Source organism: Pseudonocardia zijingensis (assembly GCF_042657305.1).
In the GTDB taxonomy this organism is placed as follows: domain Bacteria; phylum Actinomycetota; class Actinomycetes; order Mycobacteriales; family Pseudonocardiaceae; genus Pseudonocardia; species Pseudonocardia zijingensis.
In genome coordinates, this window is record NZ_JBHSKO010000015.1 from 111,990 (window position 1) to 167,499 (window position 55,510).

Here is a 55,510-nt window from a genome sequence, read left to right on the forward strand (position 1 = left end):
GGGCCGGCCGAGGTCGGACAGCGCGGCGCTGTGCACGGCGCGCAGGATCAGCTCGGCCTTCACCGGGAGCGGGCCGCCCGCGGAGAGGGTGGCGGCAGCGCGCTGGCGGGCGGCCACCGGGTCGGCGGCCAGCAGGTCCCGGTACGCGATCAACGCGTTCGGTGCTGCCGCGAGGACGGCGGGCAGCCCGCTGCGGGTGGCCACCACGACGGCGGCACCGGCCGCGGCCGCCATGGCCGAGTACCGGCCCCGGCCCAGTTCGACGAGGCTCTGCAGGGACAGCCCCCACACCTCGAGGCAGGCGAAATCCCGCTCGCGCGCGACCGCCACCACGCGGTCGAGCCGGGCCAGCGCCGCGTCCCGGTCGAGGTCCTCGCGTTCGAGCTGCGCGCTCGCACGGCTCAGGTCCAGCAGGAGGCGCAGGGCTTCCGCGGCGGCGCCCCCGCCCGGAGCGCCGGCGGGAAGCGGGGTCGTGCGGTGGCCCCTGACGAGCAGCTCGACCGCCCCGCGCAGCGAGGTGAGCGCGGGCCCCGGCGCGCGGGGCCACGACCGTTCGGCCTGCTCCAGCGCCGCCGCGGCGGCCCGTGCTGTACCGGTCCGGTGCTCCACGACCGCCTCGAGCAGCGGCACCCAGGCGTCCGGCGGGCCGCCCGCGCCGCGGACGACGTCGAGCATCCGGCGCAGATCGGAGAACGCCCCCCGCGCCACGGCCCGGAGCCCGACGTCGCCCAGGATGTCGTTCAGCAGCCCGGGATCGCCGGTGCGGGCCGCGTGCCGCACGGCATGCACCGGTTCGTCGGCGCGGCACCACCACCGGGCCGACGTGGCGTGGGCGTGGCGGTGCAGGACGGGGTGGTGGCGTTCCAGCTCGGCGACGAGGTAGGTCCGCAGGAGGGGGTGGATCCGGTAGGTCGCCGGTTCCACCCGCTGCAGCAGCGCCGTGTCCTTGACCAGGGCGTCGAGCCGGTGCGCGGCGTCCGCCTGCCCGGACAGGGCCACGGCGAGGCCCGCGGGCAACTCGGCGCAGACGGCCTCGATCTCCAGGAACTGCCGCGTCGCTGCCGCGAGACTGCCCATGACCTCCCCGGCGAGGAAGTCGGCCATCGAGCGCTCACTGCCGGAGAACTGGTCGATGAAGCCCTGCCGGTCGTCGGTGGAGCGCAGCGCGATCGCGGCGAACCGCAGCCCGGCGGCCCAGCCCGCTGTGCGGTGGTGCAGGGCCCTCACCTGTTCCGCGGTCAGGTCCAGTCGCGCCGAACCGACGAGCGCGGCGGCCTCGTCGCGGGTGAACGCCAGCTGCTCGGCCCGCACCTCGAGCAGGCGGCTCTCGAGCCGCAGCCGGGGCAGCGGCAACGGCGGATCCGACCGGCCGGCCAGCACCAGCCGCAGCCCACGGGGCCGCATCCGGACCAGCCGGCCCAGATCCCGCAGCGCGTCGAGGTCGGTCAGCGCGTGCACGTCGTCGACGACCAGCCGCACGGCCGGCCGGACGTCGTCGAGCGCCACCGCGAGCGCGTGGACGAAGTCGGATCCGCCGCTCCCGCCCGGGGCTCGCGCCGCGGTGTGCAGCCCGGCGAACTCCCGCAGACCGGGCACGGTGGCCAGCGCGGCGCACAGCGTGGCGCGGAACCGGTCGGCGTCCACGGCGGCGTCGAGGGAGATCCAGGCCGCGCGCGGGACGCCCGGGCGGCGCAGCCAGTGCGTCAGGAGCACCGTCTTGCCGTAACCGGCGGGTGCGATCACCGCCACGAGCTGTTCGGGGTCTGCCCGGTCGAGCAGCTCGACGAGACGCCCGCGGGGCGCGAAGGCGGCCGGGAGCTCGGGGATCGCTGTCGTGCTGTCCGGGATGCGCATCCGGTGCCCCCCTCGTCCGGGTGGGACGAGGATGACCGCCACCGAGGTGGTCGAGCCTCGTCCGCGGAGGACGGATCGGCGACGCGGCCGGCGCACCGGTCACCTCCGTCGACCGCCGGGGATGCTGCCACGGGGTCCGGCGGAGCACAGCCGCCGATGGCACCACGACACAGTGGTGCCTGCGGAGGACGGCGCTCAGTGGGCGCTGCGGGGCACGACGGCCTGGTCGATGACCAGCACGATCCGGGCGAGCAGCTGCTCGGCCTCGCCGGCGGTGATCAGGCCGCCGCGCCGGGCGTCGTCGATCTCGATCCGCACCATGTCGGCGAGCCCTTCGGCCCACACCGCCGCGGGCCCCCGGGTGCCGCCGGCGGCCTCGACATCCGGACCGACATCCGGACCGACATCCGGACCGACGACCGGATCGACGACCGAGAGCTGGGAGTGCACCAGGCGCAAGGGCTGGCGGACCCCACGACCCCTGCGAGCGGATTCTGGGCGATCGATCATCGTCGAGCTCCTGTCACTGCGGCGAGCCGGCCCCGGGGCGGGTGCTCCGGAGCCGGCCGGCGGTGCGGTCGTCACACCTCGGCGTGCTTGCCCTCCGCGGGTTCCTCGAACACCTCCCGCAGCTTCGCCTCCTGCTCCGCGGACAGGTTCGACGACGCCAGGTGCGCCCCGCTCCCGCGGAACTCGGCGAGCACGCGGTCGGTGACCGCGTTCGCGCTGAGCACGAACAGGGCCGAGGTCCCCTCGGTGACCTCCGAGCGCACCTTCTTGATGAAGTCGTCGTCGATGCCGATGTCGGCCAACGATCCGCTCAACGCCCCCATGGCGGCCCCGATCGCCATGCCGAGCAGCGGGACGAAGAAGAGCAGCCCGAACAACAGGCCCCAGAAGCTGCCGCCGAGCGCCCCCGCGCCGGTCAGGCTGTGCAGCTGCTCGGTCTTCGGCTTGCGCCTGCCCTCCGGCCACGACACGACGGCAGCGTCGACAAGCTGGAGCAGCTCCTCCTTCTGCATCCGTTCCAAGAGGTGCAAGGCGGATTTCGCGCCGTCCGCCGTGTCGAACTTCCACACCGTCAACGTCGCCATCTCGGCTCCTCCGTGCTCTCGGGTGCGCGAACCGTGCGTCGAGCCGCGTCCGGGGGCATCACCCGATCCGGGCGAGCGGGTTCCCGCCAGGACCCGGACCTCGAGCTGCTCCATCGCCAGGAGGAACAGCATGATCAGGACCGGTACCCACAGGACGAGCAGCTCCGCCACCGCCACACGCTCCCCCCGGTCGCCACCCCCACCGACGATCATCGGCCGGGCACCGCCCGCCCACCTCACCCGACACAGGTGATCGGGCCGCGTTCATCCACCGCGGGTGACGACCCGGCCCGGCGGTCCGCGCTGAGATCAGGTGGTGGCCGGGAGGGATGCCATGTCGGGCGACGGGAGCGAGCGCGACGGCGGTTCGGCGCTCTTCCGCGCCCTGCCCGGGCTGCAGGCGATCGCCTCCTACGAGCGCCGCTGGCTGGGCAAGGACATCACCGCGGGCGTGGTGCTCACCACCCTGCTCGTCCCGCAGGGCATGGCCTACGCCGAGCTGGCGGGTCTCCCCCTGATCACCGGGTTGTACACCACGATCCTGTGCCTGCTGGCCTATGCCGTGTTCGGCCCGTCGCGGGTGCTGGTGCTCGGCCCCGACTCCTCGCTCGGGCCGATGATCGCCGCGACGGTCCTGCCGCTCGTGGCGTCGGGCGGGGACCCGGCCCGGGCCGTCGCGCTGGCCTCCATGCTCGCGCTCATGGTGGGCGCGATCATGGTCCTGGCCGGGGTGTCGGGGTTCGGTTTCGTCGCCGACCTGCTGTCGAAGCCGACCATGATCGGGTACATGAACGGGCTGGCCGTGACGATCTTCATCGGTCAGCTGCCGAAGCTGTTCGGCTTCTCGGTCGACGCCGAGACCTTGTTCGGGGAGGCGGCGGGCTTCGTCACCGGCCTGGTGGGCGGCGAGGCCGTGCCCGCAGCGGCGGCGGTCGGCATCAGCGGCATCGTGCTGGTCCTGGTGCTGCAGCGCTTCCTGCCGAAGGTGCCCGCCGTGCTGGTCATGGTCGTGCTGGCGATCGCCGCGGTCGGCCTGTTCGGCCTGGCCGACGCGGGCGTCGACCTGGTCGGCGTGCTGCCCCAGGGCTTCCCGCCACTGACGATCCCGCAGGTGTACCTGTCCGACGTCCCACTGCTGCTCGCCGGCGCGATCGGGATCGCCGTCGTGTCGCTCGCGGACACCATCTCCACCGCGTCGTCGTTCGCCGCCCGGGCGGGCAGGCAGGTGCAGGGCGACCGGGAGATGATCGGGATCGGCAGCGCCAACCTCGCGGCCGGGCTGTTCCAGGGTTTCCCGGTGAGTACCAGCGGATCGCGCACCGCCGTGGCCGAACGCGCGGGGTCGAGGACGCAGCTCACGGGAGTGGTCGGGGCAGCGCTGATCGTCCTCATGCTGGTGCTGCTGCCCGGCCTGTTCCGCAACCTGCCGCAACCCGCGCTGGCCGCGGTGGTCATCACCGCGTCGCTGTCGCTCGCCGACGTGCCCGGGACGGCCCGGCTGTGGAAGCAGCGCAAGGCCGAATTCCTCCTGTCGATCGCGGCGTTCCTCGGCGTCGCGCTGCTCGGGGTGCTCCCCGGCATCGCGATCGCGGTCGCGCTGTCCATCCTCAACGTCTTCCGCCGGGCGTGGTGGCCCTACCAGACCGTCCTCGGGCGCGTGGCCGGGTTGGAGGGCTACCACGACGTGCACTCCTACCCCGGCGCCCACCACGTGCCCGGGCTGACGATCTACCGGTTCGACGCACCGTTGATCTTCGCCAACACCCGGACCTTCCGCGAGGAGGTCCGCAAGCTCGCCGCCGCGCAGCCGCCACCCCGGTGGATCCTCGTGGCGGCCGAGCCCATCACCGACGTGGACACGACCGCGGCGGACATGCTCGAGGACCTCGACGAGGAGCTCAACGCGCGGGGCATCAACCTGGTGTTCGCCGAGCTCAAGGACCCGGTGCGCCGCAAGATCGAGCGCTACGGGCTCACCCGCACCATCGACCCGGCGCACTTCTACCCCACGGTCGAGGCCGCCGTCGCCGCCTACCGCACCGAGATCGACCGGCCGCGGTCGAACGCCTGACCCCGCCCGTCAGTAGGTGCGCCGCAACCGCATCGGGAGCGGGCGGCCGTCCGGGTCGAGGAAGGACCGGTAGGCAGGTGCGGTGAGCCAGCGGTGGTGGGCAGGCAGCTTCCCGTCCTTGCCGACGGGATGCCTGCGCAGGAACCCGGCGGGGCGCGGGCCGCGCCGGCCCTGCGCGTGCCAGTCGTCGAGCTCGGTGGCGCTCTTGCGCACGGCGTCGGCCGCCCGCACGGGATCGAGGAGGTCCTCGTCCTCCGCCTCCGACGCGCCGAGACCCAGGTGCTCGCGCATCATCGCCAGGCGCAGCTCGCGGGCGAACCGGCGGGCCCCGTCCCCGAGCCCGCCGGGATCGGCCGGTGCGCGGGTGTCGAGCTCGGAGTCCAGCACCGCCGCGGTCAGCTCGGAGTCGTGGGTCCAGGAGCGGGTGTTGAAGTTGTCGCTGCCCACCGCCGCCCACACGTCGTCCACCACGCAGAGCTTGGCGTGGACGTAGACGGGCAGGCCGTCTCGGTTCTCGACGTCGAGGACCTGCACCCGGTCGCCGCCCGCCTCCCGCACCATGGCCAGGGCCTCCGCGTGCCCCAGCATCGCCGACTCGGCGTAGAACGGGTTGTTGTTCGGGGGCCGCCGCGGCACCACGGCGATCACCTGCAACCGCGGCGAGCGGTGGAGCGCTGCGGCGAAGATGCGCGCGACGTCGAACGACCACAGGTACTGGTCCTCGAGGTAGATGAGCTGCTGTGCCCGGCCGAGGGCCTTGGTGTAGGCCAGGGCGATGCTGCGCTCCCCCAGCGGGGCGTACGGGTAGCGGGGACGGCGGCGCGGGTAGGTCCGCAGGAGCTGGACCGCGCACGTCCCGGCCGGCGCGGGTGCAGGGGCCGACGCGGGCAGCGCGGAGCCGGAGCGCTGCTCGCCCCGGACCCGGGCGGGCACCACGTGCCAGGGCAGCCGCGACAGCGGGGCCGGGTTCTCCCACCGCTCGCGGAAGGTCGTCTCCGCCTCCGCCACGGCGGGACCCCGGATCTCGACCTGCACGTCGTGGTAGGCCGGGGTCGGCCCGTACCGGGGATCGGCGCCCACGCTCTGCCGGTCGCCGTGGTGGTCCGCGTCGTCGCGGCCGCCGTGATCGAGGTCGATCCCGCCGAGGAACGCCACGTCGTCCTGCGGGCGGTCGCGGTGGCGCACCACGACCATCTTCTGGTGGTGGCAGCCGAACGGCAGCACCCGCTGGTCCAGCAGCACCTCGCCGCCGACCCGGCGCACGGCCGCGGCGAGCGCCCGGTTCACGCTTGCGTGCGACCCGACCGCCCCGGTGTGGGCCTGCCACAGCAGGCCGCGCACACCCGCTCCGCGCGACACGGCCCCGCAGAGTGCGTCACCGACCGTCGGGCCGCGGTCGGTGAGGAGCTCGTCGACGTCCGCGCGCCACCCGAAGAACCCGACCGAGTCACCGTCGCCGACCGCGCCCAGCACCTCCGCGAGGGCCTCGAAGTACACGCGTCCGTGCACGAGCGCCCGGACCGCGTTGCCCTCGGTCCACGCCTGAAGCGTGGTGGCGTCGTTGCGGCGCTCGGTCTCCGAGAGGAACCAGTCCGCGGCCGTGCCCCGCCGGGGCGGTCCGATCCCGGCGGCCGCCCGCACCAGCGGCAGCAGCTCCTCGCCGTTCGGCGCCCCGACCTCCGCGATCCCGTCCTCGCCGAGCTCGGGCAGGTCCGACCTCGCCCCGGCGGCGTCGAGCACCTGCCGGAACGCGATCACCGCGACGCGGTCGCGGTGGCGCCGCGCGAACTCGCCGAACACGAAGGGGTCGTGGCCCCCGTCGTCGCCGAGGAGCACCCACCGCAGGTCCGGCTCCCGGTCGGTGATGCGTTCGATCGCGGCGAGCTTCCGCCACGGGCTGCCTCCCACGACCCAGCGCGGGACGAAGGCCCGGCCCGTCATCACCAGGGTTCCCGACGGGTGGCCGTCGCGCACCAGGAGCTCCGTGATCGGCCGCGCCACCATCAGCGGAAAGGACGTCAGGTAGTACACGGGCCCGCCGAGATCGGCGGAGAGCGCGCGCACCAGGCGCGGCATGGCCAGCATGGACCGCCGGTCCTGCAGGCTGGTGGTGCGCAGGGCCCGGAGCCGTCCCACCGTGCGGCGGACGGATCCCACCCGCAGCACGCTGTCCACGTCGTAGATCACGCCACGGGCGTCGCGGTCGGTCATCGTCGGCTCCAGCGCTCTCGCAACAGGTGTCCGGCGATGGTGCGCCGACGAGGGTGGTCAACGGTCATCCTCCGCGGGTGGTGCTGCGGCGCCCGACCGGCCGCAGTCTTCGCCCCATCGACCACGACGGCCCTGAGGGGTGCTCCGTGAACGCTGCCGGGATGTTGATCGTGGTCGTGATCGTGGTCGTGACCGCTCTCGCCTTCGACTTCACCAACGGCTTCCACGACACCGCGAACGCCATGGCGCCGTCGATCGCGACGGGCGCGCTGAGCCCCCGGGCCGCGGTCGCGATCGCAGGTGTGCTCAACCTGGTCGGGGCGTTCCTCTCCGTGGAGGTGGCCAGGACCATCTCCAGCGGCCTGGTCGACGAGGCGCGCATCACCCCGGTGGTGATCTTCGCCGGGTTGGTCGGCGCCATCCTGTGGAACCTGACGACCTGGTTCCTCGGCCTGCCGTCGAGTTCGTCGCACGCCCTGTTCGGCGGGCTGATCGGCGCGGTGCTGGTGGCCGCCGGACCGGAGGCCGTCCACGCCGGCACCGTGGTGACCAAGGTCGTGGTCCCCGCGGTCGTCTCCCCCGTCCTGGCCGGTCTGGTGGCCCTCTCGGCCACGTACCTCGCCTACTGGATCACGACGAGGGCGGACCCGGTCACGGCGCACCGCGGGTTCCGGGCCGGGCAGGTGGTGTCGGCGTCGACGGTGGCGCTCGCCCACGGCGCGAACGACGCGCAGAAGACGATGGGCGTCATCACGCTCGCCCTGATCACCGCCGGCGTGCTCGCCCCCGACGCGGGCCCGCCCCTGTGGGTGATCGTCTCGGCCGGCCTGGCGATCGCGGCCGGAAGCTACGTCGGCGGCTGGCGGATCATCCGCACGCTGGGCAGGCGGGTCAGCGATCTCGAGAGGACGCAGGGCTTCGCGGCCGACACCACCAGCGCTGCGGTCATCCTGACCTCCACCCACCTGGGCATCCCGCTCTCGACCACCCAGGTGTGCACCGGCTCCATCTTCGGTGCGGCGGCCGGGCGGCGCCTGCACGTGGTGCGCTGGCGCGTGGCCGGGCAGGTGGCGCTCGCCTGGACGGCCACGTTGCCCGCGGCCGCGGTCGTCGGCGCCGCGGCGTCGTTCGTCGCCACCCGCGGCCCCGAGGGCGTGGTCGCCGTGGCCGTCTGCGGTTCCGCCCTCGCAGCCGGCATCTGGTTCGCCGCGCGGCGCAACCCGGTGAGCGCGGTGAACGTGAACGACCTCCCGGAGCCACCCGGCCCGGACCGGACCCTCACGGCGCCATGAGCGTCGACTGGGGGTCGCTGGGCATCGTCACCGTGGTGGGTGCGGCCACCGCCCTGACGGTCGTGACGCTGGTGGCCCTCGCCGTCGTCGGCCTGTCGGACCGGCCGGACGGATCCTCCGCCACCGGGCGGGCCGTGGCCGGACTCTGCCTCCTGGCCGTGGGCGTGATCGCCGGCTACGGGCTCTACGTCATCGCCGCCTGATCCGCAGCGGCGCCCGGACCTCCGTCAGCTCGTAGGCGGGTTCGGCATGACGGAGACGACGGCGATGCCGAGGACGGCGAGCTGAGCGAGGATCCCGTGCAGGTGCGACTCGTCGATCACGTCGCCGGACATCAGCGTCTGCGGCGGGATGTCCTCGATGTTCATGTCGGCGAACAGGGCGCGTGCCTCCTCGGGCAGGACGCCCTCGACCCGGAACTCGTACCGCATCGGCCACCCGTCCCGTCGCTCGTCGTCCACGGCTCCGCCAGGATCCGCGCCGGTGCGGCGGTGTCCATCACCTCTGCTGGATGAGCCGGGCCGGTCACAGCTCGCGGAGCAGCCGCGCCCGCTTGACGGCCTCCCGCCGGCCGGTGGCGCCCAACTTGCGGTACAGCGCCCGCTGGTGGGTCTTCACGGTGCTGACCGACACGTAGAGCTCCGCGGCGATCTCGGCGTTCGACAGCGTGCTCGCCAGGTAGCGCAGCACGGTGCGTTCCCGGCCGGTCAGCGGGTCGGTCAGCGCCGGTGTGGTCGCCGCCCCGGCGGGCTGCGAGGCGGACATCCGCTCCTGCAGGTCCACCGCGAACGCCGCCGCCCCGCTGCCGATCTCGATGCGCCGCCCGAGCAGGGGCGCCACGGTGGGCGCCTCGGCCAGGAACGGGCGGCGCAACGACCAAGGCGCAGCGGCGACCAGAGCGTCCTCGAGCCGGTCGAGCGCCAGGTCCTCGTCGCCGGCCGCGGCCGCGAGGAGGGTGTCGAACACCCCACCTACGACCTGGCCACGGACGTGGGACGCCGCGGCGGCGGAGGCGCGGAGGGCGGCCGCCTCGGGCAGGCCGCCGAGCAGCAGGTGCACCTGCGCCGCGGCGAGCAGCATCTCGTCGCTGGTGGGGCGGCCCATGCGTTCCAGAAGCTCCCGGGCCGCCGCGCCGCGTCCGGCCCGGGCGAGGAGGGCGGCCTCGGCGGCCATCCACCGTTCGCGCAGGCCCGGCGGCGGGCGCCGGCCCGCGAGGTCGCCGGGTGAGCGCAACGCGAGCAGCGCCGCCGCCCGCTCGCCCGCCGCTTCCCGCCGCTCCGCCAGGACGATCGCCGCGGCCAGCCGCACATGGGGCTCGGCCCCCAGCGCCACGACGTCGGCGACGCGGTCGAGCCACGGGTCGGCCTCGTCCGTGCCGCCGCGGTCGAGGACCACGCGGGCCAGCGTCAGGTAGGCGCCCACGCACTGCACCGCCTGCTCGAGCCCGTTGTCGACGGCCGTGCCGACGACCCGGAGCGCCTCCGCCTCCGCCGCGTCCAGCTCACCCCGCTCGCACCGGAGCAGCGCGTGGTAGGCGGAGGCGTTGAGCTGGGAGATCGCCAGCCCGTCCAGGTGGATCCCCACCGCGAGGGAGAGGTGGTGCTCGGCGGCGCCCAGGTCACCGGCCCACAGCGCGGCCGTGCCGCGGTTGTTGGCCACGATCACCGGCACGGCCTCGGCCCCGGCCATGCCGAGCGCCGCGAGCGCGTCGGGTTCCAGCGGCAGCGACCGGTACGCGGCCAGGGCCCTCTCCCAGTCGCCCGCGATCCGGGCGAGCCCCGAGGCGCTCACGTCGAGCAGCACGGCGGCGCGGGCAGCCCGCCGGGCCGCCACGTCGGCGCTCCCCGCCCGCCCGAGGTCGATCAGCGTCGCCACCTCGGTGTCGGATCCCAGTGCGACGCGGGCCAGGGCCAGCGACGCCGTGATCTCCGGGTGCGCGGCCAGCGCAGGGCGCGGGACGCGCGTGAGCGTCCCCTCCACCGCCCGGGCCCGGCCGGCCAGGACGAGCTTGAAGGCGTGCGTCCCGGCCAGCTCGGCCGCCAACGGCCACAGCTCGCCCGCCACGGCCGAGCGCAGCGCGTCCAGCGGCATGTCGTGGGCCCGGAACCACTCCGCCGCGCGCCGGTGCAGGTCCCGGCGCTCGCGCCGCGGGGCGGGCCGGGCCCGCAGGATGTCCGCGATCAGCCGGTGCAGCCGGTACCAGCGGCCGGGCCGGCCCACGGCCTGCACGAACAGGTGGGACGCCGCGAGGTCGGCGAGAACGCGGCTGCCGTCGCCGCGCCCCGTGAGGGCGTCGGCGAGATCGCCGCGGACGAGGTCGACGACGCTGATCGTCTCGAGGAAGGCGATCGTGCCGGGTGACTCCCGGTCGAGCACCTCGGTGAGCAGGTACCCGGCCACGCTGTGGTCCTGGCCGGAGAACGCGCGGACCGCCGCGTCGAGATCGTCGGCTGAAGCGTCCTCGACCGCGGCGTCGTCGATGGCAGCGAGGTGCAGCGCGACGAGGCGCAGCCCGGCGGGCCAGCCCTCCGTCCGCTCCACCAGCTGCTCCAGCTGCGCTGCGGTCACGCCGACACCCAGGCGGGCGAACAGGTCGGCCGCCTCGTCGGTGCGGAAGGCGAGGTCCGCGGCCCGCACCTCGGCCACCAGCCCGGCGAGGCGCAGTCGCGCCAGCGGCCACGGCGGGTCCCTGCGCGTCGTCACCAGCAGCCTGAACGGCGGCGGCCGCTCCGCGAGGCGCACCAGCGCCTCGTGCACGCGAGGGGACCGGATCTCGTGGAGGTTGTCCAGGACGAGGACCGTCGAGCGGGTCGCGAGGCGGAGGGCAGCCACCACGGCGCCGGGCAGGTCCTCCACGTCGGCGGCCCCCGCGGCGACCTTGCGCAGCACCTCCGCCGCCCGCTGCCCGACGACCGGCATCAACCCGGTCGCCACGGCGCTCCAGAACGCGTGCGGGTCGTCGTCGGTCTCCTCCAGGCTCACCCACGCCCCGTTCCCGGGGCCCGCGGCCTCGAGCCAGGACGCGGCGAAGATCGTCTTTCCCCAGCCCGCGGTGGCCGCGACCACCGTGACCGGTGCGGCCCGCGGCACGAGCCGCGGCCGGTCCACGACGTCGGTCACCACCGGAGGCGCGAACTTCTCCGGGGCGAAGCGGGGCACCGCGGAACTCGTCCGCCCGGGACGGTCCGCGCTCATCCCGGTGCCGGCCACCATGGCTCCGCCTCATCGGACGACGATCGGAGGCTCGTGGTGGCCGTCGAGTACGCGTTCTGGGTACGGGGGCGGCTCAGCCCCGACGTCCTCGCGGCGCTGCACCCGCTGCGCCCGGTGGCCCTCGGTGGGCGGACCGAGCTGCGGGGCACGGTCGCGAACCAGACCGAGCTGCACGCCGTCATCGCCCGCCTCGACGACCTCGCGGTGCGGCTGATCGGCCTCCAGCAGCTCGCGGACGACGGGTCCGCGGTCGGGGCAGCAGCACCGGCCCGCGTTCGCGATCCCGGGGGTAGGAGAGCGACCCCCACCCGAACGCGACACCGGCCACGAGGCCGAGGCACGCCACGAGCCCCAGCGCAGCGGTGAGCCCCCACCGGTCGGTGAGCGCGCCGGTGAGGACCGGACCCACGGCCAGCCCCACCAGGTTCTGCACCAGCGCGAAGATCGCCACCGCGGTGGCGCGCACGGCCGGCGCGACGACGTCGAGGACGACGGCGACCGCGGGACCGATGGCGGTGGTGGCCATCGTCCCCCCGAGGAGGATCAGCACCAGCTGGACCGGGCCGGGCGGCACGGCGACGAAGGCCGGGCCGAGCGTCGCCGACGTCAGCGTCGCGGTGGCCGTCGGCACGAGCAGGCGCCACCGCACGGAGCGGCGGGTCAGCCGGTCGGCCACCGCACCGGCCAGCACCGTGCCGGCCGCACCTGCGAGCACCACCGTCGAGGCGAGGACCCCGGCCCGGGCAGGCGGCAGGCCGTAGGCCCGCTCCAGCTGCGTGGGCAGCCAGGTGTAGAGCGTGGAGAAGACCACGAGCAGCAGCGCCCCTCCGACCATCGCGCCGAGACCCGATCTCGCGCGCAGGAGGCCGGCGACCGCCGCGCGTCCGCGGGACGGCTCCGGCACGCTGCGGTAGTCGCGCAGCCGCAGCGCCAGCAGCGCGAGCACCAGCCCGGGCACGGCGACCGCGAGGAACGCCCAGCGCCACCCCCACTGGGCCGCCGCCAGGCTTCCGCCGACACCGCCTGCGACGATGCCCAGGGGCGCCCCCATCTGGAACACCGCCAGGACCGTCGCCCGACGCTCGGCCGGGAACGTGGCTCCCAGCAGCGCGGACGCAGCCGGCCCGAACCCGGCCTGGCCCACCCCGATGCCCATCCGCGCCGCGAGCAGCGCGAGGTAGCCGGGCGCCACCGCGCACGCGGCCGTCGCGCCGCTCCACACGGTGGCCATGACCGCGATCGCGCGAACCCGGCTCCAGCGGTCGACGAGCAGCGCGACCGGGAGCGCGCCGAGGGCCACCACCACCGACACCACCGAGACGAGCGCACCGAGCTGCGTCGCGCTCGCACCGAACTCGGTCCGCAGGTAGGGGAACGCGGCCACCACGACCTGGCGGTCGGCGAAGTCGACCACGAGCAGGGCGCACAGCAGCGCGAGCGCCGACCGGGGCGAGAGCGGGCCGCGCTCCGCCCCCGAGACCCCGCTCATGATCACCCCTCGACACCCGGTACTCGGGCGCCGGGACCGTGCCACGCCCCGCTACGGCCGGCCTCACCCGCGAAGGGTGACCCGGGGGCTCACCCCAGTGCGACACCTTCCGCACCCAGCGACGGCGGGTCGGGCAGCCGCGTCATGCGCACCGAGTTGACGGTGCCCAGCAGCCCGGCCAGCAGCGGCACGAGCAGCGCCACCTGCAGGGCGATCGGCCGCACCTCGGTGTTGATGCCCAGGATCTCGGCCCGGACGTCGTCGGGTTCGCCCGCGAGCAACCCTTCGAGCTGCGTGGTGCTCATGACCTGTGCGTCCTGCTCCAGGGCCACCGCGACGCGCTGCTTGTCGGCCTCCGGGAGCACGGTGCTCGCATCCGACCGGGCGCCGAAGGCGAACGAGAGGGTCGCGAGCATGACGGCGCCGGCCAGCGCCAACCCCAGGGACAGACCGAAGGAGCCCGCCGCGGAGTTCACGCCCGCCGCCTCGCTCGCGCGGATCTCCGGGACCGGCCCCAAGGTGTAGTTGTTCAGCTGGGAGACCAGCAGGCCCAGCCCCGACCCCGCGATCACCAGCGGGAGGACGAGGGCCCAGCCGAACTCGGCGCGCGGGACGAGCGGGATCAGCAACGCCATCCCCGCCGACAGCAGCACGAACCCCCACCGCACGACGACGCCCGGGCGCCGCCGCCCCGTCCGCTTCCCGGCGACCAGCGCCACCGCGAACATGCTCAGCGAGAGCGGGGCGAGCGACAGACCAGCGAGCAGCGCGTTGTACTCCAGCACCATCTGCAGGTAGATGGGCAGCACGATCATCGTGCCGCCGAGAGCGATCTGCTGGAGCAACTGCTGCGAGACACCCACGGTGAAGTGCGGCGAACGGAACAGGTCCGGGTCGAGCAGGGTGGCCCGTCCGCTGCGCGCCGCCCGCACGAGCCAGGCCGCCAGGCCCACCAGCGCCGCCACGCCGAGGAGCACCAGCGCCCCGACGCGATCGCCACCCTCCTGCCACACGAGGACGCCGAGGACGACGCCCCCCATGCCCACGACCGAGAGGACCGCGCCCACCAGGTCGAGCCGCCGCTCCCCCTCGTAGGGCACGTCGTGCACGAGACGGATCCCGGACAGCACCACGGCGATGACGGCCACCTCGAACGCGAAGCCCAGCCGCCACGACAGGAACGTGGTGATGAACCCGCCCAGGAGCGGTCCGACCGCCGCCGCGATCGCCGCGGCCGCGCCGACGACGGCGTAGACCCGCTTGCGGGCCGCGCCGTCGAAGTTGCCGTGGATGAGCGACTGCATGGCCGGCAGCAGGAGCGACGCCCCGATGCCACCCACGACCGCCCAGAACACGACGACCGCGGCGAGGCTCTGCGCGAGGGTCATCGCCAAGGCCCCGACGGCGTAGGCGAGCAACCCGGCCACGTAGCAGCGCCTGCGCCCGACCAGGTCGCCCACCTTGCCGCCGATCAGGATGAAGGCGGCCGACACCAGCGCCTCCAGCGCGATGGCCGTCTGCACCCCGCTCACGGTGGTGTCCAGGTCCCGGACCACGGCCGAGATCGACACGTTCATCAGCGACGTGTCGACGACGAGGACGAACATCGCCATCGCGAGCAGCACGGCGAGCCGGCGCGGCCGGCCCGACAGCTGGTCGGGCCCGCCGGCCCCCGGTGCTCCGCTCATCACGCCTCACATCGCTGACGCCGCGGGTGCTGACGGGCGTGGCCCGCCCGCTCAGCCGCCGACCTGCGCCATCTCGTCGGGAGAGGACTTCGCGACCGGCGGCCGGTCGCCGAGCAGCTTCGCCTTGGCGCGCCCGAACTCCTCGTCCGAGAGGGTCCCCCGGTCGCGCAGCTCGGCCAGCTTCGCCAGCTCGTCGGCGGTGCTCGCCTGCCCGCCCGCGGTCTCCTTGACGTACTGGCGGAACGCGTCGTCGCGCCGCTGCGCCTGCGCGAGGGTCCGCTCGTTCATGGACCGGCCGCGGGCGATCAGGTAGACGAGCGCGCCCAGCCACGGGATGACGATGAGGAACAGCACCCATCCCGCCTTGCCCCACCCGGACAGCTCGTGGTCGCGGAAGATGTCGGTCACGATGCTGATGAGCAGCCAGATCCAGGCGAACAGCAGCATGAACCAGAAGATGCCCAGGACGAACTCCCAGAAGTTCACGGCAGCCCTCCAAGCTCGTAGCGAGCACGTCGCTGCGGCGTGCCCTGTGCCGACGAGCGTCGACGGTGCAGGGGCACGCCACCTCACCTGCTGAGGGCGATCGCGCCGCTCACTCGCCCCGATGGGTGACGGGTGTTCGTCCGGACGGCCGGTCCACGGACGTCCTGCGCACGGACACCACCCGCATGCCGAGCATCTGCAACACGTCCATCACCTCCTGGACGCCACCGTCCTCGGCGACCTCGCCGCAGATCACCGTTTCGACCGGTACCTCGTGGATGTCCATGCCGTGGAAGGCGCTGCGCGCACGTTCCGAGAGGAGTCCCAGCACCCGGAACTCGTAACGCCTCACCGCGCCCGCGGACTTGTTCGGCTCCATCGTGCAGCCCCACATCCGACGTGCCTGCTCTCCTGGTCACACTTCCGCACCGCCGGTGCGCCCACGTCATCCCGACGGGGTGAACAGCGGCGCGCCCGTGGCGCCGCGATCGGCTGTGGGCTCGGTCAGCAGGCCCTGCTCGTGGGCCACCAGCACCGCCCGCCTCCGCGTCCCAACGCCGAGCTTGTCGTAGATCGACCGCACGTGGCTCTTGACGGTGTTGACCGACACCGCCATGTCGTCGGCGATCTCGTCGAGGTTCAGCAACGACGGCAGCCGGACCAGCACGTCGTGCTCGCGGGAGGTCAGCACGGCCGCCGCGCTCCGGTTGCCCGCGTGCGACGCGGCCACCACGAGCGCCGCGAAGCGGCCCCGCTCGTCACCGGCCACCAGCTCGTCGACGAGCAGTGCGCGCACCGCCGAGGGAGCGAGGGTGAACGGGCGGATCGCGCCGAGCGGGAGCGCCTGGTCCAGCGCGGCCCGCAGCACCTGCCGCGCCGCCGGCCGATCGCCCTCCTCGAGCAGGGCGCGCACCGCCACCAGGCGCGCCTCCACCGCGGTGGTGGCCCGGGCGGGCCGGGACGACGGCTCGAGCAGCGGCGCGACGGTGGCGTGCGCGTCGCGGTGGGCACCGGCGGCCAGCTGCGTCCACGCCCGCATCAGCAGGCGCTCGGCCCGGGCCTCGACCCGGCCGCTGATCCGGCCTGCGGCCGCGGAGGCCGCCCGGACGTAGCCGAGCCGCAGCGCGATGCGCTGCTCGAACAGCGCGGCGGTGACCGCGAGGGCGCTGTGGACCGGGTGCTCCCCCAGCTCGGCGCGCGCCTGCTGCAGCTCCAGCAGGCCGGCCGCGCCCTCCCCGGTGTCGAACAGGGCTCCGCCCCGGGCCACCCGCAGCCCGAAGCAGACCTCCGGATCGCGGCCGGCGAGCCCCTGCCGCAGGCCGGCATCGGCCGCGGCCAGCGCCGCGTGCGGCCGGGCCTGCTCGAGCGCCGTGAGCGCCACGACCACCTGCGCGGCCACCGCCCAGGCCGTGGCGCTCCGGCCTCCCGCGGCGACCGCGGCCGCCGCGTCCGCCGCCTCGTGCAGGTCGCCGGTGAGCCACGCGGCCGACGCCAGCCCGCACAGGCAGTGCGCCTCCAGGAGCGGCAGCCCGAGCATGCGTGCGTCGTCCAGCGCGGCGACGAGGTCGTCGTGAGCGGCATCCGGCGTCCCGGCCACCAGGTGGGCGGTGCCACGCCCGGCCCGGACCAGCGCGGCGAGCGCCGGATCCGGCGGCAGCGGCTCACCGTCGGCCACGTGCGTGTCCAGCCCGGCCAATCGCCCGGTGGCCCGCACCAGCGCCGCGAGTCCCTGGTCGGTGATCGCACCGTCGCGCCGGACACGGCCCAGCTCGGCGGCGACGGCGGCGCGGTCGCCCCGCTCGAGGTGCGCCAGCGCCGACAGCGCCGCCCGCCAGGCCTCGACGTCCGGGACACCGTCGACCGCGTCTACCACGCCGCGGAGCACGGCGTGGTCACCGCGACCCACCAGCTCCGGTGCGCGCTTGCGCAGCAGCCCCGCGACGAACGCCGGGTCGCCGCTGCGCACCGCGTGCCGCAGCGCCCGCGCGGGACGCCCGTCGCGGTCCCACCACAGCGCGGCCCGCCGGTGCAGATCGGCCACCAGCGCGCTGCCCTGCCGCTGCAGGTCGGCGAGGAGGTAGGAGCGCAGCAGTTCCTGCACGCTGTAGTCGGCGTGGCCGGTGGCCGAGCGGACGACCAGCCCGAGCTCGCGGCTCAGCTCGTCGAGGACCTCCGCGGCGTCCTCGCGGTCGCAGAGTTCCACGGCGAGCCCCGCCGGGACCGGGTCGACCACGCTGGTGCGCCGCAGCACCTCCCGGTGGTTCTCGTCGATGCCGGCGAGGACCTCGTCCACCAGGTAGTCCGCCACGGCACGCTCGTCACCGGAGAAGTCGGCCAGGAAGCCGTCCGGGTCCGGGTGCCCGGCGAGCGAGCGCGCGGCCAGGGTGAGCCCGGCGACCCACCCGCCGGTGCGCTCGTGCAGCACCCCGCTCTGGCGGGCGTCGAGGCGCAGGCCGCGGCGCCGCAGCAGCGTCTCCGCCTCCGACCGGGCGAACCGCAGCCGGTCGGCGCGCACCTCGCACAGCTCGTCGTCCATGCGCAGCCGGGCCAACGGCAGTGGAGGGTCCATCCGGGTGGCCAGCACCAGGTGCACCTGCGGTCCGTGTGCGCGCACGAGGAGCCGCAGCTGGTCGACCACCGGGCCGGTACGCAGGTGGTGGGCGTCGTCGAGGACGAGGCGGATCTGCCCCGGCAGCGACGCGAGCCCGCGCAGGAGGTCGTCGAGGAAGTCGAGCTCCACGGTCGTGCGCGACACGACGAGCCGCTGCAACCGGCTCGCCTGCGGCACCCCGGCGCACTGGCCGAGCGCGGCCAGCACCGTGTTCCAGAACCGGCGGGGATCGGAGCACTCGTCGTCCAGCGACACCCAGGCCGCGGGTGTGCCCGGCGACTGCGCGACCCAGTCCGCGAGCAGCAACGACTTGCCGAACCCCGGCGGCGCGGACACCAGCGTCAGCGATCGGTGCGCGGCGCCGTCGAGGACCGCGCGCAGTGCGGGCCGCGGCACGAAGTCGCGCGGAAGCACGGGGGGTGTGAGCGCGGAGGCCGCGATGTCGCGCACCGGTCACCTCCGAGGGGACCAGGGCCGGGAACACCGGCCACCTCGTGAGACTAGCCCCGATGCGGCCGAGCTGGGGTCGTCCCGGCGGGATGACCTCCCGGACGAGCGCGCTCGTCCCCCGTGGGTGAGCCCGATCCGCCGGCCCGCCGCCAGACTGCGCGGCGGCCACGATCGAGGGCGACGATCGAGGAGGTGCGCGATGGCAGCGCCACAGGGGCCCACCGTCCGTCCCGCGCCCGCGGGGCCCGGGGCGCGCCGCAACGCGGCGGCCGTGGTCCGGGTCCTGCTCACCGTGACGTTGTTGCTGGTCCTCTACTACCGGTCGCCGCTCAACCTGCGGGTGGACGCGGAAGCGATCATCGGGCTCGGCATCGGCCTGGTCGGTCTCGCGCTCGCGCTCACCTGGCAGGTGCGCGCGATCATGTCCTCGGACACGCCCCGCCTGCGGGCGGCGGAGACGGCCGCGATCGGGCTGCCGACCCTGCTGCTCCTCTACGCCTCCGCCTACGGCGTGCTGTCCCTGCAGGACCCCGCCTGCTTCACCCAGCGGCTGGGCCGCACCGACGCGCTCTACTACACGATGACGGTGTTCACGACGGTGGGCTTCGGCGACATCACCCCGGTCTCGGAGGTCGCCAGGATCCTGACCATGACGCAGATGGTGGTCGGGCTGATCGCCTTCGGCGTCGTGGCCAAGCTGCTGGTCGGCGCCGTGCAGGTGGCCGTCGACCGCAGGGCGGCGCAGCCGCCCGCACCGCCATCGGACGGTGCGTGACGAACCGGGTCACTCCCCGCAGGTGAGGCCGCCGCGCGCCGGCCGGGGCACGGTCCCTCAGGCAGAGCCGAGGAGGACCCGATGGACAGCTTCGACCACGCCGCCCCCGCCCACGACGCGCCCGGCCGCCCGGGTGCCGGGTACGGGCCCGCCCTGACGATCGCCGCCGGCGCGCTGACCGTCCTCGTCGGTGTGCTCATCCTGGTCTGGCCGGACGTCTCGATCGCGGTGGTCGCCTGGCTGTTCGCCGTCCAGCTGGTCGTCACCGGCGTGCTCCAGCTCGTGACGGCGGTCCGCGGCGACGAGAGCGCGGGCCGGCGGGCCCTGCTCGGGGTGCTCGGCGGGGTCTCGATCGTCGTCGGGCTCCTGTGCCTGCGCGCCCCCTTCCAGACCGCGCTACTGATCGGGCTGCTGATCGGGGCGATGTGGGTCCTCACCGGGGTCGTCAGGATCGTCCACGCGCTCGGCGCCGAGCACGAGGAGGGCCGGGGATGGGGCATCGCGGGCGGCATCCTGTCGGTGGCCGGCGGAATCGTCGTGCTCCTGTACCCCGGCCTCAGCCTCGTCACCCTCATGTGGATCTTCGGGCTGGTGCTCGTGCTCACCGGCCTGGCGGTCGTCGTCCAGGGCGTCGTGGCCCACCGCAGGCGCGGCTCCTGACGGTCAGGCAGCGCGGGTCAGGCAGCGCCGTCCTCGCCCGCGTGCGCGGCGAACCAGGCGTCCTGGGTGGCCAGGTCGGCGCGCGGGGACAGGATCCCGCGCTCCCAGGCCCGCAGCGGCCGGCCGTCGCGCACCCGGGCGGGCCAGTCCGGGTTGACGATCGCACCCCGCCCGATCGCCACCAGGTCCGCCTCGCCGTCGACGAGCAGCTTCTGCGCCGCGGCGGGATCGTGCAGCGACCCGTTGGCGATCACGGGGACGCCGACGATCGCGCGCGCCAGGCGGGTCAGGGTGGTGGTGCCGACAGCGGCGGCCGAGGCCCAGTCGGCGCCCTCGCCCGCCACGTGGACGTAGTCGGGGCGCTCGGCGGCGATCACGGCGAGGATCTCCCGGGCGTCGGGCTCGCTCCAGCGGTGGTGGGCGTCGTTGACCTTCGCCTGGGAGATGCGGATGCCTACGACGACGTCCGGTCCCACCTCGGCCCGGATCGCCGCGAGGACCTCGGCGGCGATCCGCGCGCGGCCCGTGGCAGCGCCCCCGTAGCCGTCGGTGCGCCGGTTGGTGTAGTCGGTGAGGAACTGGTCGAGCAGGTAGCCGTTCGCGCCGTGGACCTCGACACCGTCGAACCCGGCGTCACGGGCGCGGCGGGCCGCCGCGGCGAAACCGGCCACCGCGTCGCGGATGTCGTCGGCGCTCGCCGCGGATGGCATGGGGAACGGGCCGTCGCCACCGCCGTAGTCGGGCATCCTGCGCCCCTTCGGCGCCACCGCCGAGGGCGCGATCGTGGTCTCCAGGGCCTGCGACAGGGCGCCGGCGTGCATCAGCTGGGCGACGATCGTGCCGCCCTCGGCGTGCACCGCGTCGACCACCGGCCGCCAGGCCGCGGCCTGCTCGTCGTCGGCGAGGCCGGGCTGGGCCGGGTAGGCCTGGCTGTAGCGGTGGTCGGTGTAGATCCCCTCGGTGACGACCAGTCCGAACCCGCCCCGGGCGAAATCGGCGTAGTAGCGCGCCATCCGGTCGGTCGCCCGGCCGTGCTCGCCTGCGCTCACCCGGGTCATCGGGGCCACCGCGGTGGGGGTGAGCAGCTCGCGCCCGCCGATCCGGCTCGTGGCCACCAGTTCGGGGTACTCGGTGCGCTGGGTCATGGATGTGCCCTCCGGTGTTGCTGATGTCCTATCAGACAACACCATACGCACAAGTTGCTCGATAAGTCATCGTCAGTAGGACGCCGGCGTGATGACCCACAACACACGCGCGGGCCGGGCGGCCGGGTTGGCCCACCGGTGCGGCGTGCGGCAGGCGAACGTGATCGCATCCCCCGTGGCCAGGTCGTGGCGCTCGCCGTCGAGCCACATCACCAGCGCGCCGTCCAGCACCACCACGCACTCCTCGTCGCCGGGGTGGTGGTAGTCGTCGGGGCCGCTGCCCGCGCCGGGCTCGATCACCGTCTCCAGCACCTCGAGGCGCGTGGCGTGCGGCGGGGTCAGGATCTCGTCGGCCACCCCGCGGTGGTGCACGGTGCGCCGGGCGGAGCGGCGGACCACCGGGCCGCCGCCCGAGTCGTCGACGAACAGGCTCGCCACCGACTCCCCCATCGCCTGGACCACCCTGGTGAGGGTGTCGACGGTGGGACTGACCTTCCCGTGCTCGAGCCGCGACAGATACGCCGGGCTCACCGCGGCGGCCTCGGCCACCTGGCGCGCGCTGAGCCCGTGCCTGGCCCGCAGGGCACGCAGGCGCGCCCCCAGGTCGGACCCACCCGGTGCGCTCTCGTCGGACATGCCGGGTAGCGTACCGACAACGTTGCCCGATCGGGCAACATCACCCCGTCACGAGCAGCGCATCATTCTCTTCCCTCGAACCGTCGCGGATAGAATTCTGAAGTGCCGAATGATGATCGTCCGAGGGTGGCGCGACCGGACGTCGAACCCAGCGACGCCGGCGGCGTCACCTCGGTCGACAACGCGCTGTGGCTGCTGCAGCTGGTCGCCGAACGCCAGGCCATCCGGGTCGCTGAGGCGGCGGATCTGCTCGGGGTCGCCCGCTCCACCGCACACCGCCTGCTCAGCGCCCTGCGCCGGCGGGGGTTCGTGATGCAGAACCGCCCCAACGGGGCCTACCGCCCCGGCCCGGCGCTGCACGAGATCGGGCTGGTGGCGATCAACCGGATCGACATCCGCCGCATCGCCCGCCCGGTTCTGGAACAGGTGCAGGAACAGTCGCAGGAGACGACGAGCCTCGCGGTGCTGGAGGGCACGTCCGTCCGGTTCATCGACTGCGTCGAGAGCGGCCGCTCGGTACGGGTCGGCAACCGCACCGGGATCGTCCGGCAGGCTCACGCGTCCGCGGTGGGCAAGGCCATCCTCGCCGCGCTGCCCACCGCCGAGGTCGAGCGCCGCTACCCCGACAAGACGCTCCCGGCCGGCACGGCGACGTCGCTGACCGACCGCGACGCGTTGCTCGAGCAGCTGGCCGAGGTCCGCGCCCAGGGATACGCGCTCAACTTCGAGGAGAGCGCCGACGGCGTCTCGGCGGTCGGCGTCGCACTGTACGACGCGTCGGGCAACCCGATCGCAGCGCTGGGCATCGCGGCGCCCAGCAGCCGGACCGGCAACATCGAGGGCATCCGGGCACACGCGCCCGCCGTGCTGCGCGGCGCACAGCTGGTGCAGGAGCGGATGCGCACCCCCGATTGAGGGCGCCGCCGGTTCAGGAAAGCCACATTCAAGGCCTCTGCGGCCCTGAATGTGGCTTTCCTGAACTCACGCCGGGGCTTGAGATCTCGGAGTGGGTCACCGCCGCCGCCGCGGCGAACAGCGCGTCCTCCTGCCCGGGCAGGGCCACCAGCTGCACCCCGACCGGCAACCCGTCGACGGTGCCTGCGGGCACGGTGATCGCGGGCAGGCCCACCAGGTTCCACGGGCTGGTCAGGGCCAGCAGCGTCGGGCGCACCCCGGCCCGGCTCCCGTCGACGGCCAGGCGGCGCTGCCCGATCCGCGGCGCGGTGACGGCCACGGCGGGTGAGGCGATCACAACCGGCCCGTCCAGCACGGCGCGCACCTCGTCGATCGCGCGGCGACGGATCTCGAGGGCGCGCACGTGGCACCAGGCGGGCACCCGCCCCGCGGCGCGCAGCCGGGCGAGCACCTCCGGGTCGAACAGGTCCGGTTGACGTTCGACGCGCTCTGCGTGCAGCGCGTAGGCCTCGGCGCTCTGGATCGCGGTGAACGCCGCGGGCCAGTCCGCGGCCCCCTCCAGCCGCACGTCGTCGTGCGCGGGAACCGCGGCGCGGGCCACCCGCTCCACCCGCGGGTCGACCGGCGTCCACGCCGCGGTGGACAGCCAGCCGATCTGCGGGACGGGTACCGCGGCCGGCCCGCGGCCGGTGAGCACTCCCGCGGCCAGCGCGCACAGCTCCACGCTCTGCGCGAGCACGCCGACGACGTCGAGGCTGCGGGCGAGCGGGAGCACCCCGTCGTCGGGCACCGCGCCGTGCGCGGGCTTGAAACCGACCACGCCGCACAGCGCGGCCGGGATGCGCACCGATCCGCCGGTGTCCGTGCCGAGCGCCACCGGCACGATGCCCGCCGCGACGGCGGCCGCGCTGCCGCTCGAGGAGCCCCCGGTGATCCGGTCGGGAGCGTGCGGGTTGCGCACCGGGCCGGTGACCGACCGGTCCCCGGTGGGCCCGTAGGCCAGCTCGTGCATCGCCGCCTTGCCGAGCACGACCGCGCCCGCCTCGCGCAACCGCCGCACCGCCGTGGCGTCGGTGCGGGCCGGCTCGCCGGGCAGCAGCGCCGAGCCCGCGCGGCTGGGGAGCCCCTCGACGTCGATGTTGTCCTTGACCACCACCGGGATCCCGTGCAGCGGGCCCCGCGGGCCACGGGCCGCGTCGAGCTCGGCGGCCGCGCGCGCCGCGCCCCGCTCGTCGAGCACGGCGAGGGCGCCGAGGTGGGCGCAGGTGTGCGCCCGCTCGAGCGCGTGCCGCACGGACTCCGATGCCGGTGCTTCGGACGTGGTCATGTTCCTCCCCGGGGCCGCGCGGTCGGGACCAGCATGCGGCGCGCCGGCCCGGACCGCTGATGTACCAACGCACAGCCTTCAGGTCGACGGCTGGGCGGATCTCCATCGCAGGACGAGTGCCCGCGGTGGTGTGCTCGCCGCATGCTGCCCACCACCACCGATCGCACGATCGTCCCCGCCCGCCACGCCCGCTCGATCCGCCTCGCCGCGGGCCAGACCGTCCGCGTCGTCGACGTCGCGGGCGGACAGGTCGGCGACGTGTTCGCCTTCACAGCCGACGACCCGGGCGAGTTCCACAGCGCGGCGCACACCCGCGCCCGGGTGGACCGGCTCTTCCCCGCGATCGGCGAGCCGTTCGTGACCAACCGCCGCCGGGAGATCCTGACGCTGGTGGCGGACGACTCCCCCGGCCTGCACGACATGCTCATCCCGGCGTGCGACCCGACGCGGTACGCCCTGCTCGGTGTGCCGGACCACCGCTCGTGCGCGCAGAACCTCGCCGAGGCGCTCGCCGAGCACGGCCTGTCCGTCGCGCACACCCCGCAGCCGATCAACGTGTTCATGAACATCCCGGTGGCCGACGGCCGGATCGAGTGGGGCGCGGCCCGCACGCGCGCCGGCGACTCGATCACGTTCCGCGCGGAGCTGGACTGCCTGTTCGTCGTGTCGTCCTGCCCGCAGGACGTCGTCGGGATCAACGGTGCCGAGCTGACCGATCTCGCGATCGAGGTGGTCGGGTCGGCGGGCTGAGCGCCGCTCCTGCCGCCGACCGGTCGGCCTCGAGGGCCAGGAACAGGTCGACCCGGTCGGCGGTGCGCGCGACGTCGAGCCCGGTGAGCTCGGTGACCCGCGTCAGCCGGTTGCGCAGCGTGTTGACGTGCACGGACAGGTACGTCGCCGTGGCGTTCCAGTTGCCGTCGTGGTCGAGGAACGCCTGCAGGCTGGGCACCAGGTCGCTGCCTCGCTCCGCGTCGTGCCTGCGCAGCGGGTCCAGCACCGCGGCGGCCACGGCGCGCAGCCCCTCGGCGTCGTGGCGCCCCAGCAGCAGCCGGTGGCCGCCGAGCTCGTCGAACCGCCGCACCCGCGGTCCGGACGGCCGCGACCGCAGCACCCGGGTGCACTCGCGCGCCTCCCGCAGCGCCGGGCGCAGCGCGCCGATCCCCCGGGCCACCCCGCTCAGCCCCGCCACCAGTTCCGTTCCGCCCATCAGGTCACGGACGAACGTGATCAGCTCCGGCTCCGGGCGCGGCCACGGGAAGATCGTGATGATCTCCCCTCCGCTCTCGGCGACCACGGCCGGTACGTGCCGTTCGGTCAGCGCCCGCACGACCGCCTCGGCCGACACGAGGTGGGCGTCACCACCGGTACGGGCGGCGAGCGCGCAGACCGCCATCGGCGCGGCGGCGTCCACCCCGAAGGCGCGCAGCCGTTCGGCCACCACCTCCTCCCGCGCCCCCGACGCGATGAGCTCCAACAGCTCCCCGGCGAAGCGGGCCTCGACCGAGCGCGACAGCTCCTCCCGGGCCACCTCCAGGCTGAGGAACCGGGCCGCCTGCTCCAGCGACGCGAGGTCGGCTCCGGACAGCTCCGTCGGACGCCCGCGGCAGACCAGCACCGCTCCGATCCCGGCCGCCCCGACCGTCGGCACCAGGAACAGGGTGACCGGGCCGCGCTCGCCCAGCTCCAGCTCCAGCGGTGGGGGCCGCCTGCCGAGCGCCGCGGCCACCGCCTCGCCGTCGGCGGCGGTGAGCCCGACCCCGCGGTCGGCCGGGATCCGCCCCAAGCGGTCGACGACGCACACCGCGAGCTCCGGCCGTTCCGCGCCGAGCACGTCGAGCACCCCGGCGGCGCCCGCCCCGCGGGAGATGGCCTCCACCAGCGCGTTGTTGCGCCGGACCTGGTCCAGCAGGTCGTGCTGGCGCTCCTGCGAGTAGTGCCCGGCCGCGGCCTGCGAGATCGCGGTGAACGGGATCGTGATGGGCAGCTCGAGCAGCGCCATGCCGGCTCGGCGGCATGCCCGGACCACCGCCGCGGGCACCTGCGGCACCTCGCGGCGCAGCCCGAACACCATGCCCGCGGCACCCGCGTCGGCCAGCGCGCGGACGAAGTGCTCGGCCGCATCGGTCCTGGCGGCGTCGTCGCCCTGACACCACACGCCGTTGGTCATGACGAGCTCGTCGGCACGCAGGTACGGCGAGGGGTCGGCGAGCTCGGTGTTGTGCACCCACCGCACCGGCGCGGTCCAGTCCCGGTCACCGGTGACCAACGTCCGGAGCCGCAGCCGGGGGTCGTCGGCGAGTGCGCGCAGCGTCAACACACTGGTGATGAAACCAGTGCCACGCCCGATGTGGTGGGCGAATCTCCATATCCGGCCCGAGCCGAGGGCTGCTTCGCTCACGACCGTGACCACACAGACCTGGCAGGACGGCCCCGACGAGGTGCGGCCGGACACGGCCGCCGCGAACGACGACTACCCGCAGAGCGAGGTGCCGCGAGCGGCGCGCCGCGGGTTCTGGCCGCTGTTCGTGGTGCTCGCCGGGTTCGTGATCTTCACCCCCACGATGCTCTCCGGCGCCCGGATCGCCGGAGCGTTCCCCGCGGGCGAGCTGCTGTCGGTGCTGGCCGTCGGCAGCCTCGTCCTCGGCCTCTACGTCGCGGTGCTCGCCGTCATCGGGGCGCGCACCGGGCTGACCACCGTGCTGCTGGCCCGGTTCAGCCTGGGCCACCACGGGGCGAAGCTGGCCGGGCTGCTACTCGGGGGCACCCAGGTCTGCTGGTACGCCGTCACCACCGTGCTGCTCGCCGACCTGGCGATGCGCGCCACCGGGCTGGACACCGCGTTCACCCCGGTCGTGGTGGTCGTCGGATCGGCGTTGACCGCGGTGGCCGCCTACTACGGCTTCCGCGGGCTGGAGTTGCTGAGCGCCGTGTCGGTTCCGCTCGTCCTCGTGCTCTTCGCCTGGGTCACCGTGCAGGCCGTCGGCGTGGCCGGCGGGCCCGGCGCGCTGTTGTCCTGGAACCCCGACGGCGCGCAGACGCTCACCTGGGCCACCGCGGTCACCACCGTGGTCGGCACGTTCGTCAGCGGCGGCACTCAGACCCCGAACTGGAGCCGGTTCGCCCGGCGGCCGCGCCAGGCGTTCGTCGCGGCGTTCGGCGCGTTCGTGCTGTGCAACGGGATGATGCTGCTGCTCGGCGCGCTCGGCGCCGTGGCCTACCGCACCGGCGACGTCATCGCCGTGGTCATGCAGTTCGAGTTCGCGGTCGGCGCGCTGGCGATCCTGTTCCTCAAGACCTGGACGACGCAGGAGAACACCGCCTACGCGTTCGGCGTGGCGGGGGCCGAGCTGTTCGGGCGGCCGCGCAAGCGCCCCTTCGTCATCGGCGGCGTGGCCGTGGCGATCGCGCTCGCGCTCACCGGGATCTACGAGAGCCTGCCGCAGTTCCTGATCGCGCTGGGCATCCTCATCCCGCCGCTGGGCGGCACGATCATCGGCGACCACCTGTTCGTCTGGCGCGGGACGCTGCCCGCGGTGGCGGACACGACGTTCCTGGCGGTGCGCTGGAGCTGCGTCGCCGCCTACGCGGCGGGTGTCGGGGCCGCCTTCGTCACCGAGCAGCTCGCCTGGGGGTTGCCGCCGGTGCAGGGGATCCTCGTGGCGGCGCTCGCCGTGCCCGTGGCCGACCGGCTGCTCACCGCCGCGGGCGTCCGCACCCGGCACGTGGTGACCGCATGACCGCCCCCACCGTGCTGCGTCCCGGCGATCTCGGCCTCGACCAGGTGCGCAGGCTGCTGCTCGGCGGCGTGGTGCCCCGCCCCATCGCCTGGGTCTCGACCACCGCCCCGGCCACGGGCGTGCCGAACCTAGCTCCCTTCAGCTACTTCTCGGTGCTCTCGACCGAGCCGCCGATGCTGGGGGTGACCATCGAGCCGCGCGACGACGGCGGCGGGGACAAGGACACGCTGGCGAACCTGCGCGCGGGCTCCGACCTCGTGATCAACACCGTGCCCGAGGCACTGGGCCCGCAGATGTGGATCACCTCGCACGAGCACCCGGCCGATGTCGACGAGTTCACCGAGGCCGGGGTCGCCGCCACCGGCTCGTGCCTCGTCCGCGCGCCCCGCGTGCGCGACGCGCCGCTGGCCATGGAGTGCGTCCTCGACCGGCTCGTGCCGCTCGGCGGCGCCGTGCTCGTGGTGGCGCGCGTCCTCGCGTTCCACGTCCGGCCCGGCCTGCTCGACCCGCGCGGCCGGATCCGGCACGACAGGATGACCGCGCTCGGCCGGATCGGCGGCGAGTTCCTGACCACCACCGACTCCTTCGCCCTGGGAGAAACCGCATGACCACCAGCGCCTGGCTGCCCGAGGGCGCCTCCGCCGTCGCCTGCCTCACCTTCGACGTCGACGCCGAGACCGGCATCCTGTCCGCCGACGCCGCGGCCGCCGACCACGCCATGGCCATCAGCCACCAGCAGTTCGGCCCCGACGTCGGGGTGCCCCGGCTGCTGGACATCCTCGCGGACCTGCGGGTGCCCGCCACCTTCTTCTTCCCCGGCTGGGTGGCCGAGCGCCGTCCCGCGCTCGTCGAGCGGATCGCCGCGGCCGGGCACGAGATCGCGCACCACTCCTACAGCCACGTGCCCGCCACCTCCATGACGTCCGACGAGGAACGGCGCGACTTCGCCCGCGCGATGGACGTCTTCGCCGACATCGGCGTGCCGATCCACGGGCACCGCGCCGGGCTCTGGGAGGCGAGCTGGTCCACCCCGGCGATCGTCGCCGAGCACGGCCTGACCTACGACAGCTCGCTCATGTCGCGCGACGCGCCCTACCGCGTCCGCACCCCCGGCGGCCCGATCGTCGAGCTGCCCCCGCACTGGTCGCTCGACGACTGGGAGCAGTACGCGTTCCTCCCGTTCCCGCAGATCGGGCAGCAGATCACCAACCCGTCCGAGGTGCTGGCGATGTGGAAGGCCGAGGTCGACGCCATGCGCCGGTTCGGCTCGCTGTTCATGCTGACCAACCACCCGTTCCTCACGGGGAGGGCGTCGCGCGCGGTGGCCTTCGAGCAGCTCGTCGGCCACATCCTCGACGCCGGTGACGTACCGGTCCTCACCTGCCACGACCTGGCCGAGCGGCTCGCCGGGGTGGACCTGCCCGAGCACGACCACGTGCGGCCCGAGCTCGAACCGGACCTGTTCCCCACGGCCGGCTGAGCCCGCGCTACCAGGTCTCCCAGTGCAGCACCTCGTCGACCGACACGCGTGGCGCGGGCCGGAACGAGGTGCCGACGGTGTGGGCCACCGGGATCACCGCGGCCTGCATCACCTCGTCGTAGGGGATCCCGAGGAGCTCGGCGACCTCCCGCTCCACCGCCATGTTGCCGGTGGTCCACACCGTGCCGAGACCGTGCAGGCGGGCGGCGAGCATGAAGCTCCACACCGCGGGGAGCACCGAGCCCCAGTGGCTCGCCTGCCGGTCGGCGCCGAGGCCGTCGGTCCGCCCCTCGATGCACGGCACCACGAGCGCGGGCACCCGGTGCAGGTTGTCGGAGAGGTGGCGCAGGCCGCTCCACACCTTCTCCATCGACCCGGGTGCGGTGTACGCGCGGCGCAGCGCCGCCTCGGACATGGGACTGTCGCCCTGGCCGAGGCCACGGCGCCACAGCCGGGCGAGCGCGGCCTTGCGCTGCGGGTCGGTCACCACCACGAAGTTCCAGCCCTGCTCGTTGCGGCCCGACGGGGCCTGCAGCGCGATCTCCACGCAGCGGCGCAGCAGCGCCGGGTCGACGGGCCGGTCGAGGTCGAGGCGGTGGCGCACCGAGCGGGTGGTGGTGAGCAGCTGTTCGGCGGTCAGGTCGAGCACGGTCACGAGGACAGCTCCACCCGCGGCCGCACGAGCGCGAGGAACTCCTCGACCGCGTCGACGACGTCCCCGGGCACCTCCTCGGGCAGGTAGTGGCCGCACGGGAGCGCCTGCCCGCGCACCGCGCCCGGGTCGGCGTGGTGCTCCTGCCAGACGCCGACCACATCGCGCCCGGCGAGACCGCCCTCGCCGCCCCAGAGGGCGAGCAGCGGCGCCTGCACCCGCGCGCCGCGGGCATGGTCGTCCTCGTCGAGCTCGAGGTCGGTGGTGAAGCCGGTCCGGTAGTCCTCGAGCGAGGCCCGCAGGTGCGCGCGGTCGCTGAAGGCGGCCACGTAGTGCCGGAACGTCTCCGCGTCGACCGCACCGGTCTCGAGCACCCGGGCGAAGAAGTGCCGCAGGTAGGCCTCGACGTTGCCCGCGATCAGCGTCTCGGCCAGGTCCGTGTGCCGGTGCAGGAACCAGTGGAACATCGCGGTGGCCGAGTCGCGGTCGAACGAGTTCATCACCACGCGCGTCGGCAGGATGTCCAGCAGCACCAGCGCGTCGATCTCCGCCGGGCGGTCGAGGGCCCAGCGGTGGGCCACGCGGGCGCCGCGGTCGTGCCCGACCACGATCGCCGACTCGTGCCCCAGGTGCCGGATCAGGCCGCTCAGGTCCCCGGCCGTGGCGCGCTTGCCGTACCCGGACGCGGCGAGCCCCGAGTCGCCGTACCCGCGCAGGTCGGGGGCCACCACCGTGCGGCCGCGGCTCAGCGGGCCGACGACCTCGCGCCAGCAGGCCCGCGTCTGGGGCCACCCGTGGAGGAGGACCACCAGCTCCGGGCCGTCCCCGGCGAGCCGGTAGGTCAGCTCCACCTCGCCGACGTGTACCGACTCCACGACGTCCCGCGCCATGCCACTCCCTCCGCTGGGCCCTCCGATGGGCCGCTGCCGCGCTCATCCTGACGGCGGCGGCCCGCCGGCCCCAGCAGCTGTTGCCACTCAGTGGCACGCCGCTTGACCCTGCCGCCACGGCACGGTGTCGGCTGGGAACATGACAAGGGCCTTCGAGCACAAGATCGTGAAGTTCGAGCTCGGCTGGAAGGGGTTCGACCACGAGGAGATGGAGCGTCAGCTCGACGAGCTGGGCCGCCAGGGGTGGGAGGCCGTGAGCAGCCTGCAGCCGCACGTCGGCACGGCCGCCACCGACATCCTGGTGCTCCTCAAGCGGGCCCGATGACGACCGCGATCCCCGGGGCCGCGGCGCCGACCCCGGTGGCCGAGCGGGCACTGGCCCCCGACCTCGCCCGCGGGTTGATGCTGCTGCTCATCGCGCTCGCCCACGTGCCGTGGTTCCTCTGGACCTCCGCGCTCGGCTCCACCCTGCTGCACCCGGCCGAGGGCGGCATCGCCGACCGGATCGCGCAGGCCGCGACGATCGTGTTCGTCGACGGGCGGGCCTGGACGCTGTTCGGGTTGCTGTTCGCCTACGGCATCGGCCAGCTCCACGCGCGGCGGATCGCCGCAGGCAGCCCCGAGCCCGCCGTCCACCGGCTCCTGCGCACCCGGCACTGGTGGCTGCTCGCGTTCGGCCTGGTCCACGCCGCGCTGCTGTGGCAGGGCGACATCCTCAGCACCTACGGGGTCCTCGGGCTGGTGCTCGTGCCGCTGTTCCTGCACCGCGCCGACCGCACGCTGACGATCTGGATCGGGGCGCTGCTCGGCGTCGCCGCGCTCGGCAACCTCGCCCTCGCCGCCCTCGGCCAGTTCGCGCCCGCCGGGCCGGGGGCGACCGCCCTGCAGCAACAGGCGGCCGCCGAGCCGAGCTACCTCGCCTCGGTCCTGCTCCGGCTGGTTCTGTGGGCACCCACCCCGATCTCCTCGCTGGCCGGGCTCGTCCTGCCGGCCGCGTTCCTCATCGGGATCCTCGCCGCCCGCCGCCGTGTCCTCGAGGAACCCGGCCGCCACCTCCCGCTGCTGCGCCGCACCGCCGTGGTCGGGCTCGTGGTCGGCTGGGGCCTGGGATCGCTGCAGGCGCTGCTCCACCTCGGCGTGCTCGTGGTGCCCAACCCGTCGGCCTTCGTGTCCTTCCACCTGTTCACCGGCATCTTCGCCGGCGTCGGCGTCGCCGCGGTGTTCGGGCTGATCGCCCACCGGATCAGCGGCGCGACCCCGCCCCTGCCGGTCCGGGCACTCGTCGCGCTGGGCCGCCGGTCGCTGTCGGGGTACCTGGCGCAGTCGCTGGTCTTCGTGCCCCTGCTGGCGGCGTGGGGCTTCGGGCTCGGGGCGCACCTGACCAGCGCCACCGCCGCGCTCGTCGGGATCGGGGTGTGGGTGCTGACCGTCGTCGTCGCGTACCGGCTCGACACCGCGGGCATCCGCGGTCCGGCGGAGGTGCTGCTGCGCCGGCTCACCTACCCGGTCAGGGCAGCTGCAGGTCCCGGAGCTGCCGGCGGGAGGTGATGCCGAGCTTGCGGAAGATGTTGCGCAGGTGGGCTTCGATCGTGCGCGGGCTGAGGAACAGCTGCGCGCCGACCTCCCGGGACGTCGCCCCGGTGGCCACCAGCCGGGCGATCGTCTGCTCCTGCGCGGTGAGCGCATCGGACGGCTGGGCGGACCTGCTGCGGGGGCGCTCCCCGGTGGCGCGCAGTTCGCGCGCGGCGCGCGCGGCGAACGCTTCCGCGCCCATGCCCGACAGCAGCTGGTGGGCGGTGCGCAGCTGCTGGCGGGCGCTGAGGCGGCGGCCCTCGCGGCGCAGCCACTCGCCGTAGACGAGATGAGCGCGGGCCAGCTGGGTGGACAGCCGGCACTCGCGGAGCCGCTCGATCGCCTCCCGGTAGAGCTCCTCGGCGGCCGGGCCGGTGCTGCGCAGCGCCCGGGAGCGCGCCGCCAGCCCGAGCCCCCACGGGGTGCCGCTGGCGCGGGCCCGCACGGTGAGCTGGTCCAGCGCATCGGCCGCGCTCTCCGGCCGGCCGCTGCGGCACGCCGCTTCGATGAGTTCGGAATGGGCCAGGTTGCTGTGGGTCAGCTCGTCGGACTCGAAGGCCCGAACCGCCGCGGCCTCAGCTGCGGGGTAGTCGCCGAGGCCGTTGTGCAGCACCGCCATGGCGTACTGCGTCAGGGCGTCCTCGGTGCCGCGCCCGCGGCCGGCGGCCTCCCGGACGAGGGTCGCCTGGATCTCGGTGGTCTCGTCCGAGCGGCCGCGCCAGGCGGCCAGGATGAGCTGGGCGTGCAGCAGGGGCACCGTCCTGGTGGCGGCCGCGAGCGCCGTCTGCTCGGCGGCCCGGCCGAACTCGCCGGAGAGCACCAGCATGACGGACTGGACGAGCAGTGCCGCCGGGAGCGTGGCCAGCGCGCCGGCCTCCCGGGCCAGCCGGACATGGCTGGCGGCCAACGCGTGGACCAGCTCGTCGTCGAACACGGACATCGCGGTGCGGCTGGCCAGCCACAGCCAGCGGCGGTTGCCGCTGCCGTCGGGGTCACGAGCGTCGCGCTCGGGGTGGGCGAAGGCCGCCAGTGCCCGCCGCAGCTCGGGCACGCCCTCCGCGTAGCCCTGCGTGAACGTCGTGACGAGCCCGTCGAGCAGCAGATCCGGCGGAGTCGGTGACGCGGGTGGTGCGGGCGCGGCCCGAGCGGCCTCGGCCACCTCCCGCAGGCCGCCCCCGGGGCCGACGCCGCCGGTGACGATCGCCGCGTCGAGCGCGTCCAGGTAGGTCGCGCGGCTCAGCGCCGGGTCCAGCGGCGCGAGGCTCCGGGCGGCGTCCAGCAGCATCCGCGGCCCGTCGCCGCCCCTCGCCCGGTGGAACGCGATCTGGGCGCGCAGCAGCTCGAGGCGGGCGTGCTGCAGGGAGTCCAGCGGCCCGCTCGCCGCCACCGTCAGCAGCTCCAGGGCGGCCTCGGACGCACCGGCCTCGTACTTGGCGTGCGCGGCGTCCAGGGCCCGGCCCGCCCGCACGACCGGCTCGGGGGTCAGCTCGGCCGCGCGCTGCAGGAACGCCGCCGCGGCGGCCAGCCCGCCGCGGCCGCGCGCCCGTCCGGCCGAGCGCTCCAGCTCAGCGGCGGCCTCCTCGTCGGTGCCCACCACCGCCTGCGCGCGGTGCCAGGCCCGCCGGTCGGGGTCGACCTGCGGGTCGGTGGCGGCGGCCAGCGCGCCGTGCGCGCGGCGCTGGTCGGGCGGGGTGGCCGCACGGTAGACCGCCGAGCGCACGAGCGGGTGCCGGAACCGCACCCGGGTGCCGAGCTCCAGCAGCCCGGCGGCCTCCGCCGCCGTGGCCGCTTCGGGGGCGATCCCCAGCTGCGCGGCCGCGCGCCACAGCAACGCCGGGTCACCGGTCGGCTCGGCCGCTGCGACCACCAGCAGCAGCTGCGACTCGGGCGGCAGGCTGCCCGCGCGACGCCGGAAGCCGTCCTCCACCCGGTGCGGAACGCTCACCACGTCGGGCAGCTCGAAGCCGCCTGCCAGCTGCGCCGCCGCCGCACCCCGGGGTAGCTCCAGGAGCGCCAGCGGGTTGCCGCGCGCCTCGGCCACGATCCGGTCGCGCACCAGGTCGTCCAGCGGTGCGCGCACCGCGGTGGCCAGCAGCGTCCGGGCGTCGGACTCCCCCAGCCCCGCCACGTGCAGCTCCGGCAAGCCGGTGAACGCGTCGACGGCGGCACCACCGGGGTCGCGCAGCCCGAACACCATCACCACCCGCTCGGCCGCCACCCGCCGGGCCACGAACGCCAGGACCTGCGCGGACGCCTGGTCCAGCCACTGCGCGTCGTCCACCAGGCACAGCAGCGGCCCGTCCTCGGCCACCTCGGCCAGCAGGCTCAGCACGGCGAGCCCGACCAGGAACCGGTCCGGCGCCGCCCCCTCGCGTATACCGAACGCCACCCCGAGGGCGGCCTGCTGCGGCTCGGGCAGTGCCGCCGCCCGCGCCAGCAGCGGTGCGCACAACTGGTGCAGGCCCGCGAACGCGAACTCCGCCTCGGCCTCCACCCCGGCCGCGTCCTGGACCGTGAACCCGGCCGCCACGGCCGACCCACGCACGTGCTGCAGCAGGGCGGTCTTGCCGATGCCTGCTTCCCCACGCACCACCAGCACGCTGCTGTCGCCGCCCCGGGCCCGGGCCAGCAACTGCTCGAGCGTCGTGTGCTCGGCGCGCCGTCCCACGAGCATCGCCTGGTCCTCCCCTGGCGCCGGCAACGGGGCCGAACTCGGTGATTCTCACCGACACGGTGTTCGCGGGTGAGAGCGGGTTAAGGGATTTCCACCGACGCGGACGGGGCGCCGACCTGGCGAGTCTGGCACCCGACACCAGAGCGGTCGGAGGGCGAGCAGCTGTGGCCTGGAGCACCCGCCAACTCGCAGACCTCGCCGGGACCACCGTGCGCGCGGTTCGGCACTACCACGACGTCGGCCTGCTGGAGCAGCCCCGGCGTCGCGCCAACGGCTACAAGCAGTACGGCGTGACGCACCTCGTACGACTGCTGCGGGTCAAGCGCCTCACCGATCTCGGATTCACCCTGCTGCAGGTCGCCGAACTGGGTGACGCGGACCAGCACCCCCGGGAAGCCCTGCACGAACTCGACGCCCAGCTCGCCCGCACGCTGGAGCGGCTGCAGGACGTGCGCATCGAGGTCCGGCTGATCCTCGAGCAGGCCGCACCCACCGACCTCCCGTCCGCGCTCGCCGCGAGGATCCGGCACCTCGGCCTGACCGACGCCGACCGCGCCCTGCTGGTGGTGCTGTCCCGGGTGCTCGACCTCGCGGCGGTCACCGACTTCGTCGACACGCTGCGCGAGCTCCCACCGAACCCGGCCGCGGCCGCGTTCGACCAGCTCCCCGCCGACGCCGACGCCGCCACCCGGCACGAGCTCGCGATCCGGCTGCTCCCCCGCAGCCGCACCCTGCGCGTGATGCTCCCCCGCCTGCGCAGCGCGCTCGGCGATGTGAGCGCAGCCGCCCGGACGGTCGACGCAGCCGTGCGCGACCTCTACAACCCCGCGCAGTCCGACGTCCTGCGCCGGGTCGGGCTCCTGCTCCGCTCGCGTCCCGGCCCGGTCCGGATCGCGCCGCAGATCGCGGCCCGCCGGCTCGTCCGCCAGTAGCCGGCCCGAAACCCTCGGAAGGAAACCATGGGACACGTCGTCGTCGGCCACGAGAACAGCACGCCGATCGAGCTCTACTACGAGGACCAGGGCAGCGGCCCGCCCGTCCTGCTCATCCACGGCTACCCGCTCAACGGCCACAGCTGGGAGCGCCAGACGCGCGAGCTGCTGGCCGCGGGTCACCGCGTCATCACCTACGACCGCCGCGGCTTCGGCCGCTCGTCGAAGGTCGGGTCCGGATACGACTACGACACCTTCGCCGCCGACCTGAACACCCTGTTGGAGACGCTCGACCTCCGCGACGTCGTGCTCGTCGGATTCTCGATGGGCACCGGCGAGCTCGCCCGCTACGTCGCCCGGTACGGCCACCAGCGGGTGGCGAAGCTCGCCTTCCTCGCCGCCCTGGAGCCCTTCCTCGTCGCCCGGGACGACAACCCCGACGGCGTGCCGCGGGAGGTCTTCGACGGCATCGAGGCCGCGGCGAAGGGGGACCGCTACGCCTGGTACGAGCAGTTCTTCTCCAACTTCTACAACCTCGGCGAGAACCTCGGCAGCCGCATCAGCCAGGAGGCGGTCACCGCCGGCTGGAACGTCGCCGTCGCCAGCGCCCCCGTGGCCGCCCACGCCGTCGTCTCCGCGTGGATCGAGGACTTCCGCGCCGACGTAGAGGCCGTCCGGGCCAGCGGCAAACCGGCCCTGATCCTGCACGGCACGGCCGACCGGATCCTGCCCGTCGAGGCCACGGCCCGCCGCTTCCGCAAGGCCCTGCCCGAGGCGCGGTACGTCGAGATCGACGGCGCCCCGCACGGGCTGCTGTGGACCCACGCCGACGAGGTCAACGCCGCACTGCGCGGCTTCCTCTGAAGAACACCCCCACAAGAGAAGGAGCAGCAAATGACCGTCACGCTGGTGCACCCGGAGCAGGTCCACCGGGTCGACGTCCACCACCAGGTCGCCGTCGCGCAGGGCTCGCGCACCGTCTACCTGGCCGGGCAGGTGTCCTGGGACACCGAAGGCAACCTCCTGGGCCGCGACGACGTCGCCGCGCAGGCCGAGAAGTGCTACCTCAACATCGCCGCCGCGCTCGACGCGGCCGGGGCGAAGCCGTCCGACCTGGCCAAGGTCACCGTGTACATCGTCGACCTCGACGAGGAGAAGGCCGGGCAGTTCGTCGCCGGCCGCGAGCGCGCGGCCGCGGCGCTGGGCGTGGAGTTCCAGCAGCCCAGCACCTGGATCGGGGTCACCTCGCTGGCCGCGCCGGGCTACGTCGTCGAGATCGAGGCGGTGGCCGTGCTGCCCTGAGACCCACGGGACCGGCTCAGACCTGGTTCATCCCGCCGTCCACGTAGAAGTTGGCACCGTGCACGAAACTGCTCCGCGGCGAGGCGAGGAACAGCACGACCTCCGCGACCTCGTCCGGGGTGCCGACCCGCCCGACCGGCAGCCCGGCCCCGACCGCCACCTTCATCTCCTCGGCGCGCTCGCCGAAGACGTCGAACAGCGGGGTGTCGGTCGGGCCCGGTGAGACGGCGTTGACGCGGGCGCCGCGGCTCACGAGCTCGTTGGCCCAGGTGCGCGCGTACGACCGCACCGCCGCCTTCGCCGCCCCGTAGGCGCCGAACCGCTCGGTGCCTGCCTCGGCGGCGGTGGAGCTCATGAGGACGACCGAAGCACCGTCGTTGAGCAGCGGCAGCGCCTTCTTCACGGTGAGGAAGACGCCCTTGACGTTGATGTCGAAGATCCGGTCGTGGTCGGACTCCGTGAGCTCCTCCAGCGTCGCGAGGTGCTGGATGGCGGCGTTGGCGACCACCACGTCCAGGCCCTGCCCGCGCTCCCGTACGCGCTCGTACAGCCGGTCCACGTCGGCGGCGACGCTGACGTCCCCGGCCACCGCGGTGGCGTTGCCGATCTCGGCCGCGGCCTTCTCCAGCTCGGCCTCGCGCCGCCCGAAGACGAACACGTGCGCTCCCTCGTCGGCGAGCCGCTGCGCGGTCGTCAGACCGATGCCGGCGCTCCCGCCGGTCACCACTGCCGTCTTGCCGTCGAACTGCCCCATCGGACCCGGGCCTCCACTTCCGTATCGATCGGTACGGAACAACCGTAGCACTTCCGCATCGGTCGGTACGGATGTGGAGCGAGGTCGGGCCCGGCCGACTCCGAACGCCGTCGCGCCGACCAGGTCCCAGCACTCGGCGGCGATGTCGGCCTGACCGGGCGAGATGCCGCTCGTGACACGAAGCTGCCGAGCTCACGATCCACGCGAGACGAACGCCATGGCCGCGCCGAGCACCCCGATGTACTGCGGACATCGACGACAAGGAGATCAACAGCACCCGACGCTGGTCCTGGCTACCGCGGCGTTCTGCTCGACGCCCGAGCCCGCTCCGGGCACGGCCCAGCACCCGCCCCGGCGCGCACGTGGCCAGGTTCCGCGGAACCCGGCGGGCGCGAGCGCGGGACCGTCACCCTCCCCGGCGGAGGAGGTAGCGCTGGACCTTGCCGCTCGGGGTCTTGGGGAGCGCGTCGACGACGTGCACCTGGCGAGGGTAGGCGTGGGCGGAGTACTTCGTGCGGACGAGCTGCTGCAGTTCGGCCTCGAAGTCGGGGCCGGGTTCGGCGCCGGGCTCGAGGACGACGTAGGCCGCGACGACCTCGCCGCGGACCTCGTCGGGTGCGCCGACCACGGCGACGTCGGCCACCAGCGGATGGGTGATCAGCACGCTCTCGACGTCGAAGGGCCCGATCCGGTATCCCGCGGCGAGGATGACGTCGTCGTCGCGGGCGGTGAAGAAGTAGTACCCCTCCTCGTCGACGGTGCCGATGTCGGCCGTGAGGTACCAGGTGTGGTCGGGCGTGAACCGCTCCGCGGTCTTCTCGGGCGCGTCGAGGTAGCCGGTGAACCACATGAGCGGGCTGTCGGTCGCCAGCGCGATCTGGCCGTCGACGACGCCGGCGCGGAACCCGGGGAGCTCGACGCCCATCGATCCGGGCTCGAGGGGCCGGCGGACGTCGTCGTGCCACCCGTTGACGATGGCCATGCCCTGCTCGGTCTGGCCGTAGTGGTCGCGCACCTCGGTGCCCAACGCCTGCTCGGCCCAGGTGATCACGTCGGGGGTGAGCGGCTCCCCCGCCGAGGACGCCCTGCGCAGCCGTACGCCCGGGGGCACCTCGGTCCTGCGCATCGCGCGGTACATGGTCGGCGCCCCGGCGAAGTTGGTGACGCCGTGGCGCGCGAGCACGCCGAACGTCGTGTCCGGGGTGAAGCCGGCGTCGAGGAGCAGGTTGCGCCGGCCCGTGACCAGCGGCCCCATCACGCCGTAGTACAGGCCGTAGGCCCAGCCCGGGTCGGCGGCGTTCCAGAACACGTCGTCGGCGCGGACGTCGAGGCCGTAGTGCATGTACGAGGTGAACGCGGCGAGCGCCCGCACCGGGACCGGCACCGCCTTGGGCGTGCCGGTGGTCCCGCTGGTGTAGAGCTCGACGAGCTGGCCCTCGCCGCCCACCGCCACGTTCTCGGCCACGGGTTCCGCGGCGTCGACGAGCGCGTCCAGGTCGGGTCCGGCCTCGAGCACGGTGAGCCCGTCGAGACCGGCCAGCTTCGCCCGCTGCGACGGCTCGGTGACGACGACCTCGACGGTGCTGGAACGGATGCGCATCTCGATCGCGGGGGTGGCGAACGCGGTGAACAACGGCACGTGGACGGCGCCCAGCCGCCAGATCGCAACCAGGGTCACCACCAGGTCCACGCGCTTGCCCATGAGGACCGCCACGCGCTTCCCCCGCCCGACCCCCTGCTGGGCGAGGACGGCCGCCATCCGCCGCGACCGCGCCGCCAGCTCGCCGTAGGTGAGGTCGCGGCCGGCGAGGTCGTCGCCGGAGACGAGCGTGAAGGCGAGCGCCTCCGGGTCGTGCCGGTCGCAGAGCAGCCAGGCGGCATCGGCCGCCGGATCGGCGTACGTCTCGCGCCACGACGCGATGGTCGCGGTGATGGTGTCGACGTCGGCGTCGCTCACGGTGTTCCTCCCCAGTCGGGCAACCGGGGCATAGAGTGCGTGATCCCACGAGCTGGTCACCACCCTCCGAAGAGGAGGCTCCGCCGATGGACCACAGCCGGCTGCTCGCGCGCCGGGTCTCCGCTGCCCTCACCCGGATCCGCGACCTCACCGGTGTGTCCCTGGCCTTCGGCGGGCTGGTCCGCGACGACGGCACGGTCGCGTTGGAGCGCTTCGCCGGCCCGACGGTCGGGGCCCTGCCGGGTGTGGAGCTGGAGCGGGGGCACGGGCTGGGTGGGAAGGTCGTCGCGCTGACGCGCACGATCGCCGTGAACGACTACATCGCCACCACGCACATCACCCACCGCTACGACCGGATCATCCGCGCCGAGGGGCTGCGGGCGATGGCCGCCGCCCCGGTCGTGGTGGCCCGCAAGCCCGTGGCCGTGCTGTACGGCGCTCTCCGCACGACCGGGCTCGTCGGCGACCGCATCCAGGACGCGGTCACCCAGGAGGCCCGCGCCCTGGAGCAGGAACTGGCCGTGGCCCGCGCCCGAGCCGAACCCGACCCGGAGCAGGCCGAGCTCGTCGAGCTGAAGGACCGCGTGCGCACCGCCCACGAACGCCTCCGCATGCTCGCCGCACGGGTCGACGACGACGAGCTGCGCGTGGAGCTCCGGCGCGCCGGGGACGAGCTCGCGGGCGACCCACCCGTCGCGCTCGACGCACCCCGGCTCACCGACCGGCAGCTCGACGTCCTCAGCCTCGTGGCGGGCGGGCGTTCCAACGCCGCGATCGGAGAGGCCCTCGGCCTGACGCCCGCCACGGTGAAGAGCTACATGAAATCGATCATGAGCACGCTCGGGGCGGGCACCCGCTTCGAGGCCGTCGTGCTCGCCCGCCGGTACCGCCTGCTCCCCTGATCGCAGGTCACCGCGGCTCGCGCCCAGCACCGTCGGCCCCGGCGAGCCCCTCGACGGTGGCCCCCGCGAGCACCGCGGTGCGGAACGCCACGACGGAGTCGCGGCGGTCGCGTGGGCGCGTCGCGATCGCCGCCACCGCGCGGGGCCCCTCCAGCGGGACGTAACGCACGCCGGGGTGGGGGAAGTAGCGGCTCGCGGGTTCGGCGTGGAAGCCGATCCGCCCGGTGGTCGCCACGGCCGCGGCCAGGTTGGCGGGTGAGCGCACCGCGACGCCGCCGCGCGCTGTTTCGCCACCACCCCACTCGGCGAGCCCGGGCTGCCCGACCGGCATGACCCGCGGGCAGTCGGCGACGTCGGATTCGGTGAGGTGGTCGGCGGCGGCGAGGTCGGACTCGACCGGCACCGCCGCGCACCGCTCGGTGGCGGTCACCTGCTCGACGACGAGATCGCCGGCCCCGCCGACGTCGTGCACCACGGCGACGTCGACCTCGCCGGTGCGCACCGCGTCGTACTGCGTCTCCCAGTCCAGCTCGACGTAGGAGAACCCGAGGTCGGGCCGGTACCGGGCGAGCAGGGCGCGGGTGGTCGGCCAGCGGTCGGCGAGGCCGAACCCCAGGACGCCGACGCGGAGCACGGGCTCGCCGTGGTCGCCCTCGGCCGTGCGCATGAGGTCGTCGAGCTGGGCCAGCACGCGGCGGGCGCGGGGCAGGAACCGCTCACCGGCGGGGGTCAGGGCCACCCGGCGGCTCGTGCGCTCGAACAGCTTCGTGCCGAGCTCGCGTTCCAGCTGCTGGATCCGGCGGCCGAAGGGCTGGGGCGCGATGTAGTGGGCGCGCGCGGCCCGGCCGAAGTGCAGCTCGTCGGCGAGGGTGAGGGCGTAGCGCAACGACCGCACGTCCATGCCTCGTCACCCCTCCCGGGGATCGCAACCGATTCGGCACATGATCCGGCTCTTCTCGCGCGACATGCTCCCCGCAGGCAACGACGCTCGAGGGAGCACATTATGAGCACACACCGCACCGTGGTGCGCAACGGTCACGTCCTGACGATGGACCCCGCTCTCGGTGATCTCCCCGTCGGTGACGTGCTGATCGAGGACGGTGTGATCACCGCGGTGGCGCCGTCCCTCCCGGTCACCGACGCCGAGGTGCTGGACGCCACCGGGCACCTCGTGCTGCCAGGGCTGATCGACACCCACCGCCACACCTGGCAGTCGCTGGTGCGCGGGATCTGCGGGGACTGGACGCTCGGCGACTACTACTTCGGCATCCGCCTGGGCGTCTCCCCCGCCTTCACCCCCGACGACGTCCGGCTCGGGAACTTCTACGGCGCGGTGGACGCGCTGAACGCCGGGGTCACCACGTTGCTCGACTTCTCCCACTGCAACAACACCCCCGACCACTCCGACGGCGCCGTGCGCGGGCTGCAGGAGGCCGGGATCCGCGCCGCCTTCTGCTACGGCTTCTTCGAGAGCTCGCCGGAGGCGACGGCGTTCGGCGACCACGCGGCGCGCGTCGCCGACTTCCACCGCATCGCCGACACCCACTTCTCCTCCGACGGGCTGCTCACCCTCGGCGTCTCGCTGTCGGAGATCTTCGGCCTGCCCTGGGACCACACCGTCGCCGAGCTCGCCGCCGCCCGCGAGCGGCGCGCCCTGCTCGTCAACCACGCCGGGTGCGTGTTCGGCAGCCCGCTCTGCACCGGGATCACCGAGATGGAGGCGCTGGGCCTGCTCGGCCCGGACATGGTGCACGTGCACTGCTGCAGCTTCGGCGACCCGGAGTGGGAGGCGATCGCCCGCACCGGTGGGAAGGTGTCGATCTCGACGCAGACCGAGATGAACATGGGGTTCGGGCGGCCGGTCTTCGGGCGCAGCCGGCGCCACGGTGTGGCCCCGACGCTGTCGGCCGACGTCGTCTCGCTGAACAGCGGCGACCTGTGGCACGAGCTGCGCTTCGGCCTCAGCTACGCCCGTGCCGACGCCGACCTGCCCGTCAACGCCGCCGGTGCGATGCCCGACGCGGTGTCGTTCACCGCCCGGGAGGCGCTGGGCTGGAGCACCGTGAACGCCGCCGACGCGCTCGGTCTCGGCGATCGGATCGGCTCGCTGACCCCCGGCAAGCGCGCCGACCTCATCCTGGTGGGCGGTCCCGCGCTGGAGCAGCACCCGCGCGTCGACCCCTACGCCACGCTCGTCTTCCAGACCTCCGCGGCCGGCGTCCGGACCGTGCTCGTCGACGGGCGGGTCGTCAAGCGCGACGGTGTGTTCACCGCGACCGACCTCACCGCGCTCACGTCCGAGGCCGACGCGGCCGCCGACCGCATCCTCGCCCGGATCCGCGACGCAGGCCGCGAGCTGCCCGGCACCCCGCCGGGGGCGTGGGCGGCGATCGACCCGATGGCCCGGGAGTACCACGAGCAGGCCATCCGGGCCGTGAAGGACCAGGGAGGGCAGCCGTCGTGAAGTGGGTGACCTACGACGCGGGCGCCGGCGTGCGCACCGGCGTCCTCGACGGGGAGACGGTGCGCGGGCTCCGTCCGGGCGTCGGCCTGCTCGCGCTGCTCGAGGCCGATGCGCTGGCCGAGGCGGGTGACACGGCCCGCCGCGCCCCGGACGAGGTCCGCCCGCTGGCCGACGTCCGGTTGCGCGCACCACTCCCCCGCCCGCCCTCGGTCCGGGACGGCCTGTGCTTCCTCGACCACCTGCGCGGCTGCTACCGCGCGCTCGGGCGCAGTGAGGAGTTGCACCCGGTCTGGTCCGAGCGACCGGGGTTCTACTTCTCCAACGCCGCCGCGATCGTCGGACCCCACGACGACGTCCCGATCGCCCCGGGATCGCAGGCGTTCGACCTGGAGCTCGAGGTCGCCGCGGTGATCGGGTGCGGCGGCCGGGACCTCGATCCCGCCACCGCCGAACGCCACATCGTCGGCTACACCCTCTTCAACGACTGGACCGCGCGCGACCACCAGCTCGGCGACCTCGCCCAGGGCATCGGCATGGGCAAGGCCAAGGACAGCGCCGTGACGCTCGGGCCCGCCCTCGTCACCGCCGACGAGCTGGAGCCGTTCCGCCGCGACGGCCGGCTGGCTCCCACGCTGTCCGCCACCGTCAACGGCGAGGAGATCACCCGCGGCTCGCTCGACCGGATGGACTGGACGTTCGGCGAGCTCCTCGCCTACGTCTCGCGCGGTGTCGACCTGGCTCCGGGAGACGTGATCGGGTCGGGCACCGTGTCCGGCGGCTGCCTGCTCGAGCACGTCGACACCCCCGACCTGACCGGCTTCGCGGGCTGGCTGCGCCCCGGCGACGTCGTCTCCCTGTGCGGGGAGGGTCTGGGCGAGACCCGCCAGACCGTCGTCGCCGGCACCGACGTCATCCCGCTGCGGCCCGGCGCCTGAGCGCCTCGACGACGAGAGGAACCCCGATGCGCGAACTCGTCGACATCTCCGCGCCCCTGCAGGGCGGCATCGCATCCGACCCACCCGGGCTCGGACCGCAGATCGAGTACTACTCGCACGAACAGACCACGAAGGACCTCCTGGCGTTCTTCCCCGGCGCCACCGTCGACGACCTGCCCGACGGGGAGGGCTGGGCGTTCGAGTGGGTGCGGCTCACCACCCACAACGGCACGCACCTCGACGCGCCCTACCACTACTCCGCCACGATGGACGGCGGCGCCGAGGCGATCACCATCGACGAGGTCCCGCTGGAGTGGTGCTTCCAGCCGGCGGTCAAGCTCGACTTCCGCCACTTCCCCGACGGCTACGTCGCCACCGCAGCCGACGTCGAGGCCGAGCTCGGGCGCATCGGCCACGAGCTCTCACCGCTGGAGATCGTCGTGGTCAACACCAGCGCCGGCGCCCGCTACGGCCAGGACGACTACGTGTCCTCCGGATGCGGCATGGGCCGCGACGCCACCCTCTACCTGCTCGAACGCGGTGTCCGCCTCACCGGCACCGACGCGTGGAGCTGGGACGCCCCGTTCGTGCACACCGCCGCCCGCTACGCCGCCGAGAAAGATCCGTCGATCATCTGGGAGGGGCACCGGGCAGGCCGCGAGATCGGCTACTGCCACCTCGAGAAGTTGCACGGCCTGGAGGCGCTCCCCGCGACGGGCTTCGAGATCTCCTGCTTCCCGGTGAAGATTCAGGCCGCCTCCGCGGGCTGGACCCGCGCGGTCGCCGTGTTCGACTCCCCCGGCTGACGGCTGCCCGCCCGCTCGGCACCGATGCCCGCCGCCACCACCAGTGCGATGCCTGCGACCGCCCACCAGCCGGGCAGCTGGCCCAGCACGACCAGGCCGATGACCAGCGCGATCGCCGGTTCGAGGGCCATCAGCACGCCGAACGCGGCGGTGGTCAGCCGGCGCAGGGCGAGCATCTCCAGGCTGAACGGCACGACGGGCAGCAGCACCGCCAGGCCCAGTCCGATCAGGAGCAGCTCGCCGCTGAGTGCTCCGAAGACCTCGGACCCGCTGGACAGTCCCACCACGGCGGTGGCCGTCAGGCCGGCGACGGGCATCGAGACCGCCAGCCCGCGCAGCCCCGACACCTCGTCGCCGACCCGCTGGGTGAGCAGGATGTAGGCCGCCCAGCACGCGGCCGCGGCCAGCGCGTACGCCACCCCGACCGGATCGGCCCCGCCCTGCCACGGCTCGGTCAGCAGCACGACGCCGCCCGCGGCGACCACGGCCCACACCTTCGCCACACCGCGACCGCGGGCGACCGCCACCCCGAGCGGTCCGAGGAACTCCAGCGCGCTCGCCGTGCCGAGCGGGATGCGGGCGACCGCCTCCATGAAGAAGAGGGTGACCGCGGCCGTCACGGTCCCGAGGGCGACCGCCGTGACCAGCGCTCGCCTGCTGAACGCCGACGGGCGGGGCCGGACCAGCACGAACAGGATCACCCCGGCCCACGCCAGCCGCAGCCACGCCGTGCCGTCGGTACCGAGCCGGTCGATCAGCCCGACGGACACGGCCAGCCCGAGCTGGACGCAGAGCATGGAGACGAGCGCGAACGCGGCTCCGGTGCGGGACGGGGTCATGACCCCAGTGAAGGGGAACCACATCGTTCGTGTCCACGTGACTTTCCTGCACACACCGTTCAGGATTCGTGGATGGAGACGCGGCGCCTCGAGTTCCTCGTCGAGCTCGCCCGGCTCGGCTCGATGCGGGAGGTCGGCGAGGCGCTCGGCGTGACCACGTCCACCGTGTCGCAGCAGATCGCGGCGTTGGCCCAGCAGGTGGGAACGCCGCTCGTCGAGCCGGTCGGGCGGCGGGTCCGGCTGACGCCGGCCGGGCGCCGCCTCGCCGACCACGGCATCACGATCCTCGCCGCGGTCGACCTCGCGCGGCGCGACCTCGATCCGGGCGCGGAGCCGGCCGGCACGGTCCGGGTGGCCGGATTCGCCACGGCGATCCGGCGATCGCTACTGCCGTTGCTGCCCGACCTCGCCGCCTCCCACCCGCAGGTGCGGCTCGTCTGCGCGGAGCACGAGCCGAACGAGTCGCTCGCGCTGCTCGCGGACGACGCGGTCGACCTCGCCCTGGTCTACGAGTACGACCTGGCGCCGCGCCCGTTCGACCAGCGGGTGCTGACCACTCCACTGTGGACCGCGGCGTGGGGCCTCGGCGCGCCGGCCGCCGACCCGGACCCCGCAGGCGACTCGGTCGCGGTGTTCCGCCGCTACGCCGACCACGACTGGATCGTGAACTCCCGCAACACCGCCGACGAGGAGGCGGTGGCCGCGCTGGCCGCGCTCGCCGGGTTCACGCCCCGGCTCTCCCATCGCGCCGACAGCCTCAGCCTGGTGGAGGACCTCATCGTCTCCGGGCTCGGGGTGGGCCTCCTGCCCGAGCAGCCGGCCCCGCGGCCAGGGGTCCGGGTGCTGCCGCTGCGCGGACCCGGGGTCCGGCTGCGCGCCCACGCCGTGGTGGCGCGGGGCCGGGAGCGGTGGGCGCCGCTGGCGCTCGTGCTCGACCGGCTGACCGGCCGTTGATCAACGCCTGCGGTACCGGCCCGGCGCCACCCCGAAGTGACGCTTGAACGCCTTCGCGAACGCGAACTCGGACGTGTAGCCCACCTGGCCGGCGACGGCGCCGAGAGCCGCGTCCGACGAGCGCAGCAGGCGCCCGGCGAGCACCATCCGCCACCACGTGAGGTACGCCGGCGGCGGCCGACCGGTCAGTGCGCTGAAGCGGCGCGCGAACGCGGCCCGCGACAGGCCCACTTCGGCGGCGAGGCGCTCGACGGTCCACGGATCGGCCGGCCGCTGGTGGATGTGCCGGAGCGCGGCGTGCACCACGGGATCGGCGAGGGCGGCGGCCCACCCGGCGGGCGCGTCCTGCGCGGGTGCCGTCTCGAGCCACGCGCGGACGATGTAGAGGAGGAGGGCGTCGAGCAGGGCGGTGACGACGGAATCCGATCCGGGCCGGCGGGACTCGAGCTCGGTGCCGAGCAGGTCGACGGCGGCGCGCAGCGCCGGCTGCTGCCCGACCCGGGCCGGGAGGTGGATGACGTCGGGCATCGCGGCCAGCAGCGGGTGGGCGTGCTCGCGGTCGACCCGGTAGGCGCCGCACAGCAACAGGACCGTGCTCGTCTCCCCCGCGGCGGCGGAGGCGTCGACCAGCGGTGACCCCGGCGGCGTGGGCGTGCCGAACTCGACGAACGCAGTGGGCCGCCGCTCATCCGGCAGGCCTTCGGCGTCGACGCCGCACGCCCGATCCGGCACGCCCGCGAGTACCTCACAGCGCTGCGCTCCGCGCTGGAGACGGGCCAGGTGGATCTGCACGGTGAGACGCTGACCGCGGTCACGCCGCTGCCCGTCGTCGTGCCCGGCGCACCGACCCCACCCCCGGTCCTGTTCGCCTCGGTCGGCGAGAAGTCGCTGCGCATGGCGGGCGAGCTGGCCGACGGGACGTTCCCCTATCTCGCGAGCCCGGCCACCCTGGCCGACTCGGTCGTGCCCACCATCTCGGCCGCCGCGGCGTCCGCGGGTCGACCGGCTCCGCGGGTCGTCATGGTGCTGCCGGCCGTCGTCACGTCCGACGTCGAGGGGGTGCGCGAGCGGGCCGCGGCGCACATGGCGTTCTACGACGACGTGCCCGCCGCGCAGATCTCGATGCGCCGCGAGGGTGTCGCGCACGCCCACGAGCTCGCGGTGATCGGCGACGAGGAGACCGTGGCGGCGGCGATCGAGCGCTACGCGGAGGCCGGCGCCACCGAGGTGTCGATCGCGTACACCGACATCGGCACGCCGGAGGAGCAGGCGCGCACGATCGCCCTGATCGGGGAGCTGAACCGGTCCCGCGGGCGCGTCAGCGCATGACCCCGGAGAGCACCGTGGTCACCGCCGTGCGGACGGCCCCGGGCTCGGGCGGGCCGGCCTCGCGGTCGGTGAACAGCAGGTGGGCGGCTCCGATGAGGGTGGGCGCGAGCACGTCGACGTCGGCGTCCGGTGCGATCCGGCCGAGGTCGCGTTCGGCGGCCAGGTAACCGGCGATCATGGCGGCGCCCTCCCCGACCAGCGGGAGCCGCGCGGTGCCCGCCGCGCGCAACCGCGCGCGCAGCTCGTCGCGGGCGATGACGAGCGCCACGATCGCCACCACGACCGGATCGAAGAGCGTGATCAGGGCGCGGGTCAGGGTGTCGGCGACGGTGCCGCTGCCCGCGGCGTCGCGCAGATCGGCGCTCTGGGCCTCGAGCCGGGCGATGCGATCCAGCACCAGGTCGGCGAGGAAGGCGTCGAAGTCGGCGAAGTGGCGGTGCAGCACGCCCTTGGCCACCCCCGCCTCGGTGGTGACCGCCCGGCTCGTGAGACCGGTGACGCCGTCGCGGACGAGCACGCGCTCCGCGGCCTCGAAGAGCTGCCGGCGCGCGTCGTGCAGCGCGACCCCGGTGGGCACAGCGCATCCTCCCCTGCCTAGTGGGCACTTGCCCACTAGAGTGGGCACATGCCCACGCTACCGTCCGCGAAGCCTCCGGCACCGCACACGCACCGCACGATGGCCGAGTCGTTCGGCGTCGACCCCGAGCGATACGACCGCAGCCGTCCCCCGTACCCCGTCGCCGTGATCGAGCGGATCACGGCCGCCGCCCCGGGCACCGACGTGCTCGACGTCGGCTGCGGCACCGGCATCGAGGCCCGGCAGTTCCGCGACGCCGGGGCCACGGTGCTCGGCGTCGAGCCCGACCCGCGGATGGCGGAGATCGCGCGCCGATCCGGCCTGACCGTCGAGGTCGCGACGTTCGAGGCGTGGGATGCAGCGGGCCGCACCTTCGACGTGCTCGTCTGCGGCACGGCGTGGCACTGGGTCGACCCGGTCGCAGGCGCGACCAAGGCGGCGCAGGTCCTGCGGCCGGGCGGGGTGCTCGCACCGTTCGGGCACGTGTACGAGCTCCCGCCGGACGCGGCTGCCGCGCTCGCCGCTGCCTACCGGCGGGCGGCCCCCGACTCGCCGCTCGGCGCCGACGCCCGCTCGATGCTGGACGCCTACCAGGCCCTGTACGACCGGGCCGCGGACGGCATCCGGGAGGCCGGCGGGTTCGGCGAGCCCGAGCTGTGGCGCCACGACTGGGAGCGCGCGTACACCCGCGACGACCTGCTCGACCTGGTGGCGACGTCCGGCGGCCTCACCAGCCTGCCGCCCGACCGCGCGGCGGAGGTGCTGGCGGCGCTGGGCGCCGAGCTGGACGCGACGGTCACCGTCCGGTACGCGACCTGGGGGCTCACCGCCGTCCGGCTACGCGGGTGAGGCCGCCCGGACGCGGTGGTGCGCGCCGCCTGCGAGGCCCAACTCGGCGGCCGGTGCGGCGATTCCCGTCCGCTTCCGGCAGGGTCACGCCCCGTGCTGCGTCACGGCGTGCCGAACGGTGTCGCGCAGCCACCGCTGGGCCGGGTCGGCGTCGAGGCGGGCGTGCCAGATCATCCGCACGCCCACCTCCGGCAGGGCGGCCGGGACGGGGAACCAGCGGAGGCCGAGCGTCGGGCCGTACTGCTCGGCGAGTCGTTGCGGCACGAGCCCGACGTAGCGGCTGGACGCCACCAGGAGCGCGGCGACCGCGTACGTGGGGACGACGGCGGCGACGTGGCGCTTGAGCCCCGCGTCGTCGAGCGCGTCGTCGAGCGGACCCCGCGAACGCCCGCGGCGGGACGCCGAGACGTGGGGATGCCGGCACAGCTGCGCCAGCGTCGGGCGGCGGCGCCGGCCGAGCGGGCTGTCGGCGCGGACGATGCCGACCACGCGGTCCCGATAGAGGTGGGCGGCGCGGATTTCGGGTGCCGCGACCTCGCCCGCGCCGATGTCGAGGTCGACCGAGCCGTCGCGCAGCGCCTCGATGCTCTCGCTGCCCTCCGCGACGAACCGCAGCCGCACGCCGGGGGCCACCGCGGCCGTGGCCTCGACCGCCGCCGTCACCATGGTCGCGGCGACGCCGTCGTTGATGCGGATCGTGAAGGTGCGCTCGAGCTCGGCGACGCTGAGCTCGCGGTCGGCGCTGACCAGCGTCGCCGCTTCGTCGAGGAGCGACCGCACCCGCGGGGCGGCGCGCAGCGCGAACGGCGTGGGGGCCAGCCCACGGCCGGCGCGCACCAGTACCGGGTCGCCCATCGCCCGCCGCAACCTCCCCAGCGCCCGGCTGGTGGCAGGGATGGACAGGTGGAGGCGCTCGGCCGCCGCCGTGACGCTGCCCTCCTGCAGCAGCGCGTCGAACACCCGCAGCAGGTTCAGGTCGAGCTGGTCGGACATGGTTTGCAGGCTACGCAAACAGCTCTTGTCAAAGTTGCGTGGCACGGAGAACACCGACGTCCATAGCGTCGTCGTCATGCCATCGAGAGCTTTGATCCGCGATCGCGCCCCGGTGTCCGGGCGCGGCCTGATGGCGGTCATGTGCGCCTGTGTCGCGCTCGTGGTCGGGATGGTCGCGGCGATCAACCTCGCGGTCCCGATGCTCGCCGCGAGCGGGCTGCACCCGACCGCATCAGGGCTGGTCTGGATCGTCGACACCTACGTGATCGTCTTCGCCTGCCTGGTGATCCCCGGCGGGGCCGCGGGCGACCGCTTCGGGCGCAAAGGCGTGCTGCTGACCGGCATGGTGCTGTTCGCGGCGGGTGCGCTGCTGTCCGCGATCGCGCCGAATGTGGCCGTGGTCCTCGCCGGCCGGGCGGTCACCGGGGTCGGGGCGGCGGCCGTGCTGCCCAACACGCTCGCGGTGCTGCTGCACGCGGTGCCCGCCGAACGCAGGGGCGCGACGATCGCGATCTGGGCGTCGATGACCGGCATCGGCGGCGTCGTCGGGAACCTCGGCGGGGGCGCCGTCCTGTCGTCCGGGTCGTGGCGATGGTTGTTCGCCGCGGCCGCCGTGATCGCGCTCGTGCTCACCGCGACCGTGGCTCGGGTCGCGCCCGTGTCGTCGCGCCACGACCACCGCCTCGACCCGCTCGGCGCGGCGTTGCTCGTCGCCGCTTCCGTGGCGCTGCTGGTCGGGATCGTCCAGGGCCCGGAGGCGGGCTGGGGCAGCGCGGTCGTCATCGGCGGGTTCGCCTGCTCCGCGCTGCTGTTCGCGGCCTGGACGCTCGTCGAGCTGAAGGTCGAACAGCCGCTGCTCGACCCCAGGCTGTTGCGCATCCCGGCCCTGCGCAGCGCCTGCCTCGGCATGACCGCGGTGTTCTTCGGCATGTTCGCGCTGTTCTACGTCAACGCCTCGTTCCTGCAGTACGGCATGGGGTTCGACGTCGTGCAGACCGGCCTCGGGATCCTCCCGCTGACCGTCCCGATCATCCTCGGCGCGCGTCACGTCGGGCGCCTGTCGCAGCGGGTCGGCCTCGACGCCACGATCGCCCTCGCGTTCCTGTTCGTCGGGGGTGGCCTGCTCGGCCTGTCCGCGAGCGACGCGCAGACCTCCTACGCGGGGTACGCGACATGGCTCGTCGTGACCGGGATCGGCGTGGCGCTGGCGCTGCCGGCCCTCTCCGGGGTCATCGCGGGATCGCTGCCACCCGCTCAGGCCGGGGTCGGCACCGGCATGCAGGCCACCACTCGCGAGTTCGGCAGCGCGCTCGGCGTCGCGGTCATCGGCACGGTGCTCACCTCGCGGTTCGTCGCCGCGCTCCCGCCGGACATCCGCGCGGACCACGACCCGCACACCGTTGCGCAGGCTCTCGCCGTCACCGGCCCGGACCGCGCCCCCGAGGTCGTCGCGGCGTTCGTCACAGCCGCGGACGCGGGCCTGCGGGTGACCGGGTGGTCGGTGCTCGTCCTCGGCGCGCTCGTCCTGCTGGAGTCGCTGCTGTCCCGGCGGCGGCTCCCCGAACCGGCGTGACCGACCGGTCACGCCCGATCACCGAAGGACGAGCGGACCGACGTTGGTCGAGGACATCCGAACCGGCGCCCACGCCACCATCAGCGCGTGACCCTCCGATTCGCGTCGACGATCGCCATGTGCTGTTCCGCCCACGTGCGCAGGACTCCCAGTGGCCCGTCGAGGGAGCGCCCGAGGTCGGTGAGCGAGTAGTGCACGCGGGGCGGCACCGTGGCCTCCACCCGGCGCGCCACGAGGCCGTCGCGGCACAGGTTCTTGAGGGTCTGCGACAGCATCTTGTGCGAGATGCCGGGGGCGCGGCGGGCGAGGTCGGCGAATCCGACTTCGGGCGGGTCCGCCTCGGCGAGCACCTTGACCAGCATCGACGTCCACTTGTCGCCGATCCGGTCCAGCAGCTCCCGGGTCGGGCAGGCGGGGTCGAAGAGGTCGCCGGTTACCGCCGCCTCACCAGGTGAGGGCGAAGTGCCGTCTTGTGGCCGCACGTCTCGGTCACCACCCTTCAGCAGGTAACCGATGGTAACCAGGAGGCGACGGCATGGAACTGCGACGGATCCACACCAACAGCACCGTGCTGAACGTGGCAGTGGACGGCGACGGTCCAGCCGTGCTCCTGCTCCACGGCTGGCCGCACACGTGGCAGGTGTGGAGCCTCGTGATGCCGCTGCTGGAGCCGGACCACCGGGTCGTCGCCCCCGACCTGCGCGGCCTCGGGGACAGCGCCCGCGTGCGGGACGGTTTCGACGCGGTGACCGGCGCCGCCGACATGGTGGGGGTGCTCGACGCGCTGGGGATCGACCGCGCCGACGTCGTGGCCGTCGACGCGGGTGTCCCGACCGCGTTCCTGCTCGGCACCCGCCACCCCGAGCGCGTCCGGCGGCTCGTCCTCATGGAAGGGCTGCTCCCGGGCCTGCCCGGCGGCTTCCCCACCCCGCCGTGGTGGTTCGGCTTCCACGCCGTCCCCGGGTTGGCCGAGACCGTCCTCGAGGGGCACGAGGCCGAGTACGTCGACTGGTTCCTGAAGTCCGGGACCCACGCCGGCGAGGGAGCACCGCCGCACGTGCGGGACGCCTTCGTGCGCGCCTACACCGGCCGGGAGGCCCTGCGCTGCGGCTTCGGCTTCTACCGGGCCGCCGAGCAGAACGCCGAGGCGGTCCGCGCGGCGGGACGGCTCCGCGTCCCGACCCTCGCCCTCGGCGCGGCGGCGGTCGGCGACCTGCTGCACCGGCAGCTGCAGCCGATCACCGACGACCTGGAGGGGGAGATCGTGGAGGACAGCGGCCACCTCATCCCCCTGGACCGCCCCGACGTCGTCGCCGCCCGGGTCTGTCGACCAGCGAGCCGGTAGATCCACGTCGGGGACATCGTGGGCGAGCCCTTTCCGGGTCCGGGTCGGTGGGAGATCAGGTCAGGGCGGTGGCGGGCACGACGCCGCCGATCCGCCCGAGCTTCTCGCCGAACTTCGCGCGGAGCGCCTCGATGACCTCGGCGGGGGCGGTGCTGGGGTGCCCGGAGCCGAACGGCGGAGCGGGGTTGTACTCGATGTAGAGCTGGATCATCTGGGCGTACGTGGCGTCCTCGATGTCCGCCATCAGCTCGAGCGCGAAGTCGACGCACGCCGTCACCCCGCCGCCGCTCCAGAACTTCCCGTCGCGGACCGTCCGCGCCGGGTCCGGGATGGCCCCGTACTGCCGGAGCTGGTCGAGGAAGGCCCAGTGGGTGGCGCTGCGGCGGCCCTGCAGCAGACCGGTCTGCCCGAGGATCAACGAACCGGTGCAGATGGACGCCACGTAGCGGGCGTCCTCGCCGAGGCGCCGAAGCTGCTCGAGCATGCCGGGAGTGGTCGCGGCGCTCATGTCCGCGGTGCCGCCGACGAACAGCAGGTCGCAGCGCTCGACGTCGCTGAGCTTCTCGACGTCCCGCAGCGGCAGGCCGAGCGCGCCCGTGAGGTCTCCACCGTCCTCGCTGGCGAGCCGCAGGTTCGCCCCGGGAAGGTGCGCGAACACCTCGTAGGCGCCGAGGAAATCCAGCTGCGCGCACCGCGGCCACAGCGCGAAGACGATGTCGAAGGTCTTGGTCATCCCACACTCCCATGGTTCGGCAGCCGGTTCACCGGCGTGCGCGGCGCCTCGCCGCGCAGGATGCGGGCCGACTCCTCGACCACCTTCCGCTTCAGCTCGTCCACCGATTCCTCGCTCCAGTGCGCCGCGTGCGGGGTGAGCACGGCCGCCTCGCAGGTCAGCAAGGGGTTGGCCGGGTCGACCGGCTCGGACTCGAAGACGTCGATCCCGGCTCCGAAGAGGTGACCGGAGCGCAGCGCGCCGGCGAGCGCGACCTCGTCGACGAGACCGCCGCGCGAGACGTTCACCAGGACCGCACCCTTCTTCATCCGCGCGAGGGCAGCGCCGTCGATGACGTTCCGCGTGGACTCGAGCAGGGGAACGTGCAGCGAGAGCACGTCCGACCGGGCGAGCAGCTCCTCGCCGTCGACCAGCTCGACGCCCAGCTGCGCGACGTCCGGCTGCCGGACCGCCGGGTCGTGCCCGATCACCGTGTAGCCGAGCGAGCCGGCGATCTCGGCGACCCGCCGCCCGATGCGGCCGAGCCCGTAGACGCCGAAGGTCTGCACGTCGGGCCGGTGCACACCGGGCACCGACCAGTCCGCCCAGCCGGAGGAGCGCATCCCGGCGTCGAGGGCGGGGAGCCTGCGCTGCACGGCGAGGGTGAGGGCGATGGCGTGCACGGCCACCTCGCGGTAGTTCGCATCCGGCACGTTGCTCACCCAGATGCCGTGCTCGGTGGCCGCGTCGAGGTCGACGGTGTCGAACCCGATGCCGCAGCGGGTGATCGCCCGGCAGCGGCCGAGTCCCTCGATGACGGTGCGGCTGATCTCCTCGACGACGACGATCAGCGCGTCGGCGTCCGCGGCGCCGGCGAGGATCGCCTCCTCGCTCGACCCGTCGATCACCTGGAACTCGACGTCGAGTCCGTCATAGGCGCGCAGGTCCTCGTCGCTGAACTCGATCAGCTTGCTGGTGCAGACCACCTTCACCGGGCGCCGCCTGTGGCGAGCCGGGTCGCAGCCGTCGGGCGGCAGCGCGGTCGATGGGTCGGCATGGCGTTCTCCTCGCAACTGCGGTCAGGGGTGGACGGGGTAGCCCTTGAGGGCCGGGGTCTCGGCGTGCTCCCGGGCGGTGAAGAGAGGCCGGCCGACCAGCACGCCCGCGAGCGTCATGAGCTGGGCGGCGGCGAGGATGCCCGCGACGATCCACGGCTCCCCGCGCAGCACCCCGACGAGGAAGGCCGCGAGGAGCGGCGTCGGACCGGCGACGAGCGCACCCTGCAGTTCCCGGGACGAGAACAGCCCGGAGGAGCGGTACTCGGCCCGGAACAGGGCGGGCATGATCACCGCATGGGCGGCGGCC

53 protein-coding genes (2 of these 53 only partly in view) are annotated in these 55,510 nt (G+C 74.4%); 24 read left to right on the top strand and 29 right to left on the bottom strand.

Annotated elements, in window-relative coordinates:
* From ACFPL3_RS26170 to ACFPL3_RS26180, 3 genes are all read right to left on the bottom strand, one after another.
* Window positions 1–1,854: the 5' portion of a winged helix-turn-helix domain-containing protein gene (locus ACFPL3_RS26170; RefSeq protein ID WP_343941498.1), read on the bottom strand. It extends 723 nt beyond the left edge of the window; the window shows 1,854 of its 2,577 coding nt (coding positions 1–1,854); its start codon is at window positions 1,852–1,854; its stop codon lies beyond the left edge, outside the window.
* A 195-nt stretch (window positions 1,855–2,049) separates the two neighbouring features.
* Window positions 2,050–2,304 carry a hypothetical protein gene (locus ACFPL3_RS26175; RefSeq protein WP_343941499.1) on the bottom strand — a complete coding sequence of 85 codons (255 nt, stop codon included), beginning with the start codon at window positions 2,302–2,304 and terminating at the stop codon, window positions 2,050–2,052.
* Window positions 2,305–2,435: 131 nt separating this feature from the next.
* The gene (locus ACFPL3_RS26180; RefSeq protein ID WP_343941500.1) at window positions 2,436–2,948 is read right to left on the bottom strand and encodes a DUF1269 domain-containing protein; all 513 of its coding nucleotides are present in this window, start codon (window positions 2,946–2,948) and stop codon (window positions 2,436–2,438) included.
* Window positions 2,949–3,282: 334 nt separating this feature from the next.
* Between ACFPL3_RS26180 and ACFPL3_RS26185 the strand changes: the two genes are divergently transcribed.
* Window positions 3,283–5,019 (top strand): SulP family inorganic anion transporter, encoded by a 1,737-nt coding sequence (locus ACFPL3_RS26185; protein WP_343941501.1) that lies wholly within the window; start codon window positions 3,283–3,285, stop codon window positions 5,017–5,019.
* 9 nt (window positions 5,020–5,028) lie between these two features.
* Here ACFPL3_RS26185 and ACFPL3_RS26190 read toward each other — a convergent pair whose 3' ends face one another.
* Window positions 5,029–7,230 carry a phosphatase domain-containing protein gene (locus ACFPL3_RS26190; RefSeq protein ID WP_379589690.1) on the bottom strand — a complete coding sequence of 734 codons (2,202 nt, stop codon included), beginning with the start codon at window positions 7,228–7,230 and terminating at the stop codon, window positions 5,029–5,031.
* A gap of 161 nt (window positions 7,231–7,391) precedes the next feature.
* On the opposite strand from ACFPL3_RS26190, the gene ACFPL3_RS26195 reads away from it, so the two are divergent.
* A complete protein-coding gene (locus tag ACFPL3_RS26195; protein ID WP_343941504.1) occupies window positions 7,392–8,522 on the top strand; it encodes an inorganic phosphate transporter in 1,131 nt (376 codons plus the stop codon).
* Window positions 8,519–8,725, top strand: a complete 207-nt coding sequence (locus tag ACFPL3_RS26200) for a hypothetical protein (protein WP_343941505.1) — start codon at window positions 8,519–8,521, stop codon at window positions 8,723–8,725. Before ACFPL3_RS26195 ends, ACFPL3_RS26200 begins: the two co-directional genes overlap by 4 nt.
* A 24-nt stretch (window positions 8,726–8,749) precedes the next feature.
* Here ACFPL3_RS26200 and ACFPL3_RS26205 read toward each other — a convergent pair whose 3' ends face one another.
* The 7 genes from ACFPL3_RS26205 to ACFPL3_RS26235 form a co-directional block, all read right to left on the bottom strand.
* Complete coding sequence (locus ACFPL3_RS26205) at window positions 8,750–8,983, bottom strand: hypothetical protein (RefSeq protein WP_343941506.1); 234 nt, start codon at window positions 8,981–8,983, stop codon at window positions 8,750–8,752.
* Between the two features lie 64 nt (window positions 8,984–9,047).
* The gene (locus ACFPL3_RS26210; RefSeq protein ID WP_379589691.1) at window positions 9,048–11,681 is read right to left on the bottom strand and encodes a winged helix-turn-helix domain-containing protein; all 2,634 of its coding nucleotides are present in this window, start codon (window positions 11,679–11,681) and stop codon (window positions 9,048–9,050) included.
* A gap of 232 nt (window positions 11,682–11,913) precedes the next feature.
* Window positions 11,914–13,224: an MFS transporter gene (locus tag ACFPL3_RS26215; protein WP_343944449.1), complete on the bottom strand. Its 1,311-nt coding sequence runs from the start codon at window positions 13,222–13,224 to the stop codon at window positions 11,914–11,916.
* Between the two features lie 89 nt (window positions 13,225–13,313).
* Window positions 13,314–14,912, bottom strand: coding sequence for an MFS transporter (locus tag ACFPL3_RS26220; RefSeq protein ID WP_343944450.1), 1,599 nt, complete (start codon window positions 14,910–14,912; stop codon window positions 13,314–13,316).
* 51 nt (window positions 14,913–14,963) lie between these two features.
* Window positions 14,964–15,398 (bottom strand): SHOCT domain-containing protein, encoded by a 435-nt coding sequence (locus ACFPL3_RS26225; protein ID WP_343944451.1) that lies wholly within the window; start codon window positions 15,396–15,398, stop codon window positions 14,964–14,966.
* 109 nt (window positions 15,399–15,507) lie between these two features.
* Complete coding sequence (locus tag ACFPL3_RS26230) at window positions 15,508–15,777, bottom strand: hypothetical protein (protein WP_343944452.1); 270 nt, start codon at window positions 15,775–15,777, stop codon at window positions 15,508–15,510.
* Window positions 15,778–15,843: 66 nt separating this feature from the next.
* A complete protein-coding gene (locus tag ACFPL3_RS26235; protein ID WP_379589692.1) occupies window positions 15,844–18,459 on the bottom strand; it encodes a helix-turn-helix transcriptional regulator in 2,616 nt (871 codons plus the stop codon).
* A gap of 199 nt (window positions 18,460–18,658) precedes the next feature.
* Here ACFPL3_RS26235 and ACFPL3_RS26240 point away from each other — a divergent pair, with 199 nt between their 5' ends.
* Window positions 18,659–19,234: a potassium channel family protein gene (locus ACFPL3_RS26240; protein WP_343944454.1), complete on the top strand. Its 576-nt coding sequence runs from the start codon at window positions 18,659–18,661 to the stop codon at window positions 19,232–19,234.
* An 81-nt stretch (window positions 19,235–19,315) separates the two neighbouring features.
* Window positions 19,316–19,894, top strand: a complete 579-nt coding sequence (locus ACFPL3_RS26245) for an HdeD family acid-resistance protein (protein ID WP_343944455.1) — start codon at window positions 19,316–19,318, stop codon at window positions 19,892–19,894.
* Window positions 19,895–19,911: 17 nt separating this feature from the next.
* Here the strand turns inward: ACFPL3_RS26245 and ACFPL3_RS26250 are convergent, their stop codons facing one another.
* A complete protein-coding gene (locus ACFPL3_RS26250) occupies window positions 19,912–21,039 on the bottom strand; it encodes an NADH:flavin oxidoreductase (protein WP_343944456.1) in 1,128 nt (375 codons plus the stop codon).
* 72 nt (window positions 21,040–21,111) lie between these two features.
* The gene (locus tag ACFPL3_RS26255; RefSeq protein WP_343944457.1) at window positions 21,112–21,675 is read right to left on the bottom strand and encodes a cupin domain-containing protein; all 564 of its coding nucleotides are present in this window, start codon (window positions 21,673–21,675) and stop codon (window positions 21,112–21,114) included.
* A gap of 126 nt (window positions 21,676–21,801) precedes the next feature.
* On the opposite strand from ACFPL3_RS26255, the gene ACFPL3_RS26260 reads away from it, so the two are divergent.
* Window positions 21,802–22,590, top strand: coding sequence for an IclR family transcriptional regulator (locus ACFPL3_RS26260; protein WP_343944458.1), 789 nt, complete (start codon window positions 21,802–21,804; stop codon window positions 22,588–22,590).
* Between the two features lie 28 nt (window positions 22,591–22,618).
* Here ACFPL3_RS26260 and ACFPL3_RS26265 read toward each other — a convergent pair whose 3' ends face one another.
* Complete coding sequence (locus tag ACFPL3_RS26265) at window positions 22,619–23,917, bottom strand: amidase (RefSeq protein ID WP_343944459.1); 1,299 nt, start codon at window positions 23,915–23,917, stop codon at window positions 22,619–22,621.
* A gap of 141 nt (window positions 23,918–24,058) precedes the next feature.
* Here ACFPL3_RS26265 and ACFPL3_RS26270 point away from each other — a divergent pair, with 141 nt between their 5' ends.
* On the top strand, window positions 24,059–24,667 hold the full coding sequence (locus tag ACFPL3_RS26270) for an urea carboxylase-associated family protein (RefSeq protein ID WP_343944460.1): 609 nt from the start codon (window positions 24,059–24,061) through the stop codon (window positions 24,665–24,667).
* On the opposite strand, the gene ACFPL3_RS26275 is transcribed toward ACFPL3_RS26270, so the two are convergent.
* On the bottom strand, window positions 24,612–26,234 hold the full coding sequence (locus tag ACFPL3_RS26275; RefSeq protein WP_343944461.1) for a PucR family transcriptional regulator: 1,623 nt from the start codon (window positions 26,232–26,234) through the stop codon (window positions 24,612–24,614). The genes ACFPL3_RS26270 and ACFPL3_RS26275 overlap by 56 nt on opposite strands.
* 85 nt (window positions 26,235–26,319) lie before the next feature.
* Here ACFPL3_RS26275 and codB point away from each other — a divergent pair, with 85 nt between their 5' ends.
* From codB to ACFPL3_RS26290, 3 genes are read left to right on the top strand one after another with little or no spacing between them, the layout of a single operon-like run.
* On the top strand, window positions 26,320–27,654 hold the full coding sequence (codB, locus tag ACFPL3_RS26280) for a cytosine permease (RefSeq protein ID WP_343944462.1): 1,335 nt from the start codon (window positions 26,320–26,322) through the stop codon (window positions 27,652–27,654).
* Window positions 27,651–28,262 (top strand): flavin reductase family protein, encoded by a 612-nt coding sequence (locus tag ACFPL3_RS26285; RefSeq protein WP_343944463.1) that lies wholly within the window; start codon window positions 27,651–27,653, stop codon window positions 28,260–28,262. Before codB ends, ACFPL3_RS26285 begins: the two co-directional genes overlap by 4 nt.
* The gene (locus ACFPL3_RS26290) at window positions 28,259–29,134 is read left to right on the top strand and encodes a polysaccharide deacetylase family protein (protein ID WP_343944464.1); all 876 of its coding nucleotides are present in this window, start codon (window positions 28,259–28,261) and stop codon (window positions 29,132–29,134) included. The genes ACFPL3_RS26285 and ACFPL3_RS26290 overlap by 4 nt, the downstream gene beginning before the upstream one ends.
* Window positions 29,135–29,141: 7 nt before the next feature.
* On the opposite strand, the gene ACFPL3_RS26295 is transcribed toward ACFPL3_RS26290, so the two are convergent.
* Window positions 29,142–29,789, bottom strand: a complete 648-nt coding sequence (locus ACFPL3_RS26295) for a nitroreductase family protein (protein ID WP_343944465.1) — start codon at window positions 29,787–29,789, stop codon at window positions 29,142–29,144.
* Window positions 29,786–30,676: an alpha/beta fold hydrolase gene (locus ACFPL3_RS26300; RefSeq protein WP_343944466.1), complete on the bottom strand. Its 891-nt coding sequence runs from the start codon at window positions 30,674–30,676 to the stop codon at window positions 29,786–29,788. Before ACFPL3_RS26300 ends, ACFPL3_RS26295 begins: the two co-directional genes overlap by 4 nt.
* A gap of 139 nt (window positions 30,677–30,815) precedes the next feature.
* Here ACFPL3_RS26300 and ACFPL3_RS26305 point away from each other — a divergent pair, with 139 nt between their 5' ends.
* Window positions 30,816–31,001, top strand: a complete 186-nt coding sequence (locus ACFPL3_RS26305) for a DUF4177 domain-containing protein (protein WP_343944467.1) — start codon at window positions 30,816–30,818, stop codon at window positions 30,999–31,001.
* Entirely contained in the window at window positions 30,998–32,224 is a 1,227-nt protein-coding gene (locus ACFPL3_RS26310) for a DUF418 domain-containing protein (RefSeq protein ID WP_343944468.1), read from the top strand. Before ACFPL3_RS26305 ends, ACFPL3_RS26310 begins: the two co-directional genes overlap by 4 nt.
* Here ACFPL3_RS26310 and ACFPL3_RS26315 read toward each other — a convergent pair.
* The gene (locus ACFPL3_RS26315) at window positions 32,184–34,922 is read right to left on the bottom strand and encodes an ATP-binding protein (RefSeq protein ID WP_379589693.1); all 2,739 of its coding nucleotides are present in this window, start codon (window positions 34,920–34,922) and stop codon (window positions 32,184–32,186) included. The two genes, ACFPL3_RS26310 and ACFPL3_RS26315, sit on opposite strands and share 41 nt — an antisense overlap.
* 164 nt (window positions 34,923–35,086) lie before the next feature.
* Here ACFPL3_RS26315 and ACFPL3_RS26320 point away from each other — a divergent pair, with 164 nt between their 5' ends.
* Genes ACFPL3_RS26320 through ACFPL3_RS26330 form a run of 3 tightly spaced genes read left to right on the top strand, consistent with a single transcriptional unit; the run spans window position 35,087 to window position 37,156 of the window.
* The gene (locus ACFPL3_RS26320; protein WP_343946265.1) at window positions 35,087–35,854 is read left to right on the top strand and encodes a MerR family transcriptional regulator; all 768 of its coding nucleotides are present in this window, start codon (window positions 35,087–35,089) and stop codon (window positions 35,852–35,854) included.
* Window positions 35,855–35,881: 27 nt separating this feature from the next.
* Window positions 35,882–36,718 carry an alpha/beta fold hydrolase gene (locus ACFPL3_RS26325; RefSeq protein ID WP_343946266.1) on the top strand — a complete coding sequence of 279 codons (837 nt, stop codon included), beginning with the start codon at window positions 35,882–35,884 and terminating at the stop codon, window positions 36,716–36,718.
* Window positions 36,719–36,748: 30 nt separating this feature from the next.
* On the top strand, window positions 36,749–37,156 hold the full coding sequence (locus ACFPL3_RS26330; RefSeq protein WP_343946267.1) for a RidA family protein: 408 nt from the start codon (window positions 36,749–36,751) through the stop codon (window positions 37,154–37,156).
* 16 nt (window positions 37,157–37,172) lie between these two features.
* Here the strand turns inward: ACFPL3_RS26330 and ACFPL3_RS26335 are convergent, their stop codons facing one another.
* Window positions 37,173–37,910, bottom strand: a complete 738-nt coding sequence (locus tag ACFPL3_RS26335; RefSeq protein WP_343946268.1) for an SDR family NAD(P)-dependent oxidoreductase — start codon at window positions 37,908–37,910, stop codon at window positions 37,173–37,175.
* 406 nt (window positions 37,911–38,316) lie between these two features.
* Window positions 38,317–39,867 carry an AMP-binding protein gene (locus ACFPL3_RS26340; RefSeq protein WP_343946269.1) on the bottom strand — a complete coding sequence of 517 codons (1,551 nt, stop codon included), beginning with the start codon at window positions 39,865–39,867 and terminating at the stop codon, window positions 38,317–38,319.
* 86 nt (window positions 39,868–39,953) lie between these two features.
* Here ACFPL3_RS26340 and ACFPL3_RS26345 point away from each other — a divergent pair, with 86 nt between their 5' ends.
* Window positions 39,954–40,769 carry a helix-turn-helix transcriptional regulator gene (locus ACFPL3_RS26345; RefSeq protein WP_343946270.1) on the top strand — a complete coding sequence of 272 codons (816 nt, stop codon included), beginning with the start codon at window positions 39,954–39,956 and terminating at the stop codon, window positions 40,767–40,769.
* A 7-nt stretch (window positions 40,770–40,776) separates the two neighbouring features.
* On the opposite strand, the gene ACFPL3_RS26350 is transcribed toward ACFPL3_RS26345, so the two are convergent.
* Window positions 40,777–41,670, bottom strand: a complete 894-nt coding sequence (locus ACFPL3_RS26350) for a LysR family transcriptional regulator (protein ID WP_343946271.1) — start codon at window positions 41,668–41,670, stop codon at window positions 40,777–40,779.
* Between the two features lie 102 nt (window positions 41,671–41,772).
* Between ACFPL3_RS26350 and ACFPL3_RS26355 the strand changes: the two genes are divergently transcribed.
* From ACFPL3_RS26355 to ACFPL3_RS26365, 3 genes are read left to right on the top strand one after another with little or no spacing between them, the layout of a single operon-like run.
* Entirely contained in the window at window positions 41,773–43,233 is a 1,461-nt protein-coding gene (locus ACFPL3_RS26355; protein ID WP_343946272.1) for an amidohydrolase family protein, read from the top strand.
* A complete protein-coding gene (locus ACFPL3_RS26360) occupies window positions 43,230–44,168 on the top strand; it encodes a fumarylacetoacetate hydrolase family protein (RefSeq protein WP_343946273.1) in 939 nt (312 codons plus the stop codon). Before ACFPL3_RS26355 ends, ACFPL3_RS26360 begins: the two co-directional genes overlap by 4 nt.
* 26 nt (window positions 44,169–44,194) lie before the next feature.
* Window positions 44,195–44,974: a cyclase family protein gene (locus tag ACFPL3_RS26365; protein WP_343946274.1), complete on the top strand. Its 780-nt coding sequence runs from the start codon at window positions 44,195–44,197 to the stop codon at window positions 44,972–44,974.
* Here the strand turns inward: ACFPL3_RS26365 and ACFPL3_RS26370 are convergent.
* On the bottom strand, window positions 44,917–45,813 hold the full coding sequence (locus ACFPL3_RS26370; RefSeq protein ID WP_343946275.1) for an EamA family transporter: 897 nt from the start codon (window positions 45,811–45,813) through the stop codon (window positions 44,917–44,919). The genes ACFPL3_RS26365 and ACFPL3_RS26370 overlap by 58 nt on opposite strands.
* 72 nt (window positions 45,814–45,885) lie before the next feature.
* Between ACFPL3_RS26370 and ACFPL3_RS26375 the strand changes: the two genes are divergently transcribed.
* A complete protein-coding gene (locus ACFPL3_RS26375; RefSeq protein WP_343946276.1) occupies window positions 45,886–46,767 on the top strand; it encodes a LysR family transcriptional regulator in 882 nt (293 codons plus the stop codon).
* On the opposite strand, the gene ACFPL3_RS26380 is transcribed toward ACFPL3_RS26375, so the two are convergent.
* Window positions 46,768–47,559: a helix-turn-helix transcriptional regulator gene (locus ACFPL3_RS26380; RefSeq protein ID WP_343946277.1), complete on the bottom strand. Its 792-nt coding sequence runs from the start codon at window positions 47,557–47,559 to the stop codon at window positions 46,768–46,770. It lies immediately after the preceding gene.
* Here ACFPL3_RS26380 and ACFPL3_RS26385 point away from each other — a divergent pair.
* Entirely contained in the window at window positions 47,491–48,096 is a 606-nt protein-coding gene (locus ACFPL3_RS26385) for an LLM class flavin-dependent oxidoreductase (RefSeq protein WP_343946294.1), read from the top strand. The two genes, ACFPL3_RS26380 and ACFPL3_RS26385, sit on opposite strands and share 69 nt — an antisense overlap.
* Here ACFPL3_RS26385 and ACFPL3_RS26390 read toward each other — a convergent pair.
* On the bottom strand, window positions 48,086–48,673 hold the full coding sequence (locus ACFPL3_RS26390) for a TetR/AcrR family transcriptional regulator (protein ID WP_343946278.1): 588 nt from the start codon (window positions 48,671–48,673) through the stop codon (window positions 48,086–48,088). The two genes, ACFPL3_RS26385 and ACFPL3_RS26390, sit on opposite strands and share 11 nt — an antisense overlap.
* 99 nt (window positions 48,674–48,772) lie before the next feature.
* Between ACFPL3_RS26390 and ACFPL3_RS26395 the strand changes: the two genes are divergently transcribed.
* A complete protein-coding gene (locus tag ACFPL3_RS26395) occupies window positions 48,773–49,522 on the top strand; it encodes a class I SAM-dependent methyltransferase (protein ID WP_425564238.1) in 750 nt (249 codons plus the stop codon).
* Window positions 49,523–49,606: 84 nt separating this feature from the next.
* Here ACFPL3_RS26395 and ACFPL3_RS26400 read toward each other — a convergent pair whose 3' ends face one another.
* Window positions 49,607–50,515, bottom strand: coding sequence for a LysR family transcriptional regulator (locus ACFPL3_RS26400; protein ID WP_343946280.1), 909 nt, complete (start codon window positions 50,513–50,515; stop codon window positions 49,607–49,609).
* Between the two features lie 139 nt (window positions 50,516–50,654).
* Between ACFPL3_RS26400 and ACFPL3_RS26405 the strand changes: the two genes are divergently transcribed.
* Complete coding sequence (locus tag ACFPL3_RS26405) at window positions 50,655–52,088, top strand: MFS transporter (RefSeq protein WP_343946295.1); 1,434 nt, start codon at window positions 50,655–50,657, stop codon at window positions 52,086–52,088.
* 80 nt (window positions 52,089–52,168) lie between these two features.
* Here ACFPL3_RS26405 and ACFPL3_RS26410 read toward each other — a convergent pair whose 3' ends face one another.
* Window positions 52,169–52,570, bottom strand: coding sequence for a winged helix-turn-helix transcriptional regulator (locus ACFPL3_RS26410; protein WP_343946281.1), 402 nt, complete (start codon window positions 52,568–52,570; stop codon window positions 52,169–52,171).
* A gap of 53 nt (window positions 52,571–52,623) precedes the next feature.
* Between ACFPL3_RS26410 and ACFPL3_RS26415 the strand changes: the two genes are divergently transcribed.
* On the top strand, window positions 52,624–53,433 hold the full coding sequence (locus ACFPL3_RS26415) for an alpha/beta fold hydrolase (RefSeq protein ID WP_343946282.1): 810 nt from the start codon (window positions 52,624–52,626) through the stop codon (window positions 53,431–53,433).
* 55 nt (window positions 53,434–53,488) lie between these two features.
* On the opposite strand, the gene ACFPL3_RS26420 is transcribed toward ACFPL3_RS26415, so the two are convergent.
* From ACFPL3_RS26420 to ACFPL3_RS26430, 3 genes are all read right to left on the bottom strand, one after another.
* Complete coding sequence (locus ACFPL3_RS26420; RefSeq protein ID WP_343946284.1) at window positions 53,489–54,166, bottom strand: DJ-1/PfpI family protein; 678 nt, start codon at window positions 54,164–54,166, stop codon at window positions 53,489–53,491.
* Complete coding sequence (locus tag ACFPL3_RS26425; RefSeq protein WP_343946285.1) at window positions 54,163–55,137, bottom strand: C-terminal binding protein; 975 nt, start codon at window positions 55,135–55,137, stop codon at window positions 54,163–54,165. The genes ACFPL3_RS26420 and ACFPL3_RS26425 overlap by 4 nt, the downstream gene beginning before the upstream one ends.
* Window positions 55,138–55,224: 87 nt before the next feature.
* Window positions 55,225–55,510, bottom strand: the end of a protein-coding gene (locus tag ACFPL3_RS26430) for an MFS transporter (protein ID WP_343946286.1). Its footprint extends 1,127 nt past the window's final position; 286 of the gene's 1,413 nt are visible here — the last part of the coding sequence; its start codon lies beyond the right edge, outside the window; its stop codon occupies window positions 55,225–55,227.

Bases quoted from the DNA above. Each gene is read 5' to 3' on its own strand.
- ACFPL3_RS26305 (WP_343944467.1), top strand. From the start codon at position 30,816: ATGACAAGGGCCTTCGAGCACAAGATCGTGAAGTTCGAGCTCGGCTGG.
- ACFPL3_RS26220 (WP_343944450.1), bottom strand. From the start codon at position 14,912: ATGAGCGGAGCACCGGGGGCCGGCGGGCCCGACCAGCTGTCGGGCCGG.
- ACFPL3_RS26370 (WP_343946275.1), bottom strand. From the start codon at position 45,813: ATGACCCCGTCCCGCACCGGAGCCGCGTTCGCGCTCGTCTCCATGCTC.
- ACFPL3_RS26250 (WP_343944456.1), bottom strand. From the start codon at position 21,039: ATGACCCAGCGCACCGAGTACCCCGAACTGGTGGCCACGAGCCGGATC.
- ACFPL3_RS26215 (WP_343944449.1), bottom strand. From the start codon at position 13,224: ATGAGCGGGGTCTCGGGGGCGGAGCGCGGCCCGCTCTCGCCCCGGTCG.
- ACFPL3_RS26310 (WP_343944468.1), top strand. From the start codon at position 30,998: ATGACGACCGCGATCCCCGGGGCCGCGGCGCCGACCCCGGTGGCCGAG.
- ACFPL3_RS26240 (WP_343944454.1), top strand. From the start codon at position 18,659: ATGGCAGCGCCACAGGGGCCCACCGTCCGTCCCGCGCCCGCGGGGCCC.
- ACFPL3_RS26245 (WP_343944455.1), top strand. From the start codon at position 19,316: ATGGACAGCTTCGACCACGCCGCCCCCGCCCACGACGCGCCCGGCCGC.
- ACFPL3_RS26285 (WP_343944463.1), top strand. From the start codon at position 27,651: ATGACCGCCCCCACCGTGCTGCGTCCCGGCGATCTCGGCCTCGACCAG.
- ACFPL3_RS26415 (WP_343946282.1), top strand. From the start codon at position 52,624: ATGGAACTGCGACGGATCCACACCAACAGCACCGTGCTGAACGTGGCA.
- ACFPL3_RS26270 (WP_343944460.1), top strand. From the start codon at position 24,059: ATGCTGCCCACCACCACCGATCGCACGATCGTCCCCGCCCGCCACGCC.
- ACFPL3_RS26365 (WP_343946274.1), top strand. From the start codon at position 44,195: ATGCGCGAACTCGTCGACATCTCCGCGCCCCTGCAGGGCGGCATCGCA.
- ACFPL3_RS26290 (WP_343944464.1), top strand. From the start codon at position 28,259: ATGACCACCAGCGCCTGGCTGCCCGAGGGCGCCTCCGCCGTCGCCTGC.
- ACFPL3_RS26335 (WP_343946268.1), bottom strand. From the start codon at position 37,910: ATGGGGCAGTTCGACGGCAAGACGGCAGTGGTGACCGGCGGGAGCGCC.
- ACFPL3_RS26330 (WP_343946267.1), top strand. From the start codon at position 36,749: ATGACCGTCACGCTGGTGCACCCGGAGCAGGTCCACCGGGTCGACGTC.
- ACFPL3_RS26315 (WP_379589693.1), bottom strand. From the start codon at position 34,922: ATGCTCGTGGGACGGCGCGCCGAGCACACGACGCTCGAGCAGTTGCTG.
- ACFPL3_RS26355 (WP_343946272.1), top strand. From the start codon at position 41,773: ATGAGCACACACCGCACCGTGGTGCGCAACGGTCACGTCCTGACGATG.
- ACFPL3_RS26400 (WP_343946280.1), bottom strand. From the start codon at position 50,515: ATGTCCGACCAGCTCGACCTGAACCTGCTGCGGGTGTTCGACGCGCTG.
- ACFPL3_RS26420 (WP_343946284.1), bottom strand. From the start codon at position 54,166: ATGACCAAGACCTTCGACATCGTCTTCGCGCTGTGGCCGCGGTGCGCG.
- ACFPL3_RS26200 (WP_343941505.1), top strand. From the start codon at position 8,519: ATGAGCGTCGACTGGGGGTCGCTGGGCATCGTCACCGTGGTGGGTGCG.
- ACFPL3_RS26185 (WP_343941501.1), top strand. From the start codon at position 3,283: ATGTCGGGCGACGGGAGCGAGCGCGACGGCGGTTCGGCGCTCTTCCGC.
- ACFPL3_RS26300 (WP_343944466.1), bottom strand. From the start codon at position 30,676: ATGGCGCGGGACGTCGTGGAGTCGGTACACGTCGGCGAGGTGGAGCTG.
- ACFPL3_RS26395 (WP_425564238.1), top strand. From the start codon at position 48,773: ATGGCCGAGTCGTTCGGCGTCGACCCCGAGCGATACGACCGCAGCCGT.
- ACFPL3_RS26350 (WP_343946271.1), bottom strand. From the start codon at position 41,670: ATGGACGTGCGGTCGTTGCGCTACGCCCTCACCCTCGCCGACGAGCTG.
- ACFPL3_RS26195 (WP_343941504.1), top strand. From the start codon at position 7,392: ATGTTGATCGTGGTCGTGATCGTGGTCGTGACCGCTCTCGCCTTCGAC.
- ACFPL3_RS26345 (WP_343946270.1), top strand. From the start codon at position 39,954: ATGGACCACAGCCGGCTGCTCGCGCGCCGGGTCTCCGCTGCCCTCACC.
- ACFPL3_RS26405 (WP_343946295.1), top strand. From the start codon at position 50,655: ATGTGCGCCTGTGTCGCGCTCGTGGTCGGGATGGTCGCGGCGATCAAC.
- ACFPL3_RS26375 (WP_343946276.1), top strand. From the start codon at position 45,886: ATGGAGACGCGGCGCCTCGAGTTCCTCGTCGAGCTCGCCCGGCTCGGC.
- ACFPL3_RS26325 (WP_343946266.1), top strand. From the start codon at position 35,882: ATGGGACACGTCGTCGTCGGCCACGAGAACAGCACGCCGATCGAGCTC.
- ACFPL3_RS26180 (WP_343941500.1), bottom strand. From the start codon at position 2,948: ATGGCGACGTTGACGGTGTGGAAGTTCGACACGGCGGACGGCGCGAAA.
- ACFPL3_RS26230 (WP_343944452.1), bottom strand. From the start codon at position 15,777: ATGGAGCCGAACAAGTCCGCGGGCGCGGTGAGGCGTTACGAGTTCCGG.
- ACFPL3_RS26255 (WP_343944457.1), bottom strand. From the start codon at position 21,675: ATGTCCGACGAGAGCGCACCGGGTGGGTCCGACCTGGGGGCGCGCCTG.
- ACFPL3_RS26265 (WP_343944459.1), bottom strand. From the start codon at position 23,917: ATGACCACGTCCGAAGCACCGGCATCGGAGTCCGTGCGGCACGCGCTC.
- ACFPL3_RS26190 (WP_379589690.1), bottom strand. From the start codon at position 7,230: ATGACCGACCGCGACGCCCGTGGCGTGATCTACGACGTGGACAGCGTG.